Genomic DNA, 57,671 nt, shown 5'->3' with positions numbered 1-57,671 from the left:
GAGCATGACCAGTGCCACGCCCAGTGATTTGGTGAAACTGAAGGATTCGTTGAACAGCGGCAGACTGGCCGCCAACAGGTACACCAGCGCATAACTGATACTCAGCAGTGAATAGGCCCGGCCCAGCGGCAGGTCACGCAGGGCGGCGAGCCAGCAGAGCATCGACAGCGCATAGGCGACGATGGCCGTGAACACCACCGCCAGCGCCGTCAGGTCGACGTTGCCGGTGGTCAATGCGGACAACCATTGTTCAGGCTGCGGCAGGCGCGTCATGCTCCAGCGCATGCCCAGTTGGGCGCCGCTGACCAGCAGTACGCTGCCTAGCGCGAAGCCGATTCCGCGTTTCTGACTCATGACTGCTGCCCCAGCAGTGCCACGCCGCCGATCACCAGTGCGACGCCGATCCAGTGCCGCCGATCGATCGGTTCGCGAAACACGAAACGCGCGATCAGTGTGATCAGCACAAAGTTGAGGCTGAGCATCGGGTAAGCGATGCCCACTTCAAGGCGTTGCAACACCAACAGCCAGACCAGCAGGCCCGAGCCCAGTGCGAACAGGGCCAGCCACAGCCAGGGCGAGCGCAGTTTGCCGGCCCAGGACGAGTCGACACCGCGCCAGCTCTCTACGGCATATTTCTGTGCAACCTGGCCCAGGCACGTCAGCAGACATGCCGTCAGCAACAGCAACCCACTCATGACGGATCCTTGGGCAGGACGATGATCACCAGGTTGCCTTGCTCGTAACGGGTGCCGTCCTTGGGCAGCAGGTCGACTTCATGCAGCTCGTCGTCACCCTTGACCCGCATGACCACGCCGACCGAGCCGGTGCGGCGGGCATCGCGTACCCACTGCTGGACTTCATCGGTGGTGATGCGCTGTTCCGCGCCTTCTGGATAGCTCAGGCCGTACTTCAGCTCGCCCACGGTGTTGTACAACGCCACTTTGGGTTGCTTCAGGCGCCAGGCCAGTGCCGAAGCGGCACCGAGATCGTTGCTCAGCAGGTGAGCCGTGCCGGACAGTTCGTCGAGGTGATGCAGGATGAACTGGTCCGGAGTCTTGTTGGCTACCACCGACTTTGGCAGCGCGGCCGGCAGGACGCCGATCAGCAACAGACTGCCGAGCGCCGGAGCGGCCCAGCACTGCAGCGGCAGAAACGCTTGCGCCAGGTTGGCGATGATCCAGCCGATCAGGGCAATGAACACCAGCACCATGCTGTGCAGCTCATGGTCGTACACCGGTTTTTTCAGTTGCAGGTAAACCAGTGCGATCAGCGTGACGACACCCAGAACCAGGTTAAGCAAGCCGTTAATGCTCAGTGCCCGGCCCTGTTCCAGACGCAAACGGTCGGCCAGGGCATGACCCAGCAACAGCGCCAGCGGCAGCAGGCACGGCAGGATGTAGGTCGGCAGTTTGCCGTTGGCGGTGCTGAAAAACGCCAGGGGCATCACCAGCCACAGCAGCAGGAAAGCCATGCCCGGTTGGGCACGGGTCTGCCAGGCCTGCTTGAAGGCCGGCGGCAGCATGCCGACCCACGGCAGGCTGAACGCGACCAGCAGCGGCAGGTAGAACCACCACGGTGCGTCGTGCTGGGCATCGTCACCGGCAAAGCGGCGGATGTGTTCGTGCCAGAAGAAGAACCGCCAGTAGTCCGGTTCCTGCGCGTGAACCGCGAGGACCCACGGCAGGCTGACGACGATCGCCACGGCAACCGCCACCGGACCGTAGATCAGCAGTTCACGCCAGCGCTTCTGCCAGAGCATCCAGGGCAGGGCGATCAACACCGGCAGCAGCCAGGCGAGAAAACCCTTGGTCATGAACCCCATGCCGCAGGCCAGCCCCAGGACCGCCCAACTGATCACACGTTGCCAGGTACTGCGGCTGTCAACGGCAAACCACAGGGCGACGAGGCTCAGGTTGACCCAGAAGGTGAACTGCGGATCGAGGTTGGCATAACCCGCCTGACCGGCAACCACCGTGAAGCTCATGTAGAGCAAGGCGCAGATGAAGCTCTTGCTCGGTTCGTTCCACAGGCGACGGGCGACCAGGAAGCACAACAGCACGCTCAAACCGGTGCTGAGAGCCGAGGCGAAGCGGACGCCGAACAGGTTTTGTCCGAACAGTTCCTGACCCAGCGCGATCATCCAGTAACCGGCAATCGGTTTCTCGAAATAACGCAGGCCCATGAAATGCGGGGACACCCAGTTGCCGCTCAGCAGCATGTCCTGGCTGATCTGGGCGTAACGGGTTTCGTCCGGAATCCACAAGCCATGGGTGCCGAGTGGCAGCAGGTAGGCAAGCAGAAACAGTCCGATCAGCAGCGGCAATGCCCAGCGTTTGCTCATGCCCCTTGCACTCCCAGCCAGCCTTCACGGCCTTCGAGGACGCCACGTTGCACACGGCCGACAGGCAATGTGTTGAGAAACTCGGGCAACAGGTCACCCAAGGGCTGGAAGTTGATTTCTCGCTGGCGTGCATCGGCCAGCAAACGGCGAAAATCTTCGGCCATCAGAATCCCTTCTACTTCGGCATGAATGGTGTAGTTGTTGAGGTTGTCCGGGTGGAACCGGTCAAGAATGAAGGCGTTGAAATCCTTCGCCGCCACGGTCGGGCCGACCACCTCATCGAACGTCGGCATGTCCACAGGAATCTGCGGCGCGCCGGCTGAACCATCGGCCAGCAACGGTCGAAACAGCCGATTGCCGCGGCAATCGCTGTTATAGCGAAAACCGAAGGTCTCTTTGGCTTCGATCACGCGCTCGTCCGCGCGCCAGCCGGCGGCGGCCGAGCACTGGATCTTCTCGCCGATGATGTCGCTCAGGGTGTCGACGCCGCGACGGATCTGTTCGATCAGTCGCGCGTCGCTCCAGGTCCCGGCATTGGCCTGCCAGCCGTGGTGATCCCAGGCGTGCAGGCCGACTTCATGGCCGGCGTCCCGGGCCTGACGCATCAGGTGCCCGAGATCGCGACCGATCGGTTTGCCCGGCCAGGCGGTCCCGGCCAGCAGGATGTCCCAGCCATACAGGCCGGCGGCGTTGGAACGCAGCATTTTCCAGAGGAATTGCGGGCGGATCAGGCGCCACAGATGTCGACCCATGTTGTCCGGGCCGACACTGAAGAAAAACGTTGCCTTGACCTGCGCTTCGTCGAGGATTTCCAGCAACCGGGGCACCCCTTCACGGGTGCCTCGGTAGGTGTCGACATCGATACGAAGACCTGCCTGCATCAACGCTTGTCCGCGATTTCGAGCATGGCTTCACGCAGGAAGAAATCCAGGGTGTTGCCGATGGTCTCGCGCATTTCCACGGTTGGCTCCCAGTTCAGCAGGCGCTTGGCGTTGGCGATGCTTGGCTTGCGGTGTTCCACGTCCTGGTAGCCGGCACCGTAGAACGCCTTGCTTTCCACGTCGCGGAAACCGGCGAACGGAGGGAAGTTGCTGCGCAGCGGGTGAGCTTCGAACTGACGCAGCAGTTCTTCGCCCAGCTGACGGATGCTGGCTTCGTTTTCCGGGTTGCCGATGTTGATGATCTGGCCGTTGCAGACATCGTTGTCGTTGTCGATGATGCGTGCCAGGGCTTCGACGCCGTCGGCAATGTCGGTGAAGCAGCGTTTCTGCTCGCCGCCGTCGAACAGGCGGATCGGGGTGCCTTCCACCAGGTTCAGGATCAGTTGGGTGATGGCGCGGGAGCTGCCGATACGGGCCGAATCCAGACGGTCCAGACGCGGGCCCATCCAGTTGAACGGACGGAACAGGGTGAAGTTCAGGCCTTTGGCGCCGTAAGCCCAGATCACGCGGTCCAGCAGTTGCTTGGACACCGAGTAGATCCAGCGCTGCTTGTTGATCGGACCGACGATCAGGTTCGAGTTGTCTTCGTCGAAGTTCTTGTCCTGGCACATGCCATAGACTTCCGAGGTCGACGGGAAGATCACGCGTTTGTTGTACTTGACGCAGTAGCGAACCAGTTTCAGGTTTTCTTCGAAGTCCAGCTCGAATACGCGCAGCGGGTTGCGGGTGTATTCGATCGGGGTGGCGATGGCCACCAGCGGCAGGACCACGTCGCACTTCTTGATGTGGTACTCGATCCACTCGGAGTGAATGCTGATGTCACCTTCGACGAAGTGGAAGTTCGGGTGGCTGCGCAGACGATCAATGGCGTCGGAACCGATGTCCAGACCATAGACTTCGTAGCGGTCGTCACGCAGCAGGCGCTCGGACAGGTGGTTACCGATGAAGCCGTTGACACCGAGGATCAGCACGCGGGTGCGGCGTGGTGCACGGCCGGACTCGGCACCGCGCAGCAGCGAACCGTCTACCAGACCGAGTTCGTTGGCCAGTTGCGGGCCGCTCAGGTACAGACCGTTGTCGTTGCGCTGACCGGCATTGATCACCAGCGAGTCTTCACCGCAGGCGATGCGCAGCGGATCGACGCTGATCACGCGCCCCGGAGCCTGACCTTCATTGCCCTTGACGACTTCGGCGCTCCAGACGATCAGCTTGTGCTCGCCCACGGCGCAGAAGGCGCCCGGGTACGGACGGGTCACGGCGCGAACCAGGTTGAACAGCTGCTCGGCCGGTCTGGCCCAGACCAGCTTGCCGTCAGCCGGCGTACGACGGCCGAATACGGTGGCCTTGGATTCGTCTTGCGGGGTTTCGGTGATCTTGCCTTGCAGCATGTTCGGCAGAGTGTCACGCAGCAGGTCGCTGGCGGCAGTGCGCAGTTTGGCGTGCAGGGTCAGACCGGTATCGCTGCGCTCGATGGCAACGCGTTGCTGGGCAACGATGGCGCCGGCATCGGCGCGCTTGACCATGCGGTGCAGGGTGACGCCGGTTTCGGTTTCGCCGTTGACCAGCACCCAGTTGGCCGGTGCGCGGCCACGGTAGCGTGGCAACAGCGAGCCGTGCAGGTTGAACGCGCCTTTTTTGGCCAGGGCCAGCAGTTGCTCGCTCAGCAGGTTGCGGTAGTAGAACGAGAAAATGTAATCAGGGTCGAGCTTGGCGATGCGCTCGATCCACAGCGGGTGGTTGGCGTCTTCCGGCGCGTGAACCGGGATGCCTTTGCTGGCGCACAGTTGCGCAACCGAGGCGTAGAAGGCGTTTTCTTTCGGATCGTCGGCGTGAGTGAACACTGCTGCAATGTCGTAGCCGCTGTTAAGCAGGGCTTCAATGCCGGCGCAGCCAATATCGTGGTAAGCGAAGACAACAGTTTTTGCACTCATGAGAGAACCTGATCGGAAGTGGAATTGGAAGTAAGGCCGTCAACGGTGACCGCAGGCGCCGGGGAGGCCGGCTGGCTGCGCAACACCTTTTCAATGAAGAAGCGCGGGCGGGCGCGCACGTCGCTGTACATGCGTCCTAGGTATTCACCCAGCAGACCCATGCCGATGAACTGGCCACCGGTGAACACGAACAGCACCGCAAACAGTACGAACGTGCCGTCACCGGCCCAGACCGCGCCGAATGCCAGGCGCAGGACGATCAGCGCAACGGCGAACAGCGCACCCAGACCTGCCATCGCGAAGCCGACGATGCTCAGCAGACGCAGCGGCGTGGTGGTCATGCAGGTGACCAGATCGAACATCAGGTTGATCAGGCGCATCGGGCTGTATTTCGAATCACCGTGTTCACGCTCGGCGTGGGCCACGACAATTTCGGTGGTGTGGCGGGCGAAGCTGTTGGCCAGGATCGGAATGAACGTGCTGCGTTCGCGGCAGGCGAGCATCGCGTCGATGATGGTGCGGCGGTAGGCGCGCAGCATGCAGCCGTAGTCGCTCATGGCCACGCCCGTGGAGCGTTGCACGGCGAGGTTGATCAGCTTTGACGGGTAGCGGCGCAGGGCCGAATCCTGACGGTTGCCGCGCACGGTACCGACGACGTCGTAACCCTTTTCGGCTTCGGCCACCAGGCGCGGAATTTCTTCCGGCGGGTTCTGCAGGTCAGCGTCGAGGGTAATGACCACGTCGCCCTTGCACTGCTCGAAACCGGCCATGATCGCAGCGTGCTGACCATAGTTGCGGTTGAGGATGACCGCCACGAACGGGCTGTTTTCGCGACCGGCGGCTTCTTCCAGCATGCTGGCCGACTCGTCGCGGCTGCCGTCGTCGACCAGCACGATTTCGTAGTCATGTCTGAGTTGGGCGCAGGCTGCCTCTGTGCGTCGAAGCAGCTCGGGCAAACTGTCCTGTTCGTTGTAGACCGGGATGACGATCGACACGCATTTAATCGGGTAAGGTCTCACGAGCGTTTGTCCATAAGAGTGGCGATGGCGCCGACAACACGATCCAGATCCTGGTCGGTCATGTCGGGGAAAAGCGGAATGGAGCACAGCCGCGCCGAGTTCCATTCGGTGTCGGGCAGGTACAGGTCAGGGTCACGCTGGCGGTACCAGGTGTGCAGGTGGGTGGCGATGAAATGGATACCGGTGCCGATGCCTTGGTCCTGCAGGCCCTTCATGAAGGCTTCGCGATCCATCCCGCAGCGCTCGCTGTCGATGCGCAGGATAAACAGGTGCCAAGCGTGTTGCTGGGCGTATTGCTGCGGCACGGCCAGCGGCTGTACGGGCAGGCCTTCGAGCTTTCGCAGGTATTGACCGGCCAGTTCGGTGCGGCGGGCGTTGATGGCGTCCAGACGCTCCAGTTGCACCAGGGCAATGGCGGCGTTGATGTCGGCCAGGTTGTACTTGAAGCCCGGCTCCATGACCTGGGCCTGCGGCTTGCGGCCACCGGTCAGGCGGTCGTAGGCATCGACGCCCAGACCGTGGAACTTGAGCATGCGCACACGGTTGGCCAGGGCTTCGTCGTCGGTGACGAACATCGCGCCTTCGGCGCAGGTCATGTTCTTGATCGCGTGGAACGAGAAGATCGCGGTGCCCCGGGAACCGACATGGCGGCCCTTGTAGCGGGTCCCGGCGGCATGGGCGGCGTCTTCGATCACAGCGATGCCGTGCTTGTCCGCCAGTGCATAGAGCGGATCCAGATCGAAGGCGGCACCGGCGTAGTGCACCGGAATGATGGCCTTGGTGCGTGGCGTGATGGCGGCTTCGATGCGGGCGGCGTCGGTCATCAGGGTGTCGCGGTCGACATCGACGAACACCGGCGTGGCGCCCAGCAGGGAAATCATGTTGGCGGTGGAGACCCAGGTCTGCGACGGCGTGATGACTTCATCGCCGGGGCCGATACCCAGGGCCAGCAGGGTGATGTGCATGCCGCCGGTGGCAGACGACAGTGCAACGGCGTGCTTGCATCCCACGTACTGCGCGAACTGTTCTTCAAGTGCCTGGTTTTTCGGCCCGGTGGTGATCCAGCCCGAGCGCAGAACCTGCTCGACAGCCGCAATTTCTTCATCGCCGATACTCGGGCGAGAGAAGGGGAGAAACGCCTGACTCATGGACACCTCATTGCGAAAAAAATGGACAGATCCATCTGTTCATCGGATCCAATCCCAGCGTAGACGCAAAAAACAGGTTTTGCATCAACGAGTTGCTTGGTAAGCATGACGTCGGGGGTTGGTTGACTTTTCAGGCGATGCCCGGCAGGTTGGGCGTTACCGACTGAGGACCTATCTAGCTAAGGTTATTCCCGATTTTGTGAAAGGAATATGAAAAACCGGTCGGCGAATCGTTTATCTTAAATTCATACAGCCGCTGTTCAGATTTCCGCGGTTTTATCTGAAAAGTCCTACTAAAAGACTCTTCTTTACATCAAGTTCATTGCAGTTGTTAGTTGTTGTGCTGGACTGTTTTTACTCAAGGCCTTTCGTTTGAGCAGCTTACCCATTACCCCTTCAGAATCCATCGCAAGTAATCCTTTGTCCTTGTATCTGGCGCGTTTGGCACCTTCCAGCCAACTCACCATGCGGTACGTTTTACAAGATGCCGCCGATCGTCTCGGCTTTGAAGACATGAATGTCGAGGACATTGCATGGCACGCCTTACAACCCGAGGATGTTGTGGCGTTAGTGGCGGCATTGCGTGCAGACAACTATGCCCCCAACACCTCTTCACTTTATGTAAACGCCATTCGTGGTGTCATGAACGAAGCCTGGCGCATGAGCCTGATCAGCCAGGATCACCTGTTGAAAATGCGCTCGGTCAAGGGGATTGCCGGTACGCGGCTGTCTCAGGGGCGCAATCTGAAGCGCACGCTGATCCATGAGTTGATGGAAGTCTGTGCGGCGGATCCGCGTCCGCAGGGGCTGCGTGATGCGGCCGTGATTGCATTGCTGTACGGCACCGGCATGCGCAAGTCGGAATCGGTGGACCTGGACCTGAGCCAGGTGGATTTCGCCGAGCGCAGTCTTTGCGTCACCGCCAAGGGCAACAAACAACTGATCAAGTACGCGCCGGCCTGGGCCTTTGCCAAGCTCAACGCCTGGCTGGAATTTCGCCGTTCACAGCTCAACGAAGGCGAGAGCGACGATGTGTTTCTGTTCAATCGCATTCGCCGTGGCAGCCATATCACCCGAGAGCGCATCACCAAGCACGCGATCTATTACATTGCCCGCCAGCGTGGCACACAGGTCGGGGTGAAGATCATGCCGCACGATTTCCGGCGTTCCTTCATCACCCGGGTCATTGAAGAGCATGACCTGTCGATTGCCCAGAAACTGGCGCACCACAGCAATATCCAGACCACCGCCAACTACGACGTGCGCGACGACAATGAACGTCGCCGCGCCGTGGACCGTTTCGACCTGTAGAAAAGCGTCACCGCACCTCGAAGACGTGCGCGGCCCCGAGAACCGACAACTGCACCGCGCTGCCCGCCGGCGGCGCGTGCATCCCGGAGCTGCGCACCAGCAATGAACGGCCGCAGGCTTCTCTGGCTCCGGCAAGCAGTTCAACCGTCAACGTGCAGGTATTGCCGCCGAAATCGCGGTCGGTGACGACGGCATTGCAGCCTTGCGGATCGTCGGGGAGATCGGACAATTGCAGCTGCTCGGGGCGCAGCATGATCTGCGCCGGACCGGAAAAGCCGTTGATGTTCACCGCCACCCGTCCCAGATCGCAGTGAGCCCAGCCAGCCTCGATCCGCGCCGGCATGACCACCGCTTCCCCAAGAAACCGCGCAGTCTGCTCGTCGTCCGGGTAGCGGTACAGGTCCATCGGATGCCCCGACTGTACCAGTCGCCCGTCACGCATCACGGCCAACTGGTCGGCAAATGACAGCGCTTCGCTTTGATCGTGGGTGACCAGGATTGTGGTCACGCCGGCGGTCTCCAGCAGGCGGGCGACCATTTTGCGCATGTCGGCGCGCAGGCCGGTGTCGAGGGCGGAAAAGGGCTCGTCCAGCAGCATCAAGCGTGGTTGCTGGGCCAGGGCGCGGGCGAGGGCGACCCGTTGCTGCTGGCCGCCTGACAATTCATGGGGCCAGCGGCTGGCCATGCTGGCATTGAGGGCCACGCTGTCCATCAGCGTCTGAATGCGCTCGGTTCTGGCGCTGCCGGTGACGGCGAGCCCGAAGCCGATGTTGTCGGCCACGCTCATGTGCGGGAACAGCGCGCCATCCTGCGGAACGTAGCCAATCTGGCGCTGGTAGGCAGGCACGGCGTGGGTGCTGTCGACCAGCGTCTGGCCGTTGAGCGACAGGCTGCCGGCGTCGGGAAACTCGAAGCCGGCAATCATCCGCAACAGCGTGGTCTTGCCCGAGCCTGACGGGCCGACGATCACCGTGCGGCTGCCGGTCGGGACCGACAGATTGATGGTATCCAGCGCCGTTTGCGCGCCGAAGGATTTGCTGAGATTGATGATGTCGAGAGCGTTCATCGGCCGGCACTGCGCCTGGATTGGTGATAGAGGATGGCGGTGAGCGGCAGCGAAATCACGATCATCAGCAGCGCGTAAGGCGCTGCGGCGGCGTAGTCGATCTCGCTGGTCATGGCCCAGAAACCGGTGGCCAGGGTGCGCGTGCCGTTGGGCGCGAGCAACAGGGTCGCGGTCAGTTCATTGGTAATCGCCAGGAACACCAGTGCTGCACCCGCCGCCGCACCGGGCGCAGCCAGGCGCAGGGTGATCAGCCACAAGGCGCGCAACGGCGAGCGGCCGAGGCTTTGCGCGATGTTTTCCAGCTCCACGGGCGCCTGAGCGAAACCGGCACGCAGGCTGACCAGTGCCCGCGGCAGGAACATCAGCAGGTACGCCAGCAGCACGGTGATGGTGGTCTGATAGATCGGCCGGGCGAAGTGGATCGTCACGGTGACCAGCGCCAGCGCCACGACAATCCCCGGCAGAGAGCTGGTGATGTAGTTGCAGCCTTCGAGCAGCCGTTGCAGTTTGCCGGGTGCGCGGATCGACAGCCAGGCAATCGGGATCGCCGCAAGGCTGGTCAGTAATGCACCGGCCACGCCGAACGACAGGGTTTGAAGCAAGGCCGGCAACAGTTCTTCGCCCTGCCAGACTTCAGCGCCCCCGGCGATCAGCCATCTGCCCAGCGTGAGCATCGGGACACCGAGGGCCAGCAGGCAGGTCAGGGTTTGCAGGCACAGGCCCAATGTGGCGGTGCTGCGCTTCAGGCCCACGGTGCGCTGTTCCCGGGCGCTGCCGGAACCGACCCGGGCATATCGTGCATGGCCACGAGCGGCGGATTCCACGGTCAGCATCGCCAGACAACACAGCGCCAGAACACTGGCAAGCATGTTGGCGGCCGGGCCGTTAAAAGTGGATTTGAACTGATCGAAAATGGCCGTGGTGAAGGTGTCGAAGCGGATCATCGCGTACAGACCGTACTCGGCAAGCAAGTGCAAGCCCACCAACAGCGCACCGCCACAGATCGCCAGCCGCAATTGCGGCAGCACCACCCGGAAGAATACGGCCCACGGTTTTAGTCCGAGGGATTCGGCAACGTCTTCTATCGCCGGGTCGAGACGACGCAATGTCGCCGCGATCGGCAGATAAAGGAACGGGAAATAGGCGATCACCGACACCAGCACGCCAGCCGGCAGTCCATTGATCGATGGAACCAGACTGACCCACGCATAGCTGTGTACAAACGCCGGTACCGCCAGTGGCGCGACGGCCAGCACTGACCACAATCGCCGTCCCGGCAGGTCGGTACGTTCGGTGAGCCAGGCCAGAGTGATGCCGAGCACAATGCAGATCGGCAGGGTGATCAGTACCAGCAGCACGGTGTTGATCAACAGCTCTGCTACCCGTGGGCGAAAGATCATGGCTTCGATCGTCGCCCAGCCGGTGTACCACGACACCCCGATGACAAATGCGATCGGCAGAAGTGACAGCAGCGACACGCCGACCGCCAATACGACCACCCAGGGACTTCCGCGCCCGTTGAGGGCGCGGGGTCTGCGTGACCGTTTGGCGGGGGGCGCCACAGCGATCCCCGCCGGTAGAGTTTCAGGCATCAATTAAAGCAGTCCCGCCTGAGTCATCAGTTCGACGGCTTTCTTGCTGTCGAGCTTCGACGCATCGACTTTCGGCGCGTCCAGATCCTTCAACGGCACCAGTTTGGGGTTGGAAGTTGCGTCCTTGCCAACGGCGTACTCAAAGGAGTTGCCGGTGCGCAGCACGTCCTGGCCTTGTTTGCCGGTGATGTACTGGAGGAATTTCTGGGCCTCTTCCTGGTGTTTGCTGGACTTCAGCACGCCACCACCGGAGATGCTCACGAACGCGCCCGGATCCTGATGCTTGAAGTAGTGCAAAGCAGTGTTCTTGCTGTTCTCGCCAGTCTTGGACTGATCGACGAACGCGTAATAGTGATAGATCACGCCGCTGTCCACCTGGCCGGCGTTCACCGCTTTGAGCACGGAGCTGTTGCCACGGTAAGCGGTGGAGTTGGTTTTCATGCCCTTGAGCCATTCGAGCGTGGCGGCTTCGCCTTTCTGCTCCAGTACGGCGGCGACGATGGCCTGGAAGTCCGCACCGGCTGGGGATGCAGCCCAGCGACCTTTCCACGCCGGGGTCGCCAGATCCATCAGCGATTTTGGCAGGTCTTTCTCCGGCAGCTTGGCGGGGTTATAGACAAAGACTGTCGAGCGAGCGGCGATGCCGACCCACTGGCCATGGGCCGGGCGATAAGCCGAACCCACTTGCTCGAGGGTGGCCGGTGCCACCGGGGAGAACAACTTGGCATTGTCCACGAGCACCATGGCCGGGGAGTTTTCCGTCAGGAACACGTCCGCCGGAGAGGCTGCGCCTTCCTGCACGAGCTGGTTGCCCATTTCCGTGTCGTCACCGTTGCGGATCGTGACCGGGATCCCGGTTTCCTCGGTGAAACCGGCCACCCAGGCCTTGGTCAGGGTTTCGTGCTGGGCGTTGTAGACCACGATCCCGACGGAATCGGCCGCAAACACCTGTCCGGCTGCAAGCAGCGCGGTTGCCAGAGTAGCGTGCTTGAGAAAGGACGGAAGGGATGGACTCATGACGGAGCAGCTCCTGTTTTTCAGACGTTATGGGCAAGCATTCGCCGAAAATCTTCAATGCGAATGATTTGCATATGTTGGCTGGCTGGCAATGTAGAGCGGCAAATGAGAAAAAAACGTCAAAGAAACCATTAATACATGTAATTTTCATTCAGGTTAGCAGTCGCGGGGCGTGGACGCCGGGTGAACCCGGCGCTGTCTTTCAGGAGCCTTGGGGCAGGTAGGCGACGCTTTGATCCTCGCGGCCATGGAACACTTGTTCGCCGCGAGTCGGGGTGGTCGTGATGACTTGATGGTCTCGACCGAGTTGAGAGAGCGGCACAGGATCGCCGGTGCGGTACTGGGCGACAAAGATCGTACGTTGCGGATCCCAGTGCCGGCCGCTGTTGCGTTCCAGCCATTGGAACATCGCGCCGGCATCGCCATCGCGAGGGAAGTCGCGGGTTTCCGGCACGTAGTAGAACGGCTCGCCGCCGGTCTGCAGGTACATCGGGACCTTGTTGTCCACCTCGACCATGACGAAGTGCCATTGATTCAGCGGCGCCCGCTGGCTGGCCTGCAGGCGCACGGTCTCGCCGAAACGGATCACGCCGCCACCGCTGTTGGTCCAGGGGTAGAGCACGCCGAGGATCCCCAGCAGCAACACCGTGGCCACGGCAAAACCGATTTTCAGGCCACGCCCGCCGAACGGGCTTTCGGCATTGCGCGCGGCCATGCGCCGGGTGATCCACCAGGCCCCGAGCAACTGCGCGAACGGCACCAGTGGCAGCACGTAATAACTGCGTCGGCTGCCGCTGGCGGTGAAGAACAGCATCAACAACCCGAGGCCCTGAATCAGCCAGCGGGTATCCGGTTCGATGTGTTTCCAGTTCCGCGCCGCGACCCACAGGGCAATGATCCAGCACGGTGCCCAGGGCAGGGTGTAGATCGGCAGGTACAGCAAATAGGTGTAGATCGGGCCGATGTTGTCGAACGGCTGGAAAAACCGCACGACGTTTTCCCGCAGGACCAGTCCCAGGCCGCTTTCCCCGTAGTTCGGCGCACCGTAGAGGTGGGACAGCAGGAACGGCGTCATGTAGAACGCCCCGGCAATCACCAGCGCTGCGAGCAGGCGCAGGTTGAGATGACGCTTCCAGCGACCTTCATTCAGAAGGTGCGGCAGCAGCACCAGCCCGGGCAGGATGAAACCGATCAGGCCTTTGAATAACGAGGTCAGGGACAGCAACACGCAGAACACCAGATAGCGCGAAAACCGCGTGTCGTCCGGCCCCCGCCAGTACCACCAGACCGCTGCCAGAACACCACACACCGTCAGGATGTCAGCGGTGGCGACCCGCGCCCAGAACACGAAATAGAACGTGGTTGCCAGCATCCACCCGGCGATCAGGCCCGTGCCTTTGCGAAACAACTGTTCTCCCAGCAGATACACCAGCCAGACGCTGAGCCACGCGGACACCACCGAAGACAGGCGCAGCGACCAGTGATCGAGACTGCCGGTCAACCAGGCGGTCGCGGTGATCAGCCAGTACGACAGCAACGGCTTGTCGTAGTAGGGATCACCTTTGAGGTACGGATCGAAGTAGTCGCCGCTTTGCATCATCTGCAAGGCGATGTTCGCCCAGCGGGTTTCTGCGCCCCACAGTTCGCGGCTGCCCAGACCGAGCAGCAGCATCAGGGCGCTGGCAGCCAGCAGGAGCAGCAGGGCGCCCCGGTCGTTATTGCGCAAGGTCATGGCTGGCGCTGCGGGAAGATGAAGATCTGCAGAGTGCCGCGACGATAATGCTTGCCGTCTACCGGCAGCAATTCGACTTCCTGCTCTTCCTGCGTACTGTTGACGCGCATGACCACCCCGACCGCGCCTTTCTTACGCGCTTCGGTCATCCACTGGCCGACACCGTCCATGGTGACCTTGCGTGCTGCCATGGCCGGGTCTTCGAGGCCGTATTTCAGTTCACCGATGGTGTTGAACAGATCCACTTGCGGCCGCTTCAGGCGCCATGCCAGCGCGGAGGCCGCTCCCAGGTCATTGCTCAGCAGGGACGCGGTTTCACTCAGTTCCTGTTGATGCTCGGCAATGAACTGGTCGGGCATCTTGCTGTTGACGATCTGCCCCGGCATGGCCGCCGGTAACAACGCCACCAGCAGCCCGATACCCAGCGCCGGCATGGCCCACAGCGTCAGCGGGCGCAGCACTTGCAGGGCGTTAACGATGAACCAGCCCACCAGCACGATATAGGCCAGCGACAGGCTGAACATCTCGGTGTTTTCGTAGATTTCCTTGGTCGCTTGCAGATAAAGCAGCGCCACCAGCGCCGCGCTGGCGATGAGGGTGTTGATCACGCCGTTCAGGCGCAGGACGCGGCCACTGTTCTGATCCCGCCAGTTGACCACGGTCTTTCCCATCAACAGGGCGATCGGCAGCAGGCACGGCATGATGTAAGTCGGCAGCTTGCCGCTGCTCAGGCTGAAAAAGGCCAGTGGCAGAAGGAACCACAATGCAAGGTAGGCGGTTTTGGCTTCACGCTTTTCACGCCAGGTGCGCAGAAGTGTCGAAGGCAGCAGAACGGCCCACGGCAGGGTGGAGGCCAACAGCAACGGCAGGTAGAACCACCACGGGCGAGCGTGCTGCGCGGCATCGCCGGCGGCAAAGCGACGAATGTGTTCGTGCCAGAAGAAGAAGCGCCAGAAATCAGGTTCCCGATAATGAACGGCCAGTACCCACGGCAGGCTTACGAGGGTGCAGACCACCACCGCGACCAGTCCGTAACGCACCAGTTCGCCGAAACGGCGTTGCCAGATCATGTACGGCAGGGCGATCAGTACCGGCAGCAGCAGGGCCAGAAATCCTTTGGTCATCAGGCCCATGCCGCACGCGACACCGAGCAGCGCCCAGCCACCCAGGCGCGCCCGAGGCGTCTGGCTGTCGATGGCAAACCACACGGCGACCATGCTCAGGTTGACCCACAAGGTGAACTGCGGATCGAGGTTGGCGTACCCGGCCTGGCCGGCAATCAGCCCGAAGCTCATGTACAGCAGGGCGCTGGCGACGCTGATGCGCGGGTTGTTCCACAGTCGGCGCGCCATCAGATAGGTGAGCCAGACGCTGGCACCGGTACTCAGTGCCGACGCAATGCGCACGCCGAACAGGTTTTCGCCGAAAATCGTCTGGCCGATGGCAATCATCCAGTAGCCGGCAATGGGTTTTTCGAAATAGCGGATACCCATGAAATGCGGCGCGACCCAGTTGCCGCTGAGCAGCATTTCCTGGCTGATCTGTCCGTAGCGGGTTTCATCGGGGATCCACAGGCCGTGAGTCATCAACGGCAACAGGTAAAACACCACGAAGGCCAGAATCAGGCCGGGAATGGCCCAGCGTTCGAAGGTCGTGGTGGGGGAGAAATGACGGGCAGCGTGTCGCAGCGGGATGTTTTCAGACGTCATGACAAAGCCTTGGTACCGAACGAAGTTCTTGTGTCGATGGCCTGCCCGGCGCGTTCCTGAGCGGGCGGGGTCACCGTGTTGAATGAATGCAGGTGTGCGATCGAGCGACGGGCATTTCCTGTATCCAGAGAACTGCCGAACCTCCAGGCCGGAGTTCTCGCACTATAGCCAAGCCTAAAAAAAACCGTTGTCCAGTAAATCGGGGTCGGATACATCTCTCATTACAAATTAATGAAATTCGTACTGGCAAGTTGAAAAAAAGTGCAACGTTGCCGCTCCGCCCCAACTAAAGCATTAATGACTATTGAGTTGAGACCAGGCATTCGCATTCATGATGCCCAATACTTTAAGTTCGCCTTTGTCATCGATGCGTGCAAACAGAGTACTGCCGTATTCGGCGGCAACCGCATGAGGAAAACCGGTCTGTTTTTCGAAATCACTGATGCATCCGCTGTGGGTGATCAGCACCAGATTGCGCCTGGCAACCTTGTGCGCCACCACATCGTTGCGCAGAGAGGAACCGCAGGACTCGAGCCAGATCTGGGCGGTAGCGTCCTGACCGAACATGGCTCGCGCTGTCTGTACGGTACGGGTCAACGGGCTGGTGAACACCTGCGCCTGCTGCATGCCCAGACTCATGAAGCCTTTGCCTACCTGCGCTGCAGAGTCGTTGCCCGCCTGAGTGATGCCGTCGGCCGGGCCCAGGCAAAGGTTGTCGGAACGGTCGCACCGCTCGGCATGACGCACCAGTGCCACGACTTCTCCAGCCTGCCAGGCCCGGGTCCAGTCAGCCCGGGCGGCCTTGCCGGCCTGGCCCAGATCGACGGGCGAGCGGGTCACCCAGACGAAGCCGCTGACCAGTGCAATGGCGACGACTACACCGATGCCGGTCAACAGTTTTCCAAGTCGCAGCGTACGGCGTTGTTTATATGTCGCTGTCAATTGCATCTGTCGCTCCACGGCATGCCCCTTGACGTCGCAGGCGAGATTGGCCGGCGATTTAACCAACTTTTATAGTTGTGTACTTGAATAATGGCTGAACATTACGTTCGTGCACGTCGGGGGGCGGTGAAGAACATGTGAAAATTTCGCGAGAGTTGAAAGTGCGCAATTAATCCGGTGTTTGATAACCAGACTCAAATACCCTTTTTTTACCGGCCAGTCTTAACAAATGTTTATGTTTGCGGTGAAGCTGCGCAGGTTCGGTCAATGTGGCGGTGCTCGCCTGTTATTGACCGCAAAGTCTGAATTCAGCCGTGGAGTCATCGACCCGAATGGATCTCAAGCAAAGCCTGACGAAACGGATCGTCATCGTGTTCGCTTTGATGAGCGCCCTGGTCGCCGGGGTGTTTGCACTGGGCATCGTTGCCGCCGTGCATGTGGTCGAGCACAGGCTGGCCACCAGCACCTTGAGCGGTGGTCTGCACCGCTTGCTGGCGATGGAGGACATCAATCGCTGGAGCCATCAGCCGGAAAAGAGCGAACTGTTTTTCTTCGAAGGCGGACCGGGCCCGATGGCCCTCATTCCTTCGCTGGCGGCACTGGCGCCCGGTTTTCAGGAGATCAGCTTCAATGGCGATGACTTCTTTGCCATGGTCGAGGTGGTCGGTGGACGCAAGTACGTGTTGTTGCGCGATCAGGAAAGCCTCGAACATCGCGAGCGGTTGTTGTTCATGGTGGTCACGGTCGGTTTTGTCCTGAGTGTTCTGCTGGCGCTGGTGCTTGGCCGTTTGCTGGCCCGGCGAGTCATGGCACCGGTCATTCGTCTGGCGCGTCAGGTGCGCCACCGCGATCAGTTGCTGGTGCTGGCGCCGCCGCTGCACCCGGACTACGCAGCAGACGAAGTGGGGGAGCTGGCGCTGTCGTTCGACCAGACCCTGGGGCGCCTGCGTGAAACCCTGAGTCGCGAAAAACTGTTCACCAGCGATGTCAGCCATGAGCTTCGCACGCCGTTGATGGTGCTTGGCGGCTCCTGCGAGTTGCTGCTGGCCAACCCGTCGCTGGACGCCCGCTCGACCGCGCAGGTCAACCGGATCGCCCGCGCCGCCCACGAGATGCGCCAACTGGTCGATACCTTTTTGATGCTGGCCCGGGCGGAGGATGACGCCGGCAATGATGTCTGCGTGACGCTCAAGGAAGTCGCGGACGCTCAATGTGAAATCTGGGGCCGATTGATCCGCGAAAAGGGCCTGCAGTTTTTCTACGAAGTGGATCAGCCGTGCAAGGAGCGCTTCAACCTGACGTTCCTGCAATCGGTCATGGGCAACCTGTTGCGCAATGCCTGGCACTACACGGATCACGGGTTCGTCCGACTGACCCTGACGAGCAACGGTTTTGTAGTGGAAGACAGCGGCATCGGCATTCCGGAGGAACAGCGTCAGGCGGTGTTCCAGCCATTCGTGCGTGGTGATGAGGGCCGAGGTGAAGGCCTTGGCCTGGGGTTGTCGCTGGTGCAGCGGATCTGCAGGCGCCAGCACTGGCGGGTGCAGTTGAGCAGCGGCCAGTCCAGTGGCAGCCGTTTCAGCGTTGAATTGAAGCCGGCGACTCAGGACGGCGGGCAACTGCGCACATTGCCGGCGGCCTGACGGATCAGCGCGGCGAGGCGTTTGACGTTGTTCTGCTGAGCGTTCACCAGATCGTCGATGCTCGATCCGGACGGCGTCTGCAGAATCGAGCGGCAGGTGAGCAGGCCGCTGTCGCCTGCATCGGCCGGACGCAAGCGCCATTTCACGTCCATCAGCCCGTATTGCCCGGGAATCGAATCGAAACGCTGCACATCGATGCGCACCGACGTTCTGCGCGCAACGCCAGCGTTGCTTAGCTGATCCACCAGTGCGCTGCGCAGCTCATCGCCGAGGCTGGCGCCCCACCATTGGGTTTCCAGAATCGCCAGGCCGTTGTTGCCTTCGCGGATGACGATTTGCGGGCGGTCGACCTGGGGCGGAACGCTGATGCTTTCAATCGCGATGTCCTGCCCTGATCGGCCAGGCATCGGCTGTGCCGGGGTCAGGGTGTGGAAGCTGATCGGGTCGCTGCGACAGGCACCCAACAGCAGGCACGCAGCGAGCACGGTGAACTTCAGCGGTAAAGCCATGGCAAAGCTCCTGTGCTCAATTGCGCGGCGGGCCTTTGAGGTCCAGCGGCGCAGCGTTGTCGGGGCGACCGCGAATCAGCGATTCCGGATGGCGACCGAGGTAATCCGACAGTTCACGCAACGAGCGCGACATGCGCCCGAGCTCGTCGAGGGTCTGGGTGAGTTTCTCCCGCTGCGGCGAGTCCTCGGCCAGGGTCGAGCTGGCCGATTGCAGGGTCTTGCTGACGTCGGCCAGGGTGTTCTGGACGCCGGGCAAGGTCTTGGCGTTGAACTGGGTCAGGCTTTTACGCAGCTCGACGAGGTTGCCGTCGAGATTGCCGGCAATGCGCTCCACGGGCAGTTTGTTGAGCTTGTCAACCATGGCCTCGAGTTTTTCCTGCAGCTGTTCAAGGCTGCCGGGGATGGTCGGAATGACGATCGGACGGGCCGTCGTGTCAAACGCGACTTTTTCGGCCTTGGGGAAGAAGTCCAGAGCGATGTACAGCTGCCCCGTCAGGAGGTTGCCGCTGCGGGCCTGGGCGCGCAGACCGTTGTCGACGAAGGTGCCGATCAGGCGCACGGCGGCGGCTTCGTCTTCGGGGTTGTGGTTGAGCACCTGGAGCATCTTTTCGTGGGCGCGTCCGAGGCGTTGCGGGTAGATCACGATGCCGACGTTGACCGGGAAGCTGCGTTTCTTCTCGTCGTAGTCCAGGTTGATACTCACCACCCGGCCGATTTCCATGCCGAGGAATTCAACCGGCGCATCGACCTTGAGACCGCGCATCGCTTGATCGAAACGCAGTCTCAGGTACTGCGGCTTGCCGGCAGGCGGGGCGAGGGCGGTCTGCTGGTCTTCGAACAGGTCGAAGGTCTTTTCTTCAGCGGCGGCGACATCGTTGGGGCTGTACTCCGGGGCGCGGAAGGCGACGCCGCCGATCAGCAAGGTCGACAGCGATTCGGTTTTCACCGCAAAGCCATTGGCGCCGACATTGACGTCAATGCCGCTGGCGTTCCAGAACCGGGTGTTCTCCGTGACGTAGGCATCGTTCGGCGCATGGATGAACACCTCGACATTGACACCCTTGCCATCGGCATCCAGGGCATAGGCCACGACCTGGCCGACCGGGATCTTGCGGTAATAGACCGGTGAGCCGATATCCAGCGACCCCAGGTCCTGGGTGTGCAGATTGAAGCGCTTGCCCGGTTCGCCATAAGTGATCGGTGGCGGGTTTTCCAGCCCCTTGAAGTGTTTGGCGCGCGAGTCGGACTGGCCGATATCGGCTCCGATGTAGTCGCCGGACAGCAGCGTATCGATACCTGAAACACCGCCAGCGCCGATACGGGGTCGCACCACCCAGAACTTCGAGTCTTCGCGGGTAAAGGTTTCGGCCTGTTTGGCCAGTTTGATCGTGGCGTTGACGCTTTTCTGGTCGTCGCTCAGCTCGACGTCCGAGACCTGGCCGATCACCACGTTACGGTATTTGACTTCGGTCTTGTTGGCGGTCAGACCGCTGCCGGTCTTGAATGTCACGACGATGGTCGGGCCTTCCTGCATCAGGTTGTGCACCACCAGTGAAATGCCCACCAGCACCGCGACGATCGGCACGATCCACACCAGGGAAATGCTGAAACGCCGGGTCTTGACCGGGGCTTGGCCGGGTGCCCGCGGTTGATCGGCGGCTGACGACTCCATCCATGACCTCCAGAGTGTGTTGGGCACTGAGCGTCAGGAACGCAAAAGCACTTCATCAATATAGAAGTGCTTTGCGATAGAGCAAATCGGCGAGCCTCAGCCCAGCAGTTCCCGCAGGCGATACCAGAGCATGCCCAGCGCCAGCAGCGGCGAGCGCAACGCCGGACCGCCGGGGAAGGTCATGTGCGGCACGCCGCTGAACACGTCCATGCCCTGGCTGTGGCCGGTATGAATCGCTTCGCCCAACAGCCTGGCGCACCAGTGCGTGACGTTCAGGCCATGGCCGGAGTAACCCTGGGCGTAGAACACGTTCGGGTGCTGCTTGAGCCGCCCGACCTGCGGGAAGCGATTGGCAGTGATGCCGATCTTGCCACCCCATTGATAGTCGATGCGCACATCCGCCAGTTGCGGGAACACCTTGAGCATCTTCGGTCGCATGTAGGCTGCGATGTCCGCCGGATCCCGGCCGGAATAGTGGCAGGCGCCGCCGAACAGCAAGCGTCGGTCCGCCGAGAGCCGGTAATAGTCGAGGCCGACTTTCTGGTCGCAGAGCGCCAGATTCTGCGGGATCAGTTCGGCAGCACGCTCTTTGGACAGGGATTCGGTGGCGATGATGTAGCTGCCCGCCGGCAGGACCTTGCCGCTGAGCTGTTGCTCGAGTTCGTCCAGATGCGCGTTGCAACCGAGCACCAGACTGCCGGCGCGCACCGTGCCCGAAGCGCAGCGCACTTGCACCGTGGCACCGTGGACGATTTCCAGCACCGGGCTTTGCTCGAAGATCCGCACTCCGAGCGACGCCGCCAGCCTCGCTTCGCCCTGGACCAGATCGAGCGGGTGCAGATGGCCTGAACCCATGTCGATCAGGCCTCCTTTGTAGACACCTGAATTGACGACTTGCCGGCGCATGTCTTCAGGGCTGACCAGTCGCGTTTCGTGGGCATAACCCGAGACCGCGAGACTGTCCTGTTCGGCCTTGAACGCCTCGAACTGCGCCGGGGTGTTGGCCAGTTCGCAGAAGCCCCAGCGCAGGTCGCACTCGATGGCGTTGTCGCCGATGCGCCGGCGCACCAGCTCAACCGAATCGACGCCGGCCTGTTGCAGATGGCGCACGCCTTCTGTGCCGACATGACGGGCGAAGCCCTCGACCTCATGGCCGATGCCACGTATCAACTGGCCGCCATTGCGTCCGCTGGCGCCCCAGCCGATGCGCCGACCTTCGAGCAGCACCACCGAGAGGCCGCGCTGCGCCAGCTCGATGGCGGTGTTGACGCCGGTAAAACCGCCGCCGATCACGCAGACATCGGCGGTCAGGTCGGCTTCAAGCGCAGGGTACTGCGTGCTCGTCCGGGCCGACGCGGCGTAGTAGGAGCGAGCATGTTCCTGGGTGTACTGATTCATTTGTTCGACTTCACTTTGCTCCAGGAACGGGTCATCAGACGCATGATCGACTGGGGCGGGGTGGTGGAAATGTAGAGTTTGTCGAGCACTTCCTGAGCCGGATACACCTCTGGATTGCTGACGAGTGCCACGTCCATGTACTGCTTGGCCGGCGGGTTCGGGTTGGCGTAGCCGACCGAGGCGCTGACCTTGGCGATCACTTGCGGGTCGAGCAGGTAATTGATGAAAGCGTGGGCTTCTTTGGTATTGCCGGCATCGGCGGGAATCGCCAGCAGGTCGAACCACAGGTTGGCGCCTTCCTTGGGAATCGCATAAGCGATGTTCACGCCGTTCTTCGCTTCCTTGGCGCGGTTGGCCGCCTGGAACACGTCGCCGGAGTAACCGAAGGCCACGCAGATATCGCCGTTGGCCAGGTCCGACACGTATTTCGACGAGTGGAAGTAGGTGATGTACGGGCGGATGCTCAGCAGTTTGGCTTCAGCTTTCTTGAAGTCTTCCGGGTTCTCGCTGCGTGGGTCCATGCCCATGTAATTGAGGATCGCCGGGAACACTTCGTCCGCCGAGTCCATCATCGATACGCCACATTGGGTGAGTTTTTTCAGGTTCTCCGGTTCGAACAACACGGCCCAGGAATCGATGTGGTCGATGCCCAGCACCTGCTTGACCTTGTCGACGTTGTAGCCGATGCCGTTGGTGCCCCACAGGTACGGCACCGAGTGTTCGTTGCCCGGGTCGTTTTTCTCGAGCAGGGCCAGCAGTTTCGGGTCGAGGTTCTTCCAGTTCGGCAGTTGCGAGCGGTCCAGTTTGAGGAACGCCCCTGCCTTCACCTGACGGGCCAGGAAGTGATTGGACGGCACCACCACGTCGTAGCCGGTACGTCCGGCGAGCAATTTGCCTTCGAGGGTTTCGTTGGAGTCGAAGACGTCGTAGATCACCTTGATCCCGCTGGATGACTGGAAGTCGGCGAGGGTAGTTTCGCCAATGTAATCGGTCCAGTTGTAGACGCTGACCTGCGGTTGGGCGAGGGCTCCGGCACTGCATGCCAGGGCCAGAGCGGCGGGGATCACGGATTTCAACAGACGCATATCGACACCTCTTCGATTGATCGTTCCCACGCTCTGCGTGGGAATGCAGCCCGGGGCGCTTCGCGTCCCAAGCGGACTCAGAACGTGGGAACGATCGTTGGGTTGGTTGTTTTTGTTTTGGTTAAACGCTCAACAACAGGAACTCACGCTCCCAGGAGCTGATCACGCGCTTGAAGTTTTCATGCTCGGCACGCTTCACCGCCACATAACCACGCACAAACTTGCTGCCCAGGTACTCGGCGACGGTGTCGCACTCTTCCATCTGGGTCAGGGCCTCTTCGATGGTGATCGGCAGACGCAAGTTGCGGCGCTCATAGGCGCGACCTTCGACGGCAGCGCTTGGCTCGATACCCTCGACCATGCCGATGTAGCCGCACAGCAGGCTCGCGGCAATCGCCAGGTACGGGTTGGCGTCGGCGCCCGGCAGGCGGTTTTCCACGCGCATTGCTTCAGGACCGGAGGTCGGAACCCGCAGGCCGACGGTGCGGTTTTCTTCGCCCCATTCGACATTGACCGGCGCCGAGGTGTCCGGCAGGAAGCGGCGGAACGAGTTCACGTTGGGCGCAAACATCGGCAGCACTTTCGGGATCAGCTTTTGCAGACCGCCGATGTGATGGCGGAACAGGTCGCTCATGGTGCCGTCGGCGTTGGCGAAAATCGGCTTGCCGGTGGCGATTTCCACCACGCTCTGGTGCAGGTGCATGGCGCTGCCGGGTTCGTCGCCAATCGGTTTGGCCATGAAGGTCGCAGTGACGTTGTGCTTGAGTGCGGCTTCGCGCAGGGTGCGCTTGAACACGGTGATCTGGTCGGCCAGATCCAGCGCGTCGCCATGACGGAAGTTGATTTCCATCTGCGCCGGGCCGTCTTCGTGAATCAGCGTGTCCAGGTCCAGGCCTTGCAGTTCGCACCAGTCGTAGACGTCTTCGAACAGCGGATCGAATTCGTTGGCCGCATCGATGGAGAACGACTGACGACCGCTTTCGGCACGCCCGGAACGGCCCAGCGGTGCCTTCAACGGCAAGTCCGGGTCTTCGCAGCGCTGGGTCAGGTAGAACTCCATTTCCGGCGCCACGATCGGCTTCCAGCCCTTGTCGGTGTACAGCTGCAAGACTTTCTTCAGCACATTGCGCGGTGACAGTTCGATCGGATTGCCAAACTTGTCGAAGGTGTCGTGGATCACGATGGCCGTTGGCTCGATGGCCCATGGCACCACGTACACCGCGTCGCTCACCGGTTTGCAGACCATGTCGATGTCGGCCGGGTCGAGCAGGTCGTAGTAGATGTCGTCGTCGACAAAATCCCCGGTTACCGTTTGCAGCAGCACACTTTCCGGCAGGCGCATGCCTCGCTCATGCAGGAACTTGTTGGTCGGTGCAATTTTGCCGCGGGCGATGCCGGTCAGGTCGCTGACCACGCATTCCACTTCGGTAATCTTGTGATCTTTCAGCCATGTGAACAGCTGATCGAAAGGGGCATTCATAAAGACCTCGTCGTTGGTTTTGTTGACGCGGGGGAATCGCGATTTCATCTTTCGCAGGCTTCCCCTGTGGCGCGTTGACGACTATCTTGGGCGGGCCTTGCCGTTCCATCTATCCACTTTCAGCAGTACCAAAGCGCACCAAAAGAGTGCGCAAGGTCTCCCATGACGACGTGCAATCCGCTACAGGTTCAAGCTTTCAACACCGCCGATGTCGCCGAGCAGATCCGCGCGACACCGGGCTGGGTCCAGCAGTATCAACAGATGTCGCCGGGGCATTTCGCCGGGCGAATCCGCTATCTGGACCTGGAAGGCGTGGAGGTCTACGAAGAACAGATGAACACCCGGGTCGAGCAGAATTTCAGTGCGCCGCCGGGGTCTCTGGCGTTCTGCTTCGATCGCAGTGACAACGCGCTGTATCTGCTGAATGAAGAGAGTCGCAACATCTGGATCACCCCGGAGAACTACCAGGAAATCGCCGTGGTGTTCGGTCCCGAATTCGTCCGCCAGAACGGTCTGGACGTGGCTCGGCTGGAAGGTCTGTTCATGGCGCCACTCAACGGCGCGCAGAATGCGCTGTTCAGCCGCTGGTTAAGCTCCACGCTCACGAAGTTGTCGCAAGCCCTTGATCAGCCAAGCAAAGAAACGCTGACCCAGCAATTGCTGGAGGACTGTCTGTTCATCCTCGATAACGCCTGTGTATGTCTGGACAGCGGTGGTTTGCAGCGCCGCGCCGAAGAGCGGACGACCATGAAACGGGTCGGGGAATGGGCGGCGGACTCGCCGGAAGAAACCCTCAATCTGCTGGAACTGGCCCAGGTCGCCGGGGTGTCGTTGCGGCAGTTGCAGCAGACGTTCAAGGCCTACACCGGGATGTCACCGACTCAATGGCTTCGTCTGCGGCGGCTCAACAGTGCCCGCCGGGAACTGCTCAAGGGTGCCACTTCGGGCACCACGGTGGCCGAAGTGGCGATGAACTGGTCGTTCTGGCATCTGGGGCGGTTTTCCAATAGTTATCGGGCGCTGTTCAATGAGTTGCCGAGTGAGACATTGAAGCGATCGTGCCGCTGACGGAAAGGGATTTCCCTCTCAGGCGCCCTTTCTGAGCAATTGCCCGAGCGCTTCCAGTTCGCCTTTTTCCACATCGGAAACCAGTACGAACCGCATGTGGTTTGCCTGCCAGGAAACCACGTTGAAGCCGCGAATCGCCTGGCTCTGCAAGGGTTTGTCGGCCTCCGGCGTCGGCAGGATAAACACATTGATGATGTGTTTGGCCCGGCCGTAACTCAGGGCGGCGGTGGTCTGGTGTTGCAGGTAATCCAGCCGCCCGCCGAGCAGTGGGAAGCCCTGTGCCGCGTAGTCCACGACCGGCGGCGAGAAATCGAGCTTGCCGGTGAACCAGGGTTTGACGGTATGGCGGTCGGAAGACACCACGTCGTTCAAGTGTTCGCCCATCAACGAGCGGATATGGCTGGAGACGGCTTCGTCCATCAACGGTTGTTCGCTGCCGGGCGTTGCCACGTAGAGCACCAGCGCCAGCGCCAGTGCTGCTGCGGAAAATGCCGGGGCGAACCAGTTTTGCCAACGCCGACTCGGCGAGGCGGGCGTTTGCGCGGCCAACACACTGGCGAGCAGTGATTCCGGTGCCGCGTAATAGGGCGCGTGGCGCTTCACACTGATCTTCAGCACCTTCGCCTCGGCATGCCGTCGGGAACACTCGCCGCAGGTGTTCAGATGCGCAGCCACTTGCGCAGCCACCTCCGGATCAAGTTCCTGATCCAGAAAACCGTGCAGTTGCGTGCGGCAAATCGCGCAATCGAGTTCATTCATGTTCGTGCCACTTCAGTAATTCGAGCTTGAGCATCGCACGGGCCCGGGCCAGCCTCGACATGACCGTGCCGATGGGAATATCGACCACCAGGGCGATGTCCTTGTAGGGCATGTCTTCGAGCTCCTTGAGCACGATGACCTCGCGAAAGGCCGGCGGCAAGGCGCTCAATGCCCGCTGGATCAGTGCCGCGTTTTCCGTGTGAATGGCCAGCAGTTCCGGCGTCTGGTGGTGGCTCAAGGCGCCTTCGTGGTGATCGGTTTCGTAGTCGACAGGCACCCAGTGGCGCCCGGCCGAGGCCTTGAGCCAGGTGTAGCTTTCGTTGCGCACGATGGTCAGGAACCAGGCCTTGGCATTGCCGTCAGTGAAACGCTGCAAATACCGGAAGGCACGCAACGCGCTTTCCTGCACCACGTCTCGCGCGGCGCTGTCGCTGCCCGTAAGCCAGCGCGCGAGGTTGTAAGCCGCGTCCAGGTGCGGCGCAACCAGTTCCTCGAATCGATTCATAGTGATTTCCGCACCGTCACACCCCCTATAACCGTGATGCGTCGTGTTTTATTCCCTGGAAAATTTGTGTTGCGGCGCGGAATAAACGTTCGTCCCGCAAGGTTCTTCCTAGTGTCAGCTACATCACTGTAGTCCGCCCTCGAGGACATACCGATGGACAATCAAACAAAACATCCACTGCGCACCGACGGCTTGCTGCATAACCCGGACCGGCGAACGCTGCTCAAATGCTCGGCATGGGCCGGGGCCGGTGTCCTCTGGGCCTTGAGCGGTGGCATTCCCAGAGCCTTTGCGATGGATGAAGCAGGTAACGTCACCGACCCCAAGGCGTTGGCCAGCACCTTTCATTTCGTGCAGATCAGTGACTCGCACATCGGCTTCAACAAGGACGCCAACCCGGAGCCGGTGAAAACCCTGCAAGTGGCAATCGACAAGGTCATCGCACTGCCGAAACGGCCGTCGCTGATCCTGCACACCGGCGACATCACCCACCTGTCCAAGGCCGAGGAATTTGACACCGCAGCACAGGTACTCAAAGGCCTGCCGTCGACCGTGCATTACATCCCCGGCGAACACGACACCCTCGACGAGGGCGGCGGCAAGCTCTATCTGGAACGCTACGGCAAGGGCACCAAAGGCAATGGCTGGTACAGCTTCGATGACCACGGCGTGCATTTCATCGCGCTGGTCAATGTCTTCAACTTCCAGGCTGGCCATGAAGCCAACCTCGGCGTCGATCAACTGGCGTGGCTGGCCGATGATCTGCGGGCAGTTTCGACCAGCACGCCGATCGTGGTGTTCACCCACATTCCGCTGTGGACGATCTATCAGCCCTGGGGCTGGGGCACCGAGGATGGCGATCAGGCGATTGCGATGCTGCGCAAGTACGGCTCGGTGACGGTGCTGAACGGGCACATTCATCAGGTGATCCAGAAGGTCGAAGGCAACATCACCTTCCACACCGCCCGTGGCACGGCCTATCCGCAACCGGCACCGGGCGCGGCACCGTCGCCGGGGCCGATGACGGTGGCGGCCGATCAGTTGCGCAACTATCTGGGGATTACCGAAGTGCGGGCGACACAGGGCGATCATCCGCTGGCGTTGATCGATTCGACACTGGTCTAGGGGAGGGCAGCCTGATGAAAACGCGACTGTTGGCCGTGGTGTGCCTGATGTTGTCGATGCCGGTGTGGGCGCAGGAGGTGAAAGTCGATATCAAGGAGTTCATGTTCGGCCCCAAGGATCTGACCGTGGCCGTGGGCACCAAGGTGACGTGGGTCAATGACGACCAGATCCCGCACACGGTGGCCGAAACCCACAAGGTGTTTCGCTCCGGGGCGCTGGACACCCATGACAGTTTTTCCTGGGTGTTCAATACGCCGGGCGAGTTCGAGTATTTCTGCGTGCTGCATCCGCAGATGATCGGCAAGATCGTGGTCACTCAATAAACAGAAGGCGCGCCTCTTACAGGGGCGCGCCTTTTTTTCAGCCGTTTTCAGAGCTGTACCCGACGCAGCCTGCCACTCAACGCAACGACTTTATTGTCTGGCGTGGGCAGGAGGCGCCCCGTCAACCCCATGCCTTCGCTCACCAGTACCGCGTCCTGCACCAGACACAGGTTGGACGGGGTATCCAGGTCACGGGCGAGCACGGTTACTTCGCCCGTTTGCAGATTGCAGCTCAACAGTCGCCCGCTGAATCGAGTGAATCCGCCATGCAGCGGTTCGCCATTCCAGTCAGGCGGCAACGGTTGTTGCAGACGGCTACAGAGCTCCAGCACCAACACATCGCCTTGCGGACACAGTGCCAGCCCGGTGGGCAATTGCAGGCCACGAATCAGCACTTCGATCCGGCCGGTGTCGGGCCAGACCCGAATCACCTGACCGGCCTGATCGTCAAAGTCGATGCCTTTGCGAGCCGGGTCGTTGTGCAGCTCGCCGGAGAACAGGCTGAGCAGCACGGCGTCTGTCGCCGGTTCGTGGATCAGTGTGACGGGAACGGCTTCCTGTCCCATGTCCAGATCGGGCAACTGGACCAAGACCTGTTCATCCTCGCCGCTACGGAATTCCACCAGTTGGTTGGTATCGGGTTTGACGGCCAGCCAACTGTGGCGGGTCGGGTGATAACACAGTGCATTGAGATTGCCCCGACTGTGAAACACCGGCTCGGGCGGGGTGTATTGCAGGTCCAGCAGTTTCGAGCCCGCGACATAATCGGTCTGGCTGACCAGACAGCGTCCGTCACCGCAGGCGATGTCCGACAGGCCCATGATTTCATCGCGCAGCATGCGGGCCTGCATGTTCATCGAGCGAAAACCCGGCGCCAGTGTTTCAGGGGCGAGATACGCGCCGGGCTTGAGCGGGTCCGGTCGCAGTCGGCTGATGCGGCCGCTGAACGTCTGGTCCGGCAGGCCTGATCCAGCCTCGACCAGCAGCAGGCTGCCATCGGCTTGCACGCAGGCGCCACGTGGATTCAACAGGCCTTCGGCGATGATAGTGCTGGGGCGCAGCGTCTCGTGGGGGCGCGCAGGAACATGAACAGTCATAGGTTTCTCTCCATGGGCTGAGGGATGCGATTACTGCGGTGGCTGCCAGGGTTCGCCCGTGAGATAAGCCCGCAACAGTGCCCGCTGACAAGGCGACATCGAGCGCACCACGGGCATGAACAGCGTGGTGCCTTTGTAGGCATCCGAAGTGCGGGCGAGGATCGGATTTTTCGCGCCCATGATCGCGTCGGGCTGGTTCAGCGGGATGTAGCGAGACATGGCCGGAAAGGCCAGGTAGTGAAAGCGCAGGACGTTTGGATACATCATTTCCCAGGTGATGGTGGTGCCTCCGGGGATGCCGAAGTCGGTCTGGGCGTATTTGCGGAAGTTAGTGAAATACGTGCCGCTTTGCTGACCGTTGACGGTGTAGGTCAGGGCGACGAAACCGGCGAGGGGCGCCGCTGCGGGTTTTACGTTGACGGAGAACGTGACGGACAACTGACCGGGGCTCACCGTCAGGGCCGGGGGGAAATAAAGGAAGTCGCAGTAGCGCTGTTGTGTGTAATACGGTCCCGAGGGCGCGGCGGTGAGATCGATTTCGGTGGTGCTGGTCACCGCAGCTCCCAGATACCGGACCTGCAGCGTAATCGACAGGCCCTGTGGGTAGTCCTCGGTATAGACGCTGCGCTGATCGGCATAGATCCGGTAGACAGACTCTGTTGCCTGCAACGTAGTCCCGGCGACCGTGCCGGGTGCGTCGATGGCCAGCGCCGAGGATCTGACCGCCGACTGTTGGGCTGTATTAAGAGGCAGATCGACAATGCCACCATACACGTAATAGTCGAGCAGGGGACTGCTGGTCGGATCGAGTGTGGCCAGGGTGGTCTCACCGGCTGTCAGGGTGACAGGACCGTAATTGCCGTTGGGTCCGATAGGGCTGGTGATGTCGTCCCTGACGGCCCTGAACGTCTCTTTCGGAATGATGTTGACCATGTCGACACTCAGCATTGTCGCGCTGCTCAGGTCTGCGTAGCCGGTGCCGCCCGTGTCCTGATTGACGATCTGACGGCCCGCCTGACAGTCCAGCGGCTCATTGGCGAACGCCGGCGCCAATGTACCGATGACCCGGCCGATGCTCGGGTTCGGGGTGTCTCTGCCGGCGGCATAATCGGCTTGCAACTGGGGCGTGGCCATCGTCGGGCACATTTCGAACATCACGAAGCGCAGGACAATACCGGTGGCACCCGGTGCCTGGATGATCGATCGCAAACCGCTGCTGTTCTGGTTCCAGCTGACAATGCTGCTCAGCGGGAAGGTCAGCTGGAAGGTGCCGCTTATACGGCAGGAACCGGGTGCATCCAGCTCCTTCGGCGTTGGCTGCAGCACCCGCTTGCCGAGATCCTGGCTGCTGCAAACTGCATTGTCGTGAATCAGCAATTGGATGTTGTTACTGCCACCGATTTGCAGGCCACCGACAAATATCTGGGTGGTGGTGGTCGAGGTGGGATCGAGGTCCACCATCATCGGGCCCGATACCGGCCCTTGTCCGGTCACCGGGTCCACGGAACCCAGCAGATAGACCGGCTGGCCCACCATATCGCCAGTGGTACTGACGCTGCCCGGGCTGCCCTGAGAACTGATCAGCGCGTTTTGCATGTCGACGACATGCTGCCCGTAATGATTCCAGCCGCCGGCGGTGTAATAGTCGCCCGTAGGCGCATTGATCATGCTGTTCAACTGATCGTCGGTATAAGACCGGGCCCCCGATGCCAGGGTCGAAGTGGTCAGGTCAAAGATCGGCCAGTTGTCATCGCCGTCATAAGGAATGGTCGGGGAGTTGTTCGGCAGGCTGACATCCGTGCGGATGCCGCCCCAGAAATTCAGTCGCGGGCCATTGAGGATGCTCATGATTTATTTCCCGTCCTTGATGGTTTTGCCGAGCGGCGAATGGGCGAATTTGAACAGATAGGAGTAATCGGACTTGTAGGGGCTCTTGACCGGCGTCGCCATGGAGTGACAGTTCATGCAACTGCTGTTGGGCTGGATGTAGCTTTCCATGGTCACGTTGGCCGAGAGTGCCGGCGTCGGCTGGCCCAGCGGGTTGCTCGGGTTATCCGGCATCAACGGGCGCTGGGTGGTGATGAGCTGGTAGTACTTCAATACGCTGTTTTGCAGCCCCGGGTCGGCCTGGTAACGGGCGTTGATCTGGTTTGTGATGTCAGCGATCGGCGTGACCCGGTTCAGCGGGTTCGGGGTCTGGAACGTGGTGCCGGGTTTGGGCACGCAGACCTGATGCGGGCCCTGAGTCTGCCAGTCGCAGGGTGACTGGTTGAGGGATGCGGCGGGCGCAGCGACGTTGAAGTAGGAGTAGGCCGTGCCTGCGACAGGCTGATCGACCCATTTGCCATTCACCAGTGCCTTGGGCGAAACGTTGTCGATCTGTTCGAACGTCGACCAGATCCACTGCGGATAACCGTTGGCCTTGGTGATGATGTGCAGGCCGACCAGCCCCAGAAACGCCTCGGTGATACCGTTCTTTTCGCCCTGATCATTGAAGGTCGCCACCCGGGCGAGCAGGGTCAGGTAACGGCTGGCGTTGTCATGGGCGGTGAGGATTCGCCAGCTCGACTTGATCTCGATGACGCCCCACGGAAACGTGATGTTGTTGGCTTTGGAGACGACATCGGCGTTGTAGAAGTTGTTGCCCACGATGTAGTTGTATGAAGTCTCGTTGGCCGAAATGTCGTAGTAGGTCGGGTTTTTCGCCTGATCGATCAACCAGCCGCCGACCGCCTGATCGACGGCGTTGACCTGAGCGCTGTTTTTCAAAGAAGCGATGTTGATGATGTTGAAGCTTTTTGCGATCTGCGGGGAATTCCACGGCCCCGGATTGGCAGCGTTCGGCAGAAAGATTTCCCCGACGGTCTTGTAGGTCTGCCACACGGTATAGCCGGCTGCACCAGGCTGCTTGGTGCAGTCGGGATTGCCGCGCTGCCCGCTCTTTGCCGGCCAGCTCAGGGCGATGAACATCTGCCAGCTGTATTGATCGAACTGATCCTGACCGGCCGTGGCGGCCGGTGCGGTACCGGGCGGCTGGCAGTTCAACTGGCTGGCCTGCACCGATGGCATGGCTTGTTCCCTGGCCAGCGCCGGCAGGCTGGCCAGACCCAGCAACATCACGGAAAAACAGAGTGTGGTTTTCATGGCGATCCTTCGTCGTTGATCACGGTTTACGCTGCATGAGCTTGTTCCACTGCGCCTTTTGGCCGTTGCTCTGCGACGTCGGCGGCTCGAACAACTGGCAGGGCGGCGGATTCGACGGGCACATGGCGGCAACCTGCGCCCAGGTCTGTTTCGGGTCCGGTTTGGCGATGCGGAAGTCGGTGTAGTTCTGGCTGACGATCGGTGCGTTGGCGACGCTGCTGTCACCGGAAAAGAAGAACGACTGCGGCGGCCGGTAGGGTGGTTGCCCCGACATTTTTTTGTAGAAGGCATAGCCGAACAGGATCGGACCTTGCGGCGAGTCGAGATCCAGGGCGTAGGCCTGCACGCTGCCATCGAGATTCTTGCTGCGCTCGGCGCTGTAGGGCAGGTGTTCGATGAAATCCTGCCGTGGCGGATGATTCATCGGTGAGAACATGCAGCAGGCCGGCATGTCTTTCGGGCGATCCTGCGGATAGGTCAGGAAGTACGCCTTGTTGCCCAGGGAGACGAACGAGCAGGTGTAGTTGTTGTTCTTGATCGGGAAGATCGGCAGGCAGTATTTCTCGTAGTGCTCCATCATCGCGCCGAAGCCGTCGCCGTCCGGCGGAATATAGGTCGTGTCGTAGTAGCTGGTCCCCCGGGAGACGGTGTAGTCCGCAGGCTTCAGGGTCGTTGGCGGGTTGCTGTAGGGCGGCGGGTTGTTTTCGTAGTTATGCATCACCCGGTACATGGTCCAGTTGCTGATCCAGAATGCCGGAAAGAACGGGTCGGAAGGCTCACCCGGATTGCGTTTGGCGATGCAGTTGCCGTTCTGTTCATTGCACCCCAGCGTGTTGTGTACGCCATTGGTGAAGTAGACGGCGCCGCTGTCCTGGGCGAATGCGGATGGACAGAACAACAGGATCAACAGCAACAGACGGTTCAAGAGGCTGACGTTCATGGGTCACTCCCTGGCAAGGCGCACTGCGGGCCTGAACACCCGCAGTGGCTCATCTTTCCTGATGGATCAGAGGTCGTCGTAATCGCTCATCTTCAGTGGCATGGGCGGGAAGTTGCGCTTGACCAGTTTCTGCGCCCACAACTCCAGCACGGCGCGCCGGCTCTGCGACAGGTCGCGGGTGATAGGCATCGCGAGGGTGCTTTCTTCCTGGTACTCCTTGCTGATCAGCCGGATCAACTGGTCGACGGCACCTTCCACACGTGTCCGGGAATTGAGCGGCATGAACTTGTTCATGATCGGGTACAGGTAATAGAACGTCTTGAGGACCCTTGGGTAGATGAAGTCATCCCAGATCGCTTCGGGCGCATTCTTGTCCTTGTAGATGTCGTTCCAGTAATTGACGAAGTCCTGTTGCAGCTGCATGTCCAGAGGCAGGACGCGCAGCGGGGCGAGGAAGTCGGTCTGGGCGTCCGTGAGCGCGAAGCTGAAAGGAATGACCGGGTCGCTGGAGTCTTCCTTGACGACGAAGCGCAGCGTCGGGAAGCCCGGGGCCACAGCCGTGAAGCTCACCTGGGCGATGCCGTTGGCGTCGGTGGTGGTGGCGACGTAGGAGTAATCCACCGTCTGATCGTTATCCAGCGTTCCGCTGACGTACACACCGGCGTCGAATTGCAGGCAAGGGGTCAGGGGGACCGTGATCGGTTGACTTGAGCCATTCATGAATGACTGATAACTGACCTCAACGCCCACCGGTTTGTCTTTGGCTTCCAGATTGACCAGTCGACGACCGCTGCCGGTGGCCAGGTAGTTCGCTACCGGCGCCGTGCCCTTGAACTGTGGCAGGTTGGCGGTGTTTTTGTTGCGGTCTGCGTTGTCGTAAAACAGCGTGAAGTCGGGGTTATTCAGGAACGTCAGGTAGTAGTCGCTGGTGGTCACGTTGTAAGGGTTGCCGTATTCCACCACCCAGAGTGTGGTGTTGGCAGCCGGTTGACCATTTTTCTGCACCATGATGTTCAGCGTCTTGCGGTCGTTCACGTCGACGAAGGTGCCACTTTCTACCACCTCGGCGGTCCAGACTTGCTGAGTGGCGGCTTTCACGGGGCCTGATGACGTCTGTTGTTGCAGCTCCAGCGGGCCGGATTGCAAGGTGGTCGCTTGCGTGGCGCTGAGGGGGATATCCAGCAGGCCCGAGCGCTTGTCGAACGCCGACTGTCGATACTGCTCGAAACCGATGTCGACCACCGGCACGAAATTCCCGTTCTGCGATACGCCCAGCTTGTAGTCGCCGGCCTGGAACTTCTCGGCCGTCAGGACATCGGCGTTCTTGTCCAGCGGATAGAACGGAAACGTGTTGGCCAGATCCAGCGACAGCATGTTGTTGGTGATCTGCGCCGAGGTCACACCCAGATTGGTGCTGGTCGGCTCAGACATGCCGGGGCGAGTGACCATGATCTTCTGGTCGGTGACCAGACGCGGGCCGGCGGGCGCCGTAGGGTATTCGTGGTCGAACCACAGACCCAGGGTCGCTACGGTACGGTTGTAGGCGGGGTTGAAGAAAATATCGGATACGTTGTCCAGCCCCTTCTGATACATCGCCGTCAAACGGGCCTGCGCCGATTTGTCATTGTCGCGGGTGTCGACGTACGGGAAGTCGTTGAACACACCGTTCCTGTCGTAACAGGTGAGGTACGTGGCGAACCTGAACATCAGGCCCTGAGCGTTTTGAGCCTCCATCTGTTGCTGAAGATTGCGCAGCAGGACGGAATCGCCGATGACCCATTCCAGATTGTCCCGGGGAAAGCAGGTCTGCCAGGTGGTGGTGACATACGCCAGACCACCGAAGTCGCCGGCCCAATTGAACGTCAGGAAGCGGTCGAGCATCCGGTATTCACGGTTCAACGTCAGGCCACAGGTGGCATCCCCGAGCTGCAGCTTGTCGAAGTACAGCGCTGTGAAGGTGTTCTGCCACGGGCTGATATCGACGAAGCGCGCGGCCGTCGGGCTCTGACTGCCAAAAGGATTGCCGAGCAGCTGGAAGTCCCTGCCGACCAGTGCGTCCTGAGCAATGTAGGTGTTGGCCTGCAACTCGCCGCCAATAATGGTCGAGCGGGTACTCTGGTAACTCACGGCCCCGCAGGCGTTGTCGCCAAACAGGTCCCATTCGGCGGGTATGAACGGGAAGGTTTTTGGGCTTCCGTTGGTCGGAACCTGCTGCACATAGGGCGGCAGATCATTCTGCTGCACGGGTGAAATGATCCAGGGCATCAGGGTGGTGGAAGCGTTCGCCTGGGTGATGTCGTAGTAGCGGGTGAACGGCCAGTTGATGTCCATCTTCACCGCGTCATAGAGCGGCAGCACATCGTTGTTGTTGGCCGTCGGCGGGTTCCAGAACATATGGCCGTTGAGGTAGATCCGGGGGAAGTTCAATACGCTCATGTCGTGCTCCTTAGCGTTGCCACTGGGCGCGCTTCAGCGACCAGACAAAGTCCAGTTTTTTGTAGCCGTCGAAAGCTGACGGCGGCAGCGGGGTTGTCGGGTAGACGATGCCGCCACCTTGCTTGATGGCGAAGTTGTAGTAGCCCTTGTCGTTCGAATAGGCAGCAGTGCCGTGACAGGCCAGGCAGGACGAGGTGTTCTGGAATGCCGACTCCAGTTGCGAGTTGGCCAGCACCTGGGTGATGGGCTGGAACTCGACCCCGATCAGCTCGTACTTCGACAGCGTCGGGTTGTTGGCCTGGAAACTGACGTTCACCGGTTTCGCGGCCGGGGTCGGCCCGGTGGTGTTGGTCATCGGTTTCGGTGTGGGGTCGTTGGTCACCGTGTATTTGCTGTTGTTGACGTTTTCGAAGGTGGTCCAGACCCAGTTGGCGTCCAGCTTGTTGACCACATGCAGCCCGCTCAACGCCGCATAGCCGACCTGATAGCTGCCGTCGTCCTGCCGGTAATAAGCCTGGCCAATGTAGTAACCGTCGTTGGCCAGGGTTTGCCGATAGGTCGTGTCCGAGCCGATCCACAGCCACGCCGCCTTCAACTCCCACGCGGTGGCCGGGAAGTTCAGGTTGTCCGCCAGCGCGGCCTGACCGTTCATGTTGTAGACCTGACGCGCCACGATGTAGTCGAAGGTGTCTTCACCCATCAACAGTTGAAAGCGCACCGGGTTGCCTCGCTGAGAGGCAGGCACGGCGCCGCCCATGTGCAGCGCCAGGCCATCGACCTGTTGCGTGGCATTGATGTTGTGGAAGGTCCGGTTCAAGTCCATCCCCAGCGTTCGGGCCTGTGTTATCACCTCGGTCGGAGGCGGCACGGGACTGGCGTAGGCGCCGGGCGCAGCGCCATCGGGCAGGTAGACCTGGTCCGAAGGCTTCATGGTTTCCCACACCCGGTTACTGGCCTGGGTGGGGCTGGACTGGTTCAGACAGACAAACCAGTTCCAGGCCATGGTTTCGGGACTCTGCTCGAACGCCGCCCGGGTCTTGGCAATGTCGGTTCCAAATTTCAGAAATTGATTGCAATCGAAACTGTTGGTGTCCTGTGCCTGAGCCAAACCGGCCAGTGCACTGAGAACGGTTATAGAAATGGCTCGCCGCATGGAAGCTCCTTGGCATTGGCCGAGTGGTGGTAGAGGTGCCCCAGAAAATGCTGAAGGAGCAGTTGTTTCACCGCCGTAGCCGCCAGGGTTTGCGGCAACGGCAGATCGCAATTGGTGATGAGCAACGGGCCGTTTTCCTCGCGCTCGGGCAGGCGTCCGTGACTGCCACGGACCAGTCCGGTGTCCAGCGGGATCAGGTCCATGTAGTAGCGAAAGCCGAGTTTTTTCTGCAGCAGACGGCGCGCGACTCTCAATTTCGGGAAGCGAATGGCCGGGTCGATGAACAGTTCCAGCGGGTCGTAGCCCGGCTTGCGGTGGATGTCGACGGTGCGGGCAAAGTCGGGCGCCTTGCGATCGTCGAACCAGTAGAAGTAATCGAACCAGTAACCGGCTGCAGCCACGGCCACCAGCTCGCCGCTGCGCGGGTGATCCAGCTGAAACGCCCGCTGTTCGGCCTTGTCCAGCACCTGCTCGATACCGGGCTGGCACTGCAGCAACGCTTTGACGCGGGGAATGTCCCGGGCGTTTTTCACATAGACATGGGCGATCTGATGATCGGCCACGGCAAAGGCTGCACTGGCGCCGGGGTCGAGCAATTCCCAGGTCAGCGACTGGCGTACTTCCAGCAAACCTTCCGAGCGCAGCACGCGGTTGATGGACACCGATTGGCTGACCGCTTCGATGCCGTATTCGGACAACAGCATCACCGCGGCGCCTTGCGCCTCGGCGAAGGTCAGCAGCCGGCCGACCTCATGGTCGATAGCCCGCACCTCATCGGCAATCGACGGATGCTCGGGCCCCACGCGCTGAAGGCTGTAGTCGAGGTGCGGCAGGTAGATCAATTGCAGATCGGGCCGGTCGAGCTGGAATTCGGCAATCGCGCAATCGACGATCCAGCGGCTCGACGCAATACCCGCCACCGGCCCCCAGAAACCCGGAAAGGGGAACTCGCCGATTTGCCGTTCGATGGTGTCGTGCAACGAAGCCGGTGACGAGTACAGACCGAACAGCTTGCGGCCATCGGCGGGGTAGTGAGGACGCGGGGTGATGGCGGCGTCCACGTCGGCGTACATGTTGTACCACCAGAACAACTGGCTGCAGCGAAACCCGGGGATCTCGCGCTTGAGCGTTTCCCAGACCTTTTCGCCCTGAATCAATGCATTGGGCTGCAGCCAGAACCGCACTTCGGCCTGATCGCGAAAGTACCAGCCGTTGCCGACGATGCCGTGTTCGGACGGCGGCCGCCCGGTGAGAATCGAGGCCTGCACCGACGACGTGACGGCCGGGAACACCGGTTGCAGGCTGGCCATTTTGGCGTTTTTCAGCAGGGCATTGATGTTCGGGGTCGCGTCTCCCAACAATGCTGGCGTCAGCCCGACCACGTTGATCAGCAGCAGCGGTTGGCGTGGTCGTTCAGAGGGCATCGGCGTACGTCTCCTGCGCTTGTGGTTGCAGCAGTTGCCGTTGGCGCAACTGCTCCTCGACCCATTTCAGTTCCGCAGCGATGCCCTGCAGTTGGGCGTGTTCGGTCGTCGGGCGCAATTGGGCGGGGAGGACGCCCCAGCTGTAGGTTTCCACCTCCAGCACAGGGCGAAACTCCCGATGGTCAGCGAGATAGTCGAAGGTCTGCGCCAGAGCTATCTGACTGCCACTCAGCTCGGGCAACACCAGCAGTTCGCTGAACAGCGGGATATGGAAATGAATACGTAACTCGGCATAGCGATCCGGGTGTTTCGCGCAATCGTCGAGAGCGGCAGGCAGATCGGCCCAGGCCACCAGGCGGTCCTGTGCGTCGCGCGCCTTCACTTGATGCAGGTAGGTGGTTTCGCAAAAGTCGCTCAAGGTCTTGAGGACTTGTTCGCGGCGGCTGTCGTCCGGGGAGGGCAGGCGACAGACCAAGGCATTGGACAGCTGGATCTTGCCGATCGGCACCCGCGCCTGACGCAGCCTGACCAGCGAGCGATAACAGTCTTCGAACATCACGGCCTGGTGGCAGACGTCAAAACACAGCGCCAGATAATCGTGGTGCGGATCCGTGATTTGCCAGCGGCGGAAGAAGGCGATGGCTTGATCGGTGTTTTCCAGCACGCAGTCAGGTTCCATCTCCAGGCAGAACAGGATTTTCTTGCCGGTCTCCCGATGCAGTCTGGCCAGTGACGTCGTGAGTTCGCGCAGTTGAAACTCCGCACGTTGTTGCAGCGTCGGGCTCCAGGTGGCGGCGTACCCCAGCGGCACGGTGGAAATCACCCCTTGATGACAGTCCGCCGGCAACGCCTGCGCAAGGATCTGCGCCAGTTCGAGGCTGTACGCCAGGCGCTTCGGCTCGGCCCAACTGGGCAGGTACACGGCGGCTTTCACTGCACCCTCATGAAACTGCCCGTAGGGGAAACCGTTGAGCGAGGTCAGTCGCAATCCACTGCGTTGCAGCAGGCCGAGGAACTCCGTACGTGCGGATTTCTGCTGTAACCCGGTGGCGGCGAGGGCGCTGATCCACAGTCCGCTGTCTTGTTCTTTCAGCCCGCGTTGTGTGCGCACACCCTGAAAGTGCTGTTCGATGGAGGCCTTCAGCCTGGCCAGGTCATGGGTCGGGTGCACGTTGCTGCAATACCCGACCTGCGCGGCAGCCCAACCCATGCCGGCACTCATTTGATCACCGGCTCCTGCCCGCGCAGGGCAGAGTTGTCCTGCCATTGCCGGCGCTGATCGATGGGCAGCGGGGTGCTGATCAGGGCTTTGTCCAGTTGGCCGCTCTGGGCGAAAAAATCCACCGGATTGTGGAACAGCACCTGTTCGACCTGAGCCTCGCTGAAGCCCGCCGCCGACATCGCCTGACCGGTTTTCGGCACTTTGAGCGGGTCGCTGATGCCCCAGTCGGCGGCGCTGTTGACCACCATTTTCTCGGTGCCGTACTCCTGGAGCAGGGCCACCATGCGCTGTTCCGACATCTTGGTGTTGGGATAGATCGAGTGACCGCGCCAGCAGTCGCTGTCCAGTACCAGCGGCAACGTCAGTTCGTTGAGGTGGTCGATGATCACCAGATGTTCATTGATCCCCACCTCGCGAATCACCGCCAGCGTGCGCTTGGTGCCGCCAATCTTGTCGCGGTGCGGCGTGTGCACCAGCACCGGCAGATTGAACTGTCTGGCCAGTTCCAGTTGCGCGGCGAGAAAGCGATCTTCCTCGGGCGTGATGTCGTCGTAGCCGATTTCGCCGACCGCGACGACGCCGTCCTTCACCAGATAGCGCGGCAAGATCTCCAGCACTTCATTGGCCACCGACAAGTCATTGGCCTCTTTGGGATTGAGGCCGATGGTGCAGAAGTGATGGATGCCGAACATGCTGGCGCGAAAGCGCTCCCAGCCCAGCAGGGTGTCGAAGTAATCAATGAAACTGCCGACACTGGTCCGGGCCTGGCCCTGCCAGAAGGCCGGCTCGATCACCCCGGTGATGCCGGCGGCGGCCATGTTCTGGTAGTCGTCGGTGGTGCGGCTGACCATGTGAATGTGCGGGTCGAAGTACTTGGGCATGGTGAATCCTCGTCAAGGGAAAAGAGACGTTGGGTATCAGTTCAGGTGGCTGCGCCATTCCGGCGGCAAACGTTGCTGTTGGTTCAGCTCGACCAGTCGCTGACGCTGCGCCGGGGTGAGCCGGTCGAAGGCAATCGCCAGGGGCAACCCGACGGACACCGCTCGGTCAGCCGCGAGTTGTTCTTCCAGCAGGTCGAGGGCCAGTTGATTGAGGGTGAGGCTGTGTCGCTGGCTCAGACCGGTCAGGCGTCGCACATCCAGCCCCATGCCCAGCGCCTTCAGCACCAGTTGGTGGAAGGCCCGTTCCGGGTAGTGACGTAACGGGTAGGGCGTATCGAGGGCGAGGGCGGCAAACACTTGGCTGTTGCTGGTGCGCCCGGCCTGCAACGCCAGTTCGACGCACACCCCGTGGCTGTCGAGCCAATCGAAGGCTTTGAGGACGGCGATCTTTTCCTGATCGTCGCCCCACAGAAAAAGCTGGCGCAGCAAGGACAATTGTCCGTCCTTGGAGGACTGTTCAAGGACCTGTGCCAGCAATAAGGCGCGCGCCAGCTGGATCAGGCTCCAGTGGCTGTCGGGCAGTGCTCGGTCTCGCAGGTGACGCTTGCACTGGCCGCTCAGGAGCGATGCAGTATTGGCGTCCGGTTGCCGGGCCAATTGTTCCTGTGCCTGACGCCACCAATGCAATTCGGTGTCGTCGAGTTGCCAGGTCAGGGTTTGATGGTGTTCGGCAAGGCAATCCTGGCGCATGCCGAGGGCCGCCATCGGCGGCGCAGTGACGTCCATGTTCATGTCGGTTTGATCCAGCGTTGAAAGTGTGGGAGCAGGAAAAACACCAGAACACACAGCAGGCTGCCCAATGGTTGATTGGCCACGGCCATCACCAACGCATCGAACAGTGGCAGCGCCGCGAGGCCGGCACCGATAAAGGCGCGCACCTTTCGATGCTGCGGGTTGGCAAGGTGCTGCCGGTAATGCCAGCCCAGCCAGCCGAGCCAGAGCAGCAACACCGGCCAGAACCACAGGTTGCCGGCGTAGATCGCCAGGGCTAGCGGGCTCAACATCAAGAGCAGGGGCAAGCGACTGAGCAACAGGTTGTTGTGCTCATTGCGCGCCAGGTAAGTCAGCCCGCTGATATAGACGCCCAGCAACATCGCGCAGAGCCAGATCGGCTCCGGCGGCACCGCCAGACTGGCCGCCGCCGTGAGGTACAGCGCCGAGCGACAGGCGCCCATCAACCACACGCTGTGGGCGTACTTTTTGTGCAGCACGTTGTAGCCAATGATGCAGCCCACCAACAGCGTGACGCTGGCCAGCAGCCAATGCGGCTGATCGATCAGTTGGCTCAGGCCCAGTACCGAGGCTGCTGCCAGTGTCAGCAACAACACAGTGGCGAGGCGCACTTGCTGGCGGCTGACCAGACCCAAAGTGATAGGCCGAGGATTGTGGTGTTGCTGATCCCAGTCGGCATCCAGCAGATCGTTCAGCAACATGCCGGCCAGATACAGCAGCGACAGGGTGAACAGCAGGAGAATCCACACCAGCCACGAGGGCGGCGCCAGTGCACCGGCGCTGCTGGCCAGCAGGGCGGCGGCCAGAGTGTTGGTCCACACCGTGGGCAGGTTGGAGACTCGGCCGAGGGTCAGCCAGGTCTTGAGGTTTTGCGGAGTCTGACTCATTTTGCGAAGCCCTCGCTCAGGTCGGGCACCGGCGTGCTGCGCACGGACAGCTTCTGCAGCGCCCGCTCCATCCGCGCGTCGTCGATTTCATGCAGGTCCACCGACTGGCCGATTCCGCTGAGCATCGGTATCGAGAGTTGTCCGCCGAGGTGTTGGCGGAACTCCTCCAGTCCGAGCAATACAAGCGGGCGACCTTGTGCATCTTTGAGGGTCAGTTCCGGTGGGCACAGGTTGAAGCCGAGCCGGGTCAACAGGCTCATCACCCGTTCACAGTTGACATCGCTCAACAGCCCGAGGGCATTGGCGTAAAGCCCGTCGAGGGCTATGCCCACCGCAACGGCTTCGCCATGGCGCAACCGGTGGTGACTGAGATTCTCCAGTTTGTGTGCGGCCCAGTGCCCGTAATCCAGCGGCCGTCCGTTGCCGCGCTCGAAGGGATCGCCGGCGCCGGTGATGTGCGCCAGGTGCAGTTCGGCGCAGCGGCGAATTGCATAGCGACTGGCCGGATGATCGAAACGGGCGAGGGCGTCGGCCTGTTGCTCCATCCATTCGAAGAATGTCCGGTCCTTGATCAGCGCAACTTTCACCGCTTCGGCGAGCCCGGCGATCTGGTCGCGGCGGGTCAGGCTGGTCAGCAACTGGAAGTCATTGATCACGGCCGTGGCGGGGTAGAAGGCGCCGAGCAGGTTTTTCTGGCCGAAGGCGTTGATGCCGTTTTTCACTCCGATGCCGGCGTCGTTCTGGGACAGCACCGTGCTTGGGACACGGATCAGGCGGATGCCGCGATGGAAGGTGGCGCAGGCGTAGCCCACGGAATCCAGCACCGCGCCACCGCCAAGGGCCAGTACGTAACAATGCCGGTCCAGCCCGTGTTTCAGCATGTCGGCGTAGAGCTGCTGCAGCACCTGTGAATCCTTGCTCAGTTCACCGGCCGGAACGGCAATCGGCGGTGCCTGTAAATGCAGGTCCGCTGCATGGGCGGCAAAGTAACCATCGATCTGATCCAGCAGGTGCGGCGCGCTTTTCAGTAGTTGCTCATCGGCGAACACCATCACCGTCACCCGACCGTTTCGCCGGGCGGTGAGTTGTTGATGCAGGCAGGGGTTGGAAGAATCGAAGAGGTGATCGGTGAACACCACCGGGTAGTCGTAACTGACCTCGAAACGCCCATGCAGCACTTGCCCGACGTCGTGTTTGCGCAAGGTTTTGAAGAGGCTGTAGCCAGCGATGAACAGCCCCGGCAACACCATGCTGGCGAGAATCGTCACCAGCAGCGCGTTCTCTTCGACGAGGAATGTACCGATGGCGCTGTAAGCCAGTGCCAGCCCGGCGTTGGCCAGGGTAGTGACCAGCAGAAATGCCCGCAGCGGATAACGCTGCATGCCGGCGGCCACCACCGAGGTTTCCGCCAATACCGGCACGCCGCGCAGGCAGATCAATGACAGCGTGCCCAGTCGATAGGCCATTTGCCCAGGCTTGCGCTGATGCAATCCAAGGCGACTGGACAGCATCCGGAAATATCCGGCACCCAATGCGTAACCCAATCCGGCGCCCAGACACAGGCCAATGAAGATCACCAGATAACCGCCGACGCTGCCGAGCGTGGCCACGGCCAGTAGCGCGACCACACTTGAAGGCACGGGCAATATAACGTCCAGCGCCAACAGGGCGATCAGCAAAAGCGCCAGGTTGAGTTGCTGGGTGGGGGAAGTCGGCAGGTACAGGTCGAGATGATTGAGGAAGTCCTGGATCTGCCGTTCGAATAACAGGAAGCTGGCAATCACCAGTGCTGCAAAGCAAAACAGTGACAGCCAGAAATGTCCGGCCGATGCATTTTTCGAGAGCGCACGATACCAACGGCTGTGCTTCATCAAGCATCCCTCTTGATTGTGATGACTGAGTTCCGTTCAGCAACTAAAGCAGCGTCTTACTTGTTTCAGAAGAATGAATGCTCCCGCCGGGAAGGCTGTTCTTATTATTCGGTGGATCGTGCCAGTGAGGATATTCATGAACCTAGACGGTTGTTGTGGTTTTGCAAGTCGACTGGGACGTGGTGTTTTTCAGAAAGTGTTTAGTAGGCGTGAGAGTGTCGCAATGTGCAGGATTTTGTTCGTGTATTTACATAGATTTTTCAACATGATGAGCGCTTTTGTTGAAGTGATTTAAATGCTGCTTAAACAGTCGGATGAGTAATTTTTTTCAACCAGGTTTGTTAGCAAGCTACTTAGATGGTGGCGATGTGGCATTATTTTGTTATTTAAGTTATTTCGACTGGCTATAAGCGTCCTTCATAGTTGAGTGATTTACTTGGTTAGTTGGCCTTTAAACTAGCAAGTTCACATTGAAAGAAAGATCCGGATAGAGGGTTGTGGGGGGCAGCTGTTTTCAATAGGTGTTACTGGGCTACCGTTCTGCACCTTTTCCGGGCTCGCAATGAGCCATCAGGTAGCAAATCCCGATCCTCGTGCCGGCAAATCTGATGGTTGTGCACGGCATCTTTTTTCCTTAATTCATTCAAATCAAACGCTTGGTGCATTGCTTCAGGTTTTGGCACGCATTCTGCTTTTGTGTATCCGTGGATTATTGGATACAAAAAGACAAAAGGTGCCGCCATGCAATTCGCTCCCGCCTTCGACCAGCGCCAACCGATGACCGCCGAGGAGGAGGCCTACAACTTTCTTCTGGAAGGCATCTGCGGCGGTCGTTACCGCAAAGGTGACCGGCTGATCGCCGAGGACATCGCCACTGAAATCGGCATGAGCCGGATGCCCGTGCGCGAAGCCTTTCGACGTCTGGATGCTCAGGGGCTGGTGACGCTGCGGCCCAATCGCGGTGCGATTGTCAGCGGTTTGGATGTCGAGCAAATGCACGAAGTCTTCGAGATGCGCAGCGCCCTGGAGGGACTGGCGATCCGGGTGGCGGTGCCGAAGATCAATGAGCGTCAGTTGCTGGCGCTGGAGCGACTGCTCGATGAAATGGATGACTACCGCGACGAGAGTGCGGCTTGGGTCAGCCGTCACCGCAAGTTCCATGAGTATCTGTGCAGTCTCAGTGGACGGCCTCGGCTGGTGAAGCAGATCAGTGCGCTCTATGCGCTGATCGAAGCCCCGATGCGCCTTTGGCTGCAGCACGTGGAAAAGCCGTTGAGTGCACGCCAGGAACACGTGGTGATCCTCGATGCGATACGCGCCGGTGATGCCGCCAAGGCAGAAGCGGTGGTGCGCGAACACATCGAAGGCACGGTGCCTGAGTTGATCAAGTTTCTGCAATCGGAACGATAACCACAGAGCGGGCAACGAACCCGCCAATGTTGTGACTTTGAGAACTGCCCCGTTACTAACCGAACTGGAGTGTCTGGTCATGCATACGTCTCGGCTGTTGTTGGCTGCAATTTCTCTGGGGCTCTGTACGCAGTGGGCGGTTGCCGCTCCTGCCGTACCGGAGCGTTTGCTCAAGGTCGACAAACTGACCTATTGCTCGGGCATGGATTCGCCGCCCCTTGTTTCCTTCGATGAAGCGCAAAAGCCAAAGGGCCTGACCGTCGATCTGGGCCTGGAGGTCGCCAAGCGTCTGGGGGACAAGAAGGTCGAGTGGCGGGTGATTCCGTTTTCCGGATTGCTACCGGCCTTGCTGGCCAAGCAGTGCGACATGATCGTCGACCAGTTGTTCGACAAGCCCGAGCGCCGCGAGGTGATCGACATCGTCAACTACATGTACTCCAGTCAGGCGGTGGTGGTGCCCAAGGGCAATCCGAAGGGGCTCAAGACCCTGGCCGATCTGAGCGGGCACAAGATCGCGGTACTCAACGGGTCGACCATCAAGACCTTGCTCGATACCGAGAATGAAAGCCTGGCCAAGGCCGGCAAGCCGCCGATGAAACTGGTGGTCTACAACACCGACACCGATGCATTCCAGGCCTTGCGGATCAGTCAGGTCGACGCTTACGGCACCACGGTGGAAACCGCCGGTTATTACGCCGCCATGGCCCCGGACCTGTTTGAGGAAGGCGTTCCGGCCTTCAGTCGGATCCTCACCGGCCTGGGTATTCGAAAGGATGATCCACAATTGAGTGCAGCGGTCCAGCAGGTGATCGCCGACATGCGCAGCGATGGCAGCTACAACCAGCTCCTGAGTAAATGGCATGTCTCCAGCGACACGCTTGATTGAGGTAGGCGTTGATGAACTTCAATTGGGATGTGTTCTGGCAGTACCTGTTGCAGCCCAGCGGGGTCTATCTTACCGGGCTCTGGCTGACTTGCCTGATCAGTGTGCTGGCCATGTTGCTGGGTTGTGTTCTGGGGTTGGCCGCGGCGTTGCTGCGATTGTCGAAGAATCCTTTGCTGCATCTGCCGGTGCGCTTTTATGTGTGGCTGATGCGCGGGACGCCATTGCTGGTGCAGATCGTCTTTCTTTACACGGCACTGGCGGCGGGCGGGATTTTCCGCTTCGAAGACATTCAACTGTTCGGGCTGATGATCCCCGGCAATATCCAGGCCGCGATCATTGCGTTGGGCCTCAACGAAGGTGCGTACATGGCCGAGATCATCCGTGCCGGTATCGGCGCCGTCGACAAGGGACAGTACGAGGCCGGGCGTTCCCTGGGCATGACCTTCGCCAAGCTGATGCGTCGTATCGTCTTGCCGCAGGCGTTTCGGGTCATCGTTCCGCCACTGGGCAACGAGTTCAACGTGATGCTCAAAAATACGACCCTGGTCAGCGTGATCGGCGTGCAGGAGTTGTTGCTCAGCACGCAAATGGTCACCTCGGCGACCTTTCGGGTGTTCGAGTTGTACCTCGTGGTGGCGATCTATTTCCTGTTGCTCACGACGCTGTGGGGCTTTTTCCAGCGCTGGCTGGAGACCCGCTTCGGCCAGTCGGATCGACCCTCGTCGCCGCCGCCGGCATCCAGCCGGATGTTCGGCCGCAGCACGCTGAAATTGTTGAGGGGACGTTAATCATGGCGCACCAGAGTGACGAGCTGATCATCGAAGCGCTGAACATTCACAAGTCGTTCGGCGACCTCGAGATTCTCAAAGGGATTTCCCTGCAAGTGCGACGCGGTGAAGTGGTGGTGCTGATCGGCGCGTCGGGGTCGGGCAAAACCACGTTTATCCGCTGCATCAATTTGCTGGAAGACATTCAGTCGGGACAGATCCGGGTCAACGGGCAGTCCATGGGCTATCGCACGAAGGCCGATGGCAGTCTGGTGCGGGATTCGGAGCGCAACATCGCCCGTCAGCGGCGGGACATCGGCATGGTGTTCCAGCGCTTCAATCTTTTTCCGCACATGACCGCACTGGAAAACATCATCGAAGCACCGATTCAAGTGCTGGGTGTGCCGCGCAAAGCGGCGGAGAAACAGGCGAGGGCGCTGCTCAAGCGTGTCGGGCTGGCGGAGAAGGCCGACCATTATCCGTCGATGCTTTCCGGTGGCCAACAGCAACGGGTGGCAATTGCCCGGGCCCTGGCCATGAAACCCCAGGCCATGCTGTTCGACGAGCCCACCAGCGCCCTTGACCCGGAAACGGTTGGCGAGGTCCTGCAAGTGATGAAAGAACTGGCCGAGGAGGGCATGACGATGGTGGTGGTCACCCATGAAATGGGCTTTGCCCGTGAAGTCGCCGACCGTGTGGTGGTGCTCGATCAAGGTGAACTGATCGAGCAGGGACCGCCAGAACAGATCTTCAGTCACCCCACCCACCCCCGTACCCAAGCCTTTCTCAGTCGCGTGCTGTGAGATTCACAAGGATATTGACGATGCGTTTATCAGGCATGTTTGCAGCCCTGTGCTGCGCTGCCGTGGTGCCCATGATTCAGGCTGCCGACGAGGTGGTGAAAGTCGACAACGGGTCCGAGTTGATTGCCCCCGACACCCTGAAAAACTTCGAAAACTTGCTTTGAAGAGCTTTTGCCATGCTGAAATTTTCTGCTCATGAGTATCCGTATCCGTCGCAACGTCAAAGCGTGTTTGCCCGTCGTGGCATGGTGGCGGCGTCTCAGCCTCTGGCCGCTCAGGCCGGCATCGAGATGATGCAAAAGGGTGGCAATGCGATCGATGCTGCCATCGCCACGGCTGCCGCGCTGACCGTGGTCGAGCCAACAGGGTGCGGGATTGGCGGGGACGCTTTTGCTCTGGTCTGGTTCAAGGATCAGTTACATGGACTCAATGCCAACGGCCATGCACCGGCTGCTTTGAGTATCGAAGCAGTCAGGGCCGATGGCCATGAACAAATGCCGCTGTATGGCTGGACGCCGGTGACGGTACCCGGCTGCCCGTCGGCCTGGGCCGAGCTTTCTCAACGCTTTGGGGTCTTGCCGTTTGCTGATTTGCTGCAACCGGCGATCAGCCTTGCGCGGGATGGTTTTCCGTTGTCGCCAGTGGTTGCCCATCAGTGGCAGGTTGCTTTGGATGAGTTCAGCCCTCATCGCGACGAGGTGCTGGACGCCTGGTTCGATACGTTCCTGATTGATGGCCGCGCACCGAGGGCAGGGGAGCTGTTTCGCAATCCAGCGCAAGCGCGGACGCTTGAAGCGTTGGCGCAGAGCCGCTGTGAAAGCTTGTATCGCGGCGCGCTCGCCCAACAGTTGGATGCTCATTCAAGGGCGACTGGCGGGTATCTGCGAGCTACGGATCTGGAACATTACCGTGCGCAGTGGGTGGAGCCGATCCACGTCAATTATCGCGGTGTGGATGTCTGGGAAATTCCGCCAAGCGGCCAGGGTCTGGTTGCGTTGATGGCGCTGAAGATTCTCGAAGGTTTCGAGTTCGATCATCGCGACAGTCAACAGACCTGGCATCGTCAGCTGGAGGCCATGAAACTGGCCTACAGCGATGGTTTGCACTACATCACCGATCCACTGCACATGCGCGTGGCGGTGGCCGATCTGTTGAGTGATGACTACAGCGCACGGCGCCGTGGGCAGATCGGCGATAAAGCTCAGCCACCCAAGCCCGGCGATCCTCACGCCAGCGGTACCGTGTATCTGGCGACGGCCGATGGGCAAGGCAACATGGTGTCGTTCATCCAGAGCAATTACCACGGCTTTGGTTCGGGTGTGGTGCTGCCCGACAGCGGTATTGCACTGCAGAACCGAGGGCAGGAATTCAGTCTTGATCCGGAACATGCCAACTGCCTGGCGCCGGGCAAGAAGACGTTTCATACGATTATTCCGGGGTTCCTGACCAAGGACGGAAAGGCACTTGGGCCGTTTGGTGTGATGGGCGGGTACATGCAGCCTCAGGGGCATGTGCAGATGGTCATGAACCTGGTGGATTTTGGATTGAACCCGCAGTCGGCGCTGGACGCTCCACGCTGGCAATGGCTGGGAGGGATGAAGGTGGGGATTGAGCAGGGGGCTTCGAGGGATTTGGCCAATGCCCTGGCGCGACGTGGGCATGAGGTGCAGATCGCCTGTGATCTGACCGATTATGGACGAGGGCAGATCATTCTTCGTGATCCGGTCAGTGGTGTGCTTTGTGGCGGGACTGAGCCGAGGGCGGATTCGCATATTGCAGCGTGGTAAGGCAAAGAGTGTAAATGTAGCGAACGTCTTCGAATATGTCGCAATTGTAGGTTAACTACACTAAATGAGTCTTTAGTTGAGCTAAGCAAAAACTGTGCTCAGTCAATGGAGAAGGTCATCAAATGAACGCCAAAGACGTGATTTCCGTCCTGGACCTCGAAGCTCACGTCGAGGGCGGCTATTTCCGCAGAACATTTCAGGCAGATCATCGAGACATGCTCGAAACCCGGAGCGGTCCACGTTATTTGATGACGTCCATTTATTACCTGTTGACCGAAGACTCACCGGTCGGCCAGTTTCATTTCAACCAGTCGGACATCCTGCATTTTTTCCATCTGGGCGACGCCATCGAGTACAGCCTGATTCATGCTGACGGTTCGTTGCAGACGTTGGTGATGGGCAGCGATGTTCTGGCAGGACATCATTTGCAATTGCACGTACCGGGCGGAATCTGGAAAGCCTCCAGACTGCTGAACGGCTCGAATGGCTTTGGTTTGATCAGCGAAGCCGTCTCACCAGGGTTTGATTTCGCGGACATGGAAATGGGAAATCGACAGAAGCTTATGGCCCAATATCCACAACACCGGGCGCTGATTGAAAAGCTGACGCGTGACGAGGATTGAGATCCGTACATTTGAAATAACGAGATCATCAGGCATCCATAGCCTTGGGGCGTTGCTGCAGATTGAAATCGTGTGTGCAACCGGGCTGGTCGCGTAATATTTTGTTACGTGTAATGTATATTATGTTAAACGATGGGTCATGTTAGAAATGTTCATGAGGCTCATAAGACACTGATTCGACAAACCCGCTTCTGGCATCCATTCTCTCAACGGGCCATGTTCTCCTGTTCATGGCGAGCCCTTGACTGAGGTGTCTGCCGATGAAGCTGATCCAGTGCCGGTTCTCTTCAGGTCAGCGTGTACCGCTGCTGGTGCAAGTTGGTGATGCCGCGCCGTTGCCCGTACTCATTCCATTCATCTACGTCCAACTAAAACTCAGGCACCGTGCTTACAACACGGCGGCGGCGCATCTGCGTGCGATCCAAGCTTTCTATACCTATGCCCAATGCCGAGACTTGGATATCGATGAGGCCATCTTGGCCTGCCACTTTGAGGCGATTCTGGCTTTATTGGACGGTTATGCCATCTGGCTTCAAAGCGGCCGTCAGGCCGATAATCTGGTCGCCCAAATCGGCAAAGCTGAAACGGCACCTTTTCTGCAGATTGATCCGCGTACCCGTGACCAATACTTGCAACTGCTGAAGCTGTACCTGTCCTGGTGTGTTACCCGTTACATCCCGCGTGCCCGTCAGAACTCAACCACCTTGGTTAACATCGAGACTGTATTTGCAGATGTCGCCGACGTCATTGAGCGGCGCTTTGAGAGCCATATCATCAACGTTCGGCAGGACCGCGCTCGTTACCGCAGCCTGACGGATACGCAACAAGAGATCATTCGCACATTGATTGTACCGGGCTACGCACAGAATCCGTTTCCGGCCCGAGTGCAGTTGCGCAATTGGCTGATGATTGAATTGCTGCTGGAGACCGGTATCCGTCGCGGAGAGCTTCTTAAGCTCTATACCACGGATATCAATCAGGGTTCTCAGCATGCTTATCTCACCGTCAATGACCGCGAGCATGACCCAGGTGACCCGCGCGCCGAAGAGCCTGCGTTGAAAACATACGGACGGACAGTAGGTCTCTCCGCGCAGCTGTATGAGGTTTACGAGCGTTACATACAGAGCGAACGCCGTCCCCAACGTAACGTCCAAGCACTTCGACCACAACGACAACAATTGATCGGGCGCGTCCGCGGTGCCTGAATGCGCTAGCGCAAGCACCTCGAAGGTCGATGCGACGCTTTGCGGCAAATCCAGCACCGATACCGCTTTTTTCCAGGCAACTCCAAGCCACCTCTTGCTCCGAATTCCAACTGATGGGCGCTGGTAGTTGGGCGATCTGACTTGGCGAAAGATGCCTGGTGGCACAGGTGAAGAAATGTTCTGCTTCGGCTGGGTGGATTTGCCATATGTGATTGGCGAATTCGACGAGATCAGCTTCAAGCTCGGCGGTCACACGTTTGGCAGTGATCATGGAATCAAGGGATGCCGCGCTTAGCTTCCTTGAGGTCACGCTGGCCGGCATTGAGCGCCTCCGTAAAGATCGCGTCAGGCATGTACCCGGGATGTACCTGGTCGACCGATGGTCATGTGTCTGCGAAATGCTGATGGAGCTGATTATTCTGAGCGGGGTAGCTGCCAGCTGCTCATACTGGCGCTTCCATCTGCCCACTAGGCTTTCAGCGATGCCGAGCGTCTCGGCGACATGACAAAGCGGCATGCCGGCAAGCACCTGGTCGGCCGCTTTGCGTTTGAAGGATTCGGGAAAACGTCGTCTGGTCTGGGTCATGAACACTCCTTGCGGTGGGCATTATCCACCTTAAGTCAGTGCCCACTCAGCCCGGGACAGACCAACATGAGACAACAGCAACACCCAGCGAAACGACCTGCACTGCTAAACGATAGAGCATGTCGTAAAATTTTCATGTCCCATCTGCGGTACCGCACATACATCAGTGTTATGGCGCATCTGAGCGCGCTCCAGGCTTTCGGTATTTATACCGGTTGCAAGTGGCTGTATCTGATCGACAGCGGTCGTTCCTGAGCGGCAGACATCAGACAGAACGGGCCGTTACACAAATGGGGGCAAGCAATGGGAGATTTGCGAAGCTGTGCATCAGATAATCGGTGAGTTTGTGGGTAGTCGAACCCAGGTAATAAGCAAACACCACATCTGCATTCAAGAATTCTCCCCCCACCACACAAGATTTTTCTTATTCCTATCCCCTGCCCTGATTCCTAGAATTTCCTCGCGCTGCATCACGGCGCTATTTGCCTGATCTAACACTGCAAGGAAGTTTTATCTCCATGAAAGCAATTAAGTTTCTGATGCTGTCCACGGCTGTGTGCGCCATGACCGGCACGGCGATGGCGGCTGACGGCACCATCAATTTCACCGGCGAAATCGTCGCGGCGTCATGCATCGCGTCAGCCGGCGCCGGTTCCACGGTGGGCGGTGGTGCTGGTCAGCAGATCGTTGACGTGAATCTCGGCAAGGTCAGCATGGACGCCATCAACGGTGCGGGCGAAGGCAACATCGCAGCCGGTACTGCCATCAACCTCAACCTGGACTGCGGCAACACCGCCGCCGGCCTGACCACCGTCAAGTTTGGCTTCGACCCGATGTCCGGCTCCGGTGTCGATCCAAAAAACAACAGCCTGCTGAAGATTACAGGCAGTGCCGAGGGCGTGGGAATCGGCATGTTCGACGACAACAACCAACTGATCAACATGTCCGGCAACGAAACGTACTCCGCCCCATTGACGGTCCAAGGTGAAGGTAAGGACGCTAAGTATTCCGCCGATTTGCGCATGCGGGCCTCTTATGTGGCCAACGGTGCCGAACTCAAGCCAGGTACTGCCAACGGCACTCTGCCTTTCACCCTGACGTACGAGTAAATCGTCCAAAAAAGAGGGGCTTACACGCCCCTCGTTTTCTGCGAGTCGCTGATGAATACCGGTAATTTCGTTCGTATCTGTCTTTTACTAACACTTTCGATGCTGTCCGATGCTTCCGACGCGGGCATTCAAGTGGGCGGCACGAGGATCATCTTTCCGGCGTCCAGTCATGAAGCCTCGCTTCAGGTTCGAAATGAAGGCAACGATGACATCATGATCCAGTCCTGGATCGAGGCTGGTCCAGGTCAGGCCGATCATGAGATTCCGTTTGCAATCACTCCGTCACTTGCGCGCCTGGGCCACCGTAAGCAACAGACGTTGCGGATTTTCTACCAGGGCAAAGGGCTGCCGGAGGACCGAGAATCGGTGGTTTGGGTAAGCGTGCAGGAAATCCCTCAAGTCAGCAGTTCCGAGAACAGCCTGCAAGTGGCTTTTCGTCAGCGCCTGAAGCTGTTCTACCGCCCCAACGGGTTACCAGGGAACGCAGAAGAGGCCGCCGGAGCTTTGAAGTGGAACATTCTGAGAACCGCCGGCCAAGCCGTATTGCTGGCGACCAATGACTCAGCCTTTCATGTTTCTTTCGCGAAAATGAGCGTGACGATCGGCGAAAAAGAATACCCACTGGAGCCCGCCATGATCGGTCCACGAGGTTCCCAGAAAATGGCCATCAAAGGATTACCTGCCTCACTGGGCGGGGATGCCCGGGTCGTTTGGGAATCGATCAATGACTACGGCGCACTTATCGAGCACACGGCTTCGATCAAGTTCTGACGCTGCTCCCCTCTCCCGCTTCACCCTCGTTTCATCCGCGCACGTCTTGGGATATGCATCCCAGGATTCCTCGTGCACAGGAAGTAGTGTTTTGACGGAAGTTTGGCCTTATTCCATGCAAATCAGAAAATACAACAGGAAGTCTCGGAAGAAGCGCGCCCAAAAACGCTCAGGCAAGTATCTCTCCTGCCTGGCCGCCGCGAGCATGTTAAGTGCCTCGGCGGCATCCGCCACACAATTCAACCCGATGTTCCTCAAGGACAAGGGAGCCAAGGTCGACTTGCGGTTCTTCGAACAATCCAATGGTGTCGTACCGGGCGACTACAGTGTCGACGTATATCTGAACCAACGCCTGGAACGACGCCAGGACATTTCCTTTATGGCCGACGAAGACACGCCCAATGCTGATGCACGGCCGATCCTGAAATTCGGCATGCTGCGCGAAATGGGCGTGGACGTTGAGCGGCTGCAGAAAGAAGGCATTGTTTCCGAGCACGTTACGGACGACGAATCGGTCAATGTGCTGCGTATCGAGGGGGCGACGGTGGAGATGGATGTCTCCCAACTGGCTCTCTACATCAGCGTACCGCAGGCTTACATCAAGCGCCGCTCACGCGGCTACGTCGATCCGTCTCTGTGGGACGAGGGAATTACCGCCGCCTTCAGTAACTACCAACTGAACTTCAATCGCAACAATGGTGGCGGTTTCAAAAACGATTACGGCTACTTGGGTTTGCGCAACGGGTTCAACATCGGTCAATGGCGCCTGCGTAACAATTCGTCGTTCAGTCAGAGCACTGGAGCATCACGCACCTTTTCCAGCAACCGTACCTATCTGGAACACGACGTTACCTCACTCAAGAGCCGCTTTGCAGTCGGGCAGCTCTATACCAATGGGGACATCTTCGACAGCAGTCGTTTTCGCGGGATTCAGCTCGGTTCGGACATCGGCATGCTGCCCGATGACGAGTCGGGTTATGCGCCCGTTGTACGCGGCATTGCCGAGACGCATGCCACTGTTGAAGTGCGCCAGAACGGCTACGTCATCTATTCCACGACGGTCTCCCCTGGTGCCTTTGAGATTCACGACATCTATCCGGGTGGCTCCAACGGTGACCTTGAGGTGACGATCATCGAGTCCGATGGTCGCGAGCGCAAGTATACGCAAGCCTATTCCTATCTGCCGGTCATGGTGAGGCGAGGCACGTTCCAGTACAGCCTGTCGTTGGGCAAGTACAACAACGAAGGAATGAAGTCACCTCACTTGATGCAGGGCACGGCGGTCTATGGCGCCACCGACAACCTGACGACCTACGGAGGCTTGCTCGCCGCCGAAGATTACAACGCTTTCAACTTTGGTCTTGGCCTCAACACCGGCCTGGGCGGGATGTCCTTGGACATCACCAATAGTCAGTCTCAACCGGCTCACGGCGAGGCGAGTACCGGCCAGAGTGTACGTTTTCTCTATTCAAAGACACTTAACAGCACCAATACGACCTTCACCATGGTGGGCTACCGCTACTCCACTTCGGGTTATCGCACGCTTAGCGAGCATATCCAAGAGATGAGCGAAGTTGATCAGCAGAACTTCATCAGCAGTCGCCCCAAGAGTCGACTGGACCTGAACATCAATCAGAACATCGGAGGTCACGGTTCAGTGTTTGTCAGCGCGGGAGAGACCAGTTACTGGAATCGCGCCGGCAGCACACAGCGCCTGCAATTGGGTTACAGCGGTAACGTCGGTGAAGTCACTTACAGCATCACCGCTTCGCACACACAGGATGGGGGACGTTCGCATGAATCAGACAATCAGCTCGCTCTGTCGGTGAGCTTTCCTTTTGGATCGCGCTCTCGGTCGCAGCGCGTGTACAGCAATTTCACCCGCTCGGGCAAAAGCGACGACAGCCTTCAGACCGGGGTTTCGGGGTATCTCGACGATAACGGCCGGCTCTCGTACTCCGCCCAGGCCGACGTCTACGGCGATCAACGTTCACGCAGTATCGGTATTGGGTGGGATGCGCCAATGGCCAAGGTTGCCGGCAACTACGGTATGTCTGGTTCTGCACGTCATATGGATCTGTCTGCATCGGGGTCGGTCGTTGCTCACAGCGGCGGCGTCACCTTTGGCCAACCGGTGGGAGAAACCTTTGCGCTGGTGGAGGTGCCGGGAGTCAAGGGCGCCAGTATCAACGGTGCCGCGTCGCATACAGACAGTGCCGGATACGCCATCGAGAGTTACGTTCAGCCCTATCGCTACAACGATCTTGACCTGGACACCCAGACTCTGGGCACTGACGTTGAGGTCACCGAAACCTCAGCCCGCGTCGTGCCGCGCCGTGGGGCTGTGGTAAAAGCGCATTTCGATGCTTCGTCCGGCCGGCGCGTGCAGATCGACCTGGTCCTCCATGACGGGAAAAAGCTGCCGTTTGGCGCCCAGGTAGAAGACGAAGGCGGCAAATTACTGGCCGTGGTCGACAACCAGTCCCGTGCCCTGGTCTTCGGCATCAAAAATGAAGGCTGGCTGAAAGTTAAGTGGGCTGACGGTGTCTGCTCGGCTCCCTATCGACTTCCCCCTCAAAACATTGCGTTGACTTATGACCAGATGAATGTCATCTGCGGTCAGCAGGCTGATCAAGGAGTGAAAAGTTGAAGTTTGCATTACATATCGTTGTAGCATTTTTATCCATAGTAGCCAGTACTGTCGCCACTGCAGACAACACAGCTGGGTGCTGGTGGGCACCACAAACGACAAATCAAAGGAAATTTTACTTCAGTTTAGCTATGACTCCTAAGACGCTGAATCTCGCGCCCATTGGTCAGCGCATGAGTTATCAAGCATTTAACTTGCAAAATTTGAACAGCAGTATTGACTTCAAGTGCCCAGCAAAAATAAACCCCATTCATTATAACTATACAGTAGACGCGCCTTTGGAGGATGGTTACGACGATGTCTATCGAACTAATCTACCCGGCATTGGAATTCGGCTTGTAGATTTTAGATTGAAAAAGTCTCTACCTTTTGAACTTAGCTACATCAATGCTGCGAGACAGGTCGGTAGGTTACCAGATCCTTTACATGTAGAACTCGTACGTACAGCCCGTGACATCAAGAAAGGCGACCTCAACTTAAACATTAAAATACATGCTCAAGTTGAAGACTGGGACGCGGCAGAAATAGAAATTGTTGGCCAGGTAGAGGTTATTTCCAGTAAATATTTCTCAGGATGCACCGGTGAAAAACGTCAGGACATCCCACTTGGCAGAGTAGCTATTCCACTTCTCGAACAGCAGACGCCCCGTACAGTAGGCTTGAGCGTACTGTGCAGTGGCCTTCTCCCGGGATCGAATTTGCCCGTGAAAGTATATTTTGAAGGTAATAACGAAGGCGCCGGAATGCTCAACTTGACCCCCGGGGGAGCAGAAGGCATTGGTGTCGCCCTCACCACCCCTGCGGGAATAAAACTTCCGTTTAGTAAATGGGCCGGGTTACCTATGCAATGGATAAAAAGTGAAGAAGATGGCGAGCGTTATACGTTCGAGTTCAATGCAAAATATGCGCGT

Annotated in this window: 49 protein-coding genes and 1 pseudogene (2 of these 50 only partly in view); 17 read left to right on the top strand and 33 right to left on the bottom strand. The window is 59.7% G+C overall.

Annotated elements, in window-relative coordinates:
* The 7 genes in view from arnF to arnB are tightly spaced (each overlapping or abutting the next) and all read right to left on the bottom strand, a layout consistent with a single transcriptional unit that may run on beyond the window.
* Positions 1–354, bottom strand: partial view of a 4-amino-4-deoxy-L-arabinose-phosphoundecaprenol flippase subunit ArnF gene (gene arnF / locus NE357_RS14680; RefSeq protein ID WP_169430483.1) — the 5' portion only. The gene continues 60 nt to the left of window position 1, outside the view; only the first 354 of its 414 coding nucleotides appear in the window; the start codon lies at positions 352–354; the stop codon falls past the left edge of the window.
* Complete coding sequence (gene arnE, locus NE357_RS14675; RefSeq protein ID WP_169430482.1) at positions 351–695, bottom strand: 4-amino-4-deoxy-L-arabinose-phosphoundecaprenol flippase subunit ArnE; 345 nt, start codon at positions 693–695, stop codon at positions 351–353. The genes arnF and arnE overlap by 4 nt, the downstream gene beginning before the upstream one ends.
* The gene (gene arnT / locus NE357_RS14670) at positions 692–2,341 is read right to left on the bottom strand and encodes a lipid IV(A) 4-amino-4-deoxy-L-arabinosyltransferase (RefSeq protein WP_169430481.1); all 1,650 of its coding nucleotides are present in this window, start codon (positions 2,339–2,341) and stop codon (positions 692–694) included. Before arnT (NE357_RS14670) ends, arnE begins: the two co-directional genes overlap by 4 nt.
* Positions 2,338–3,222, bottom strand: a complete 885-nt coding sequence (gene arnD, locus NE357_RS14665; protein ID WP_169430480.1) for a 4-deoxy-4-formamido-L-arabinose-phosphoundecaprenol deformylase — start codon at positions 3,220–3,222, stop codon at positions 2,338–2,340. The genes arnT (NE357_RS14670) and arnD overlap by 4 nt, the downstream gene beginning before the upstream one ends.
* Positions 3,222–5,213, bottom strand: coding sequence for a bifunctional UDP-4-amino-4-deoxy-L-arabinose formyltransferase/UDP-glucuronic acid oxidase ArnA (gene arnA, locus NE357_RS14660; RefSeq protein ID WP_169430479.1), 1,992 nt, complete (start codon positions 5,211–5,213; stop codon positions 3,222–3,224). Before arnA ends, arnD begins: the two co-directional genes overlap by 1 nt.
* Positions 5,210–6,232, bottom strand: coding sequence for an undecaprenyl-phosphate 4-deoxy-4-formamido-L-arabinose transferase (arnC, locus tag NE357_RS14655; RefSeq protein ID WP_169430478.1), 1,023 nt, complete (start codon positions 6,230–6,232; stop codon positions 5,210–5,212). Before arnC ends, arnA begins: the two co-directional genes overlap by 4 nt.
* On the bottom strand, positions 6,229–7,380 hold the full coding sequence (gene arnB, locus NE357_RS14650) for a UDP-4-amino-4-deoxy-L-arabinose aminotransferase (protein WP_169430477.1): 1,152 nt from the start codon (positions 7,378–7,380) through the stop codon (positions 6,229–6,231). Before arnB ends, arnC begins: the two co-directional genes overlap by 4 nt.
* A gap of 387 nt (positions 7,381–7,767) precedes the next feature.
* Here arnB and NE357_RS14645 point away from each other — a divergent pair, with 387 nt between their 5' ends.
* A complete protein-coding gene (locus tag NE357_RS14645) occupies positions 7,768–8,691 on the top strand; it encodes a site-specific integrase (RefSeq protein WP_347709513.1) in 924 nt (307 codons plus the stop codon).
* A gap of 7 nt (positions 8,692–8,698) precedes the next feature.
* Here the strand turns inward: NE357_RS14645 and NE357_RS14640 are convergent, their stop codons facing one another.
* From NE357_RS14640 to NE357_RS14615, 6 genes are all read right to left on the bottom strand, one after another.
* Positions 8,699–9,757, bottom strand: a complete 1,059-nt coding sequence (locus tag NE357_RS14640) for an ABC transporter ATP-binding protein (protein WP_169430475.1) — start codon at positions 9,755–9,757, stop codon at positions 8,699–8,701.
* Positions 9,754–11,349, bottom strand: coding sequence for an ABC transporter permease (locus NE357_RS14635; protein WP_169430474.1), 1,596 nt, complete (start codon positions 11,347–11,349; stop codon positions 9,754–9,756). Before NE357_RS14635 ends, NE357_RS14640 begins: the two co-directional genes overlap by 4 nt.
* 3 nt (positions 11,350–11,352) lie before the next feature.
* On the bottom strand, positions 11,353–12,366 hold the full coding sequence (locus NE357_RS14630; protein WP_169430473.1) for an iron ABC transporter substrate-binding protein: 1,014 nt from the start codon (positions 12,364–12,366) through the stop codon (positions 11,353–11,355).
* 202 nt (positions 12,367–12,568) lie between these two features.
* On the bottom strand, positions 12,569–14,098 hold the full coding sequence (locus tag NE357_RS14625) for an ArnT family glycosyltransferase (RefSeq protein ID WP_169430472.1): 1,530 nt from the start codon (positions 14,096–14,098) through the stop codon (positions 12,569–12,571).
* A complete protein-coding gene (gene arnT, locus NE357_RS14620; RefSeq protein WP_169430471.1) occupies positions 14,095–15,807 on the bottom strand; it encodes a lipid IV(A) 4-amino-4-deoxy-L-arabinosyltransferase in 1,713 nt (570 codons plus the stop codon). Before arnT (NE357_RS14620) ends, NE357_RS14625 begins: the two co-directional genes overlap by 4 nt.
* 294 nt (positions 15,808–16,101) lie before the next feature.
* Positions 16,102–16,755, bottom strand: coding sequence for a lipopolysaccharide core heptose(II)-phosphate phosphatase PmrG (locus tag NE357_RS14615; RefSeq protein ID WP_169430470.1), 654 nt, complete (start codon positions 16,753–16,755; stop codon positions 16,102–16,104).
* A 326-nt stretch (positions 16,756–17,081) separates the two neighbouring features.
* Here NE357_RS14615 and NE357_RS14610 point away from each other — a divergent pair, with 326 nt between their 5' ends.
* On the top strand, positions 17,082–18,392 hold the full coding sequence (locus NE357_RS14610) for a sensor histidine kinase (protein WP_169430469.1): 1,311 nt from the start codon (positions 17,082–17,084) through the stop codon (positions 18,390–18,392).
* Here NE357_RS14610 and NE357_RS14605 read toward each other — a convergent pair.
* From NE357_RS14605 to NE357_RS14585, 5 genes are all read right to left on the bottom strand, one after another.
* Positions 18,353–18,901 (bottom strand): PqiC family protein, encoded by a 549-nt coding sequence (locus tag NE357_RS14605; RefSeq protein WP_169430468.1) that lies wholly within the window; start codon positions 18,899–18,901, stop codon positions 18,353–18,355. The two genes, NE357_RS14610 and NE357_RS14605, sit on opposite strands and share 40 nt — an antisense overlap.
* Before the next feature lie 16 nt (positions 18,902–18,917).
* A complete protein-coding gene (locus NE357_RS14600) occupies positions 18,918–20,573 on the bottom strand; it encodes a PqiB family protein (protein ID WP_169430467.1) in 1,656 nt (551 codons plus the stop codon).
* A gap of 96 nt (positions 20,574–20,669) precedes the next feature.
* Positions 20,670–21,971 (bottom strand): NAD(P)/FAD-dependent oxidoreductase, encoded by a 1,302-nt coding sequence (locus NE357_RS14595; protein ID WP_169430466.1) that lies wholly within the window; start codon positions 21,969–21,971, stop codon positions 20,670–20,672.
* The gene (locus tag NE357_RS14590) at positions 21,968–23,056 is read right to left on the bottom strand and encodes a polyamine ABC transporter substrate-binding protein (protein ID WP_169430465.1); all 1,089 of its coding nucleotides are present in this window, start codon (positions 23,054–23,056) and stop codon (positions 21,968–21,970) included. Before NE357_RS14590 ends, NE357_RS14595 begins: the two co-directional genes overlap by 4 nt.
* Positions 23,057–23,177: 121 nt before the next feature.
* Positions 23,178–24,536, bottom strand: a complete 1,359-nt coding sequence (locus NE357_RS14585; protein WP_169430464.1) for a glutamine synthetase family protein — start codon at positions 24,534–24,536, stop codon at positions 23,178–23,180.
* Between the two features lie 162 nt (positions 24,537–24,698).
* Here NE357_RS14585 and NE357_RS14580 point away from each other — a divergent pair, with 162 nt between their 5' ends.
* The gene (locus NE357_RS14580; protein ID WP_169430463.1) at positions 24,699–25,604 is read left to right on the top strand and encodes a helix-turn-helix domain-containing protein; all 906 of its coding nucleotides are present in this window, start codon (positions 24,699–24,701) and stop codon (positions 25,602–25,604) included.
* A gap of 18 nt (positions 25,605–25,622) precedes the next feature.
* On the opposite strand, the gene NE357_RS14575 is transcribed toward NE357_RS14580, so the two are convergent.
* Together NE357_RS14575 and NE357_RS14570 are read right to left on the bottom strand one after the other, a co-directional pair.
* The gene (locus NE357_RS14575; protein ID WP_169430462.1) at positions 25,623–26,363 is read right to left on the bottom strand and encodes an anti-sigma factor family protein; all 741 of its coding nucleotides are present in this window, start codon (positions 26,361–26,363) and stop codon (positions 25,623–25,625) included.
* Complete coding sequence (locus NE357_RS14570) at positions 26,356–26,868, bottom strand: sigma-70 family RNA polymerase sigma factor (RefSeq protein WP_169430461.1); 513 nt, start codon at positions 26,866–26,868, stop codon at positions 26,356–26,358. The genes NE357_RS14575 and NE357_RS14570 overlap by 8 nt, the downstream gene beginning before the upstream one ends.
* 153 nt (positions 26,869–27,021) lie before the next feature.
* Between NE357_RS14570 and NE357_RS14565 the strand changes: the two genes are divergently transcribed.
* Positions 27,022–27,993, top strand: a complete 972-nt coding sequence (locus NE357_RS14565) for a metallophosphoesterase family protein (protein WP_169430460.1) — start codon at positions 27,022–27,024, stop codon at positions 27,991–27,993.
* Positions 27,994–28,007: 14 nt separating this feature from the next.
* Positions 28,008–28,316, top strand: coding sequence for a plastocyanin/azurin family copper-binding protein (locus tag NE357_RS14560; protein ID WP_169430459.1), 309 nt, complete (start codon positions 28,008–28,010; stop codon positions 28,314–28,316).
* Positions 28,317–28,363: 47 nt separating this feature from the next.
* Here NE357_RS14560 and NE357_RS14555 read toward each other — a convergent pair whose 3' ends face one another.
* The 12 genes from NE357_RS14555 to NE357_RS14500 form a co-directional block, all read right to left on the bottom strand.
* Positions 28,364–29,413, bottom strand: coding sequence for a hypothetical protein (locus NE357_RS14555; RefSeq protein WP_169430458.1), 1,050 nt, complete (start codon positions 29,411–29,413; stop codon positions 28,364–28,366).
* A 30-nt stretch (positions 29,414–29,443) separates the two neighbouring features.
* Positions 29,444–31,261: a hypothetical protein gene (locus NE357_RS14550; protein WP_169430457.1), complete on the bottom strand. Its 1,818-nt coding sequence runs from the start codon at positions 31,259–31,261 to the stop codon at positions 29,444–29,446.
* A gap of 3 nt (positions 31,262–31,264) precedes the next feature.
* Positions 31,265–32,557, bottom strand: a complete 1,293-nt coding sequence (locus tag NE357_RS14545; RefSeq protein WP_169430456.1) for a hypothetical protein — start codon at positions 32,555–32,557, stop codon at positions 31,265–31,267.
* Positions 32,558–32,576: 19 nt separating this feature from the next.
* Complete coding sequence (locus NE357_RS14540) at positions 32,577–33,497, bottom strand: hypothetical protein (protein WP_169430455.1); 921 nt, start codon at positions 33,495–33,497, stop codon at positions 32,577–32,579.
* Positions 33,498–33,563: 66 nt separating this feature from the next.
* A complete protein-coding gene (locus tag NE357_RS14535) occupies positions 33,564–35,933 on the bottom strand; it encodes a hypothetical protein (RefSeq protein WP_169430454.1) in 2,370 nt (789 codons plus the stop codon).
* A 10-nt stretch (positions 35,934–35,943) separates the two neighbouring features.
* Positions 35,944–37,086, bottom strand: coding sequence for a hypothetical protein (locus tag NE357_RS14530; RefSeq protein WP_169430453.1), 1,143 nt, complete (start codon positions 37,084–37,086; stop codon positions 35,944–35,946).
* The gene (locus NE357_RS14525) at positions 37,065–38,510 is read right to left on the bottom strand and encodes an alkaline phosphatase family protein (RefSeq protein WP_169430452.1); all 1,446 of its coding nucleotides are present in this window, start codon (positions 38,508–38,510) and stop codon (positions 37,065–37,067) included. The genes NE357_RS14530 and NE357_RS14525 overlap by 22 nt, the downstream gene beginning before the upstream one ends.
* Positions 38,500–39,732, bottom strand: a complete 1,233-nt coding sequence (gene eboE / locus NE357_RS14520) for a metabolite traffic protein EboE (RefSeq protein ID WP_169430451.1) — start codon at positions 39,730–39,732, stop codon at positions 38,500–38,502. Before eboE ends, NE357_RS14525 begins: the two co-directional genes overlap by 11 nt.
* Positions 39,729–40,613 (bottom strand): TatD family hydrolase, encoded by an 885-nt coding sequence (locus NE357_RS14515; RefSeq protein WP_169430450.1) that lies wholly within the window; start codon positions 40,611–40,613, stop codon positions 39,729–39,731. Before NE357_RS14515 ends, eboE begins: the two co-directional genes overlap by 4 nt.
* Before the next feature lie 36 nt (positions 40,614–40,649).
* Positions 40,650–41,405, bottom strand: a complete 756-nt coding sequence (locus tag NE357_RS14510; protein WP_169430449.1) for an EboA domain-containing protein — start codon at positions 41,403–41,405, stop codon at positions 40,650–40,652.
* Positions 41,402–42,292: a UbiA family prenyltransferase gene (locus tag NE357_RS14505; RefSeq protein ID WP_169430448.1), complete on the bottom strand. Its 891-nt coding sequence runs from the start codon at positions 42,290–42,292 to the stop codon at positions 41,402–41,404. Before NE357_RS14505 ends, NE357_RS14510 begins: the two co-directional genes overlap by 4 nt.
* A complete protein-coding gene (locus NE357_RS14500; protein WP_169430447.1) occupies positions 42,289–44,163 on the bottom strand; it encodes a 3-dehydroquinate synthase in 1,875 nt (624 codons plus the stop codon). Before NE357_RS14500 ends, NE357_RS14505 begins: the two co-directional genes overlap by 4 nt.
* 741 nt (positions 44,164–44,904) lie before the next feature.
* On the opposite strand from NE357_RS14500, the gene NE357_RS14495 reads away from it, so the two are divergent.
* From NE357_RS14495 to NE357_RS14460, 8 genes are all read left to right on the top strand, one after another.
* Positions 44,905–45,573 carry a GntR family transcriptional regulator gene (locus NE357_RS14495; protein WP_169430446.1) on the top strand — a complete coding sequence of 223 codons (669 nt, stop codon included), beginning with the start codon at positions 44,905–44,907 and terminating at the stop codon, positions 45,571–45,573.
* Between the two features lie 79 nt (positions 45,574–45,652).
* Entirely contained in the window at positions 45,653–46,459 is an 807-nt protein-coding gene (locus NE357_RS14490) for an ABC transporter substrate-binding protein (protein WP_169430445.1), read from the top strand.
* An 11-nt stretch (positions 46,460–46,470) separates the two neighbouring features.
* On the top strand, positions 46,471–47,247 hold the full coding sequence (locus tag NE357_RS14485; protein WP_169430444.1) for an amino acid ABC transporter permease: 777 nt from the start codon (positions 46,471–46,473) through the stop codon (positions 47,245–47,247).
* A 2-nt stretch (positions 47,248–47,249) separates the two neighbouring features.
* Positions 47,250–48,029: an amino acid ABC transporter ATP-binding protein gene (locus NE357_RS14480; RefSeq protein ID WP_169430443.1), complete on the top strand. Its 780-nt coding sequence runs from the start codon at positions 47,250–47,252 to the stop codon at positions 48,027–48,029.
* Positions 48,030–48,049: 20 nt separating this feature from the next.
* Entirely contained in the window at positions 48,050–48,193 is a 144-nt protein-coding gene (locus tag NE357_RS14475) for a hypothetical protein (RefSeq protein WP_249314289.1), read from the top strand.
* Between the two features lie 12 nt (positions 48,194–48,205).
* Positions 48,206–49,816 carry a gamma-glutamyltransferase family protein gene (locus tag NE357_RS14470; RefSeq protein ID WP_169430442.1) on the top strand — a complete coding sequence of 537 codons (1,611 nt, stop codon included), beginning with the start codon at positions 48,206–48,208 and terminating at the stop codon, positions 49,814–49,816.
* A gap of 122 nt (positions 49,817–49,938) precedes the next feature.
* Positions 49,939–50,439, top strand: a complete 501-nt coding sequence (locus tag NE357_RS14465; RefSeq protein ID WP_169430441.1) for a cupin domain-containing protein — start codon at positions 49,939–49,941, stop codon at positions 50,437–50,439.
* A gap of 260 nt (positions 50,440–50,699) precedes the next feature.
* The gene (locus NE357_RS14460; protein WP_249314287.1) at positions 50,700–51,644 is read left to right on the top strand and encodes a site-specific integrase; all 945 of its coding nucleotides are present in this window, start codon (positions 50,700–50,702) and stop codon (positions 51,642–51,644) included.
* A gap of 478 nt (positions 51,645–52,122) precedes the next feature.
* Here the strand turns inward: NE357_RS14460 and NE357_RS14455 are convergent.
* Positions 52,123–52,230: pseudogene (locus tag NE357_RS14455) on the bottom strand (hypothetical protein); the annotation flags it as partial.
* A 518-nt stretch (positions 52,231–52,748) separates the two neighbouring features.
* Here NE357_RS14455 and NE357_RS14450 point away from each other — a divergent pair.
* The 4 genes from NE357_RS14450 to NE357_RS14435 all read left to right on the top strand — a co-directional run.
* Complete coding sequence (locus NE357_RS14450) at positions 52,749–53,339, top strand: fimbrial protein (protein ID WP_234205282.1); 591 nt, start codon at positions 52,749–52,751, stop codon at positions 53,337–53,339.
* A 51-nt stretch (positions 53,340–53,390) separates the two neighbouring features.
* Entirely contained in the window at positions 53,391–54,110 is a 720-nt protein-coding gene (locus NE357_RS14445; protein ID WP_169430440.1) for a fimbrial biogenesis chaperone, read from the top strand.
* Positions 54,111–54,315: 205 nt separating this feature from the next.
* Positions 54,316–56,760 (top strand): fimbria/pilus outer membrane usher protein, encoded by a 2,445-nt coding sequence (locus NE357_RS14440; protein ID WP_169432646.1) that lies wholly within the window; start codon positions 54,316–54,318, stop codon positions 56,758–56,760.
* On the top strand, positions 56,757–57,671 hold the 5' portion of the coding sequence (locus NE357_RS14435; RefSeq protein ID WP_169430439.1) for a fimbrial protein. Its footprint extends 69 nt past the window's final position; 915 of the gene's 984 nt are visible here — the first part of the coding sequence; the start codon lies at positions 56,757–56,759; its stop codon lies beyond the right edge, outside the window. Before NE357_RS14440 ends, NE357_RS14435 begins: the two co-directional genes overlap by 4 nt.

The organism is Pseudomonas sp. G7(2022) (assembly GCF_052660475.1).
Note: the sequence above shows the minus strand (reverse complement) of the source record. Positions and strands in the feature narration are given on the sequence as shown.

Excerpts from the sequence above, each read along its gene's own strand:
- NE357_RS14625 (WP_169430472.1), bottom strand. The coding sequence starts at position 14,098 with ATGACCTTGCGCAATAACGACCGGGGCGCCCTGCTGCTCCTGCTGGCT.
- NE357_RS14505 (WP_169430448.1), bottom strand. The coding sequence starts at position 42,292 with ATGAGTCAGACTCCGCAAAACCTCAAGACCTGGCTGACCCTCGGCCGA.
- NE357_RS14610 (WP_169430469.1), top strand. The coding sequence starts at position 17,082 with ATGGATCTCAAGCAAAGCCTGACGAAACGGATCGTCATCGTGTTCGCT.
- arnB (WP_169430477.1), bottom strand. The coding sequence starts at position 7,380 with ATGAGTCAGGCGTTTCTCCCCTTCTCTCGCCCGAGTATCGGCGATGAA.
- NE357_RS14465 (WP_169430441.1), top strand. The coding sequence starts at position 49,939 with ATGAACGCCAAAGACGTGATTTCCGTCCTGGACCTCGAAGCTCACGTC.
- NE357_RS14580 (WP_169430463.1), top strand. The coding sequence starts at position 24,699 with ATGACGACGTGCAATCCGCTACAGGTTCAAGCTTTCAACACCGCCGAT.
- NE357_RS14605 (WP_169430468.1), bottom strand. The coding sequence starts at position 18,901 with ATGGCTTTACCGCTGAAGTTCACCGTGCTCGCTGCGTGCCTGCTGTTG.
- eboE (WP_169430451.1), bottom strand. The coding sequence starts at position 39,732 with ATGAGTGCCGGCATGGGTTGGGCTGCCGCGCAGGTCGGGTATTGCAGC.
- NE357_RS14525 (WP_169430452.1), bottom strand. The coding sequence starts at position 38,510 with ATGCCCTCTGAACGACCACGCCAACCGCTGCTGCTGATCAACGTGGTC.
- NE357_RS14550 (WP_169430457.1), bottom strand. The coding sequence starts at position 31,261 with ATGAGCATCCTCAATGGCCCGCGACTGAATTTCTGGGGCGGCATCCGC.
- NE357_RS14555 (WP_169430458.1), bottom strand. The coding sequence starts at position 29,413 with ATGACTGTTCATGTTCCTGCGCGCCCCCACGAGACGCTGCGCCCCAGC.
- NE357_RS14475 (WP_249314289.1), top strand. The coding sequence starts at position 48,050 with ATGCGTTTATCAGGCATGTTTGCAGCCCTGTGCTGCGCTGCCGTGGTG.
- NE357_RS14640 (WP_169430475.1), bottom strand. The coding sequence starts at position 9,757 with ATGAACGCTCTCGACATCATCAATCTCAGCAAATCCTTCGGCGCGCAA.
- arnT (WP_169430481.1), bottom strand. The coding sequence starts at position 2,341 with ATGAGCAAACGCTGGGCATTGCCGCTGCTGATCGGACTGTTTCTGCTT.
- NE357_RS14590 (WP_169430465.1), bottom strand. The coding sequence starts at position 23,056 with ATGCGTCTGTTGAAATCCGTGATCCCCGCCGCTCTGGCCCTGGCATGC.
- NE357_RS14460 (WP_249314287.1), top strand. The coding sequence starts at position 50,700 with ATGAAGCTGATCCAGTGCCGGTTCTCTTCAGGTCAGCGTGTACCGCTG.
- NE357_RS14630 (WP_169430473.1), bottom strand. The coding sequence starts at position 12,366 with ATGAGTCCATCCCTTCCGTCCTTTCTCAAGCACGCTACTCTGGCAACC.
- NE357_RS14440 (WP_169432646.1), top strand. The coding sequence starts at position 54,316 with ATGTTAAGTGCCTCGGCGGCATCCGCCACACAATTCAACCCGATGTTC.
- NE357_RS14470 (WP_169430442.1), top strand. The coding sequence starts at position 48,206 with ATGCTGAAATTTTCTGCTCATGAGTATCCGTATCCGTCGCAACGTCAA.
- NE357_RS14535 (WP_169430454.1), bottom strand. The coding sequence starts at position 35,933 with ATGAGCGTATTGAACTTCCCCCGGATCTACCTCAACGGCCATATGTTC.
- NE357_RS14495 (WP_169430446.1), top strand. The coding sequence starts at position 44,905 with ATGCAATTCGCTCCCGCCTTCGACCAGCGCCAACCGATGACCGCCGAG.
- NE357_RS14615 (WP_169430470.1), bottom strand. The coding sequence starts at position 16,755 with ATGCAATTGACAGCGACATATAAACAACGCCGTACGCTGCGACTTGGA.
- NE357_RS14500 (WP_169430447.1), bottom strand. The coding sequence starts at position 44,163 with ATGAAGCACAGCCGTTGGTATCGTGCGCTCTCGAAAAATGCATCGGCC.
- NE357_RS14490 (WP_169430445.1), top strand. The coding sequence starts at position 45,653 with ATGCATACGTCTCGGCTGTTGTTGGCTGCAATTTCTCTGGGGCTCTGT.
- NE357_RS14450 (WP_234205282.1), top strand. The coding sequence starts at position 52,749 with ATGAAAGCAATTAAGTTTCTGATGCTGTCCACGGCTGTGTGCGCCATG.
- NE357_RS14600 (WP_169430467.1), bottom strand. The coding sequence starts at position 20,573 with ATGGAGTCGTCAGCCGCCGATCAACCGCGGGCACCCGGCCAAGCCCCG.
- NE357_RS14575 (WP_169430462.1), bottom strand. The coding sequence starts at position 26,363 with ATGAATGAACTCGATTGCGCGATTTGCCGCACGCAACTGCACGGTTTT.
- arnT (WP_169430471.1), bottom strand. The coding sequence starts at position 15,807 with ATGACGTCTGAAAACATCCCGCTGCGACACGCTGCCCGTCATTTCTCC.
- arnE (WP_169430482.1), bottom strand. The coding sequence starts at position 695 with ATGAGTGGGTTGCTGTTGCTGACGGCATGTCTGCTGACGTGCCTGGGC.
- NE357_RS14545 (WP_169430456.1), bottom strand. The coding sequence starts at position 32,557 with ATGAAAACCACACTCTGTTTTTCCGTGATGTTGCTGGGTCTGGCCAGC.
- NE357_RS14570 (WP_169430461.1), bottom strand. The coding sequence starts at position 26,868 with ATGAATCGATTCGAGGAACTGGTTGCGCCGCACCTGGACGCGGCTTAC.
- NE357_RS14560 (WP_169430459.1), top strand. The coding sequence starts at position 28,008 with ATGAAAACGCGACTGTTGGCCGTGGTGTGCCTGATGTTGTCGATGCCG.
- NE357_RS14480 (WP_169430443.1), top strand. The coding sequence starts at position 47,250 with ATGGCGCACCAGAGTGACGAGCTGATCATCGAAGCGCTGAACATTCAC.
- NE357_RS14530 (WP_169430453.1), bottom strand. The coding sequence starts at position 37,086 with ATGCGGCGAGCCATTTCTATAACCGTTCTCAGTGCACTGGCCGGTTTG.
- NE357_RS14585 (WP_169430464.1), bottom strand. The coding sequence starts at position 24,536 with ATGAATGCCCCTTTCGATCAGCTGTTCACATGGCTGAAAGATCACAAG.
- NE357_RS14595 (WP_169430466.1), bottom strand. The coding sequence starts at position 21,971 with ATGAATCAGTACACCCAGGAACATGCTCGCTCCTACTACGCCGCGTCG.
- NE357_RS14445 (WP_169430440.1), top strand. The coding sequence starts at position 53,391 with ATGAATACCGGTAATTTCGTTCGTATCTGTCTTTTACTAACACTTTCG.
- NE357_RS14510 (WP_169430449.1), bottom strand. The coding sequence starts at position 41,405 with ATGAACATGGACGTCACTGCGCCGCCGATGGCGGCCCTCGGCATGCGC.
- NE357_RS14540 (WP_169430455.1), bottom strand. The coding sequence starts at position 33,497 with ATGAACGTCAGCCTCTTGAACCGTCTGTTGCTGTTGATCCTGTTGTTC.
- NE357_RS14515 (WP_169430450.1), bottom strand. The coding sequence starts at position 40,613 with ATGCCCAAGTACTTCGACCCGCACATTCACATGGTCAGCCGCACCACC.
- NE357_RS14635 (WP_169430474.1), bottom strand. The coding sequence starts at position 11,349 with ATGCCTGAAACTCTACCGGCGGGGATCGCTGTGGCGCCCCCCGCCAAA.
- arnD (WP_169430480.1), bottom strand. The coding sequence starts at position 3,222 with ATGCAGGCAGGTCTTCGTATCGATGTCGACACCTACCGAGGCACCCGT.
- NE357_RS14565 (WP_169430460.1), top strand. The coding sequence starts at position 27,022 with ATGGACAATCAAACAAAACATCCACTGCGCACCGACGGCTTGCTGCAT.
- NE357_RS14485 (WP_169430444.1), top strand. The coding sequence starts at position 46,471 with ATGAACTTCAATTGGGATGTGTTCTGGCAGTACCTGTTGCAGCCCAGC.
- arnA (WP_169430479.1), bottom strand. The coding sequence starts at position 5,213 with ATGAGTGCAAAAACTGTTGTCTTCGCTTACCACGATATTGGCTGCGCC.